Consider the following 57,054-nt stretch of genomic DNA (forward strand, 5'->3'; position numbering starts at 1 on the left):
GCGCGCCGGGCCCGCCCCCGGCGCCGGGTGCGGGCCCGTCGCGCGAGCGGGGTCGTCAGCGCACCGCCCGGTCCGCCGCGAACGCGCGCAGCGCGGCCTCGTCGCGCAGGTCGACCAGCCGGTTGCCCCACCGGTCGACGAGGTCGCCGTCCAGCACGGGAGGGCCCTCGGGGAACGGGCCCTTCGACGGGAACCCGAGCAGCTCGTCGTACACGCCGACGTAGTTCTCGGCCTGGGGCCGCCAGTCCAGCTCCCGCTCGCACCGGCGCCGACCGGCGACGCCGAGGGCCGCCCGCCGCTCCGGGTCGTCGAGCAGCTCGACCAGCGCGTCGGCGAACCCGTCGACGTCGCCGGGCTCCACGTAGACGGCGCAGTCCGCGGCCGACACGACCGTCTCGGTGAGCCGGTAGGCGACCACGGGCACGGCGTAGGCCATGTACTCCATCGTCTTGTTCATCGTGGACACGTCGTTCAGCGGGTTCAGCGGGTCCGGCCCGAGGCCCGCGGACGCGGTCGACAGGTAGCGGGTGATCTGCTCCGGCCCGACCCGCCCGGTGAACTCGACGTGGTCGTCGAGCCCCATGGCCGTGCAACGCCCCTTCAGGTCCTCCAGGCAGTCGCCGAAGCCGAGCAGCGCGAACCTGACGTCCGTCCGGCCCTTGTCGAGCACGACCCGCTTCGCGATCTCCAGGACGCCGTCGACCCCGTCCTGCGGACCCATGATGCCGAGGTAGGCCACGAGGTGCTTGCCGCCGCGGAGCAGCGCCGGATCACCCTCGACCGGCCGCATGACCGTGGTGTCGGGGCCCGAACGGACCACCGTCGTGCGCTCCTCCGGCACGTCGCCGCGTTCCCAGGCGATGCGCTGGTAGGAGGTGTTCGTGGAGATCACCCGCTGGGCCGTGCGGAACGTGCGGCGCTCCAGCCAGCGCAGGATCCGCAGCTGCGCCTTGCCCGCGATCCCGGTCGGCTCGCCGAAGCGGGACAGGAAGACCTCGGGGTTGAGGTCGTGGTGGTCGAACACGAACCCGACACCGCCGAGCCGCCACAGCAGGGCGAGCGCCCAGTAGGTGTCCGGCGGGTTGCACGCCTGCACGACGTGGAAGCGCTGACGGCGGCGGACCTTCACGCTGAGCAACGCCGTGCGCACCCAGCAGTACAGGAACTCCCACGCGTAGCCCGCCGCGCCGTCGGCCTGCGGTGGCGGTGCGTACTTGTGCAGGTGCACACCGTCGAGTTCCTGGTAGGCGGGATCACCAGGCCCCTTCGGACAGATCACCGACACCTGGTAGCCGGCCGCGACGAGCGCCCGGCACTCCAGCCACACCCTCCGGTCCAACGGGACCGGCAGGTTCTGCACGATGATCAACACGTGCGGCGAATGCGACACCCGGATCCTCTTCCTCGCTGACTGCCCTGACGTTGTGTTCTCGTTCCGGGAGTCGGATCGGTTACACCTCCCCCGCCGTCGTAACGGAGATCCCGGCGGGCTCGATGTAGCGGATACGTGCCCCGTTCAGGACTTCGGCTAGGAGATGCGGTGGATCGGTCACCTGTCGCGGTGGTCATCGTCACTTACCAGAGCGAGAAGGTGATCGGTGGTTGCCTGGCCTCGCTCCCGGACGACGTCCGCGTGGTCGTGGTGGACAACGCCTCCACCGACCGCACCCTCGCGGTGGTCGAGGAGGTGTCGCCGACCGCCGTGGTCGTGCGCAACCCGGTCAACGCGGGCTTCGCCGCGGGCGTGAACCTGGGCGTCGCCGCGGCCGAGGGCCACGACGTGCTCGTGCTCAACGCCGACATCCGCCTGCGCCCCGGAGCCGTGGAGGCGCTGCGCGCGACCGGCGCCGCCATCGCGGTCCCCCGCCTGGTGGGACCGGACGGCGCGCCGCACCACTCGCTGCGCCGCGAGCCGACGGTGCTGCGCGCGCTCGGCGAGGCGCTGCTCGGCGGCGGTCGGGCCGGCCGGTTCCCGGCGCTGGGCGAGACCGTCGTCGCCGCGCGGGAGTACGAGCACCCGCACGTCGTCGACTGGGCCACGGGCGCCGCCTGGCTGGTCACCCGGAAGGTCCTCGACGCGCTGGGCCCGCTGGACGAGCGGTACTTCCTGTACTCCGAGGAGACCGAGTACATGCTCCGCGCGGGTGGGGCGGGCTTCCCCGTGCGCTACGAGCCGCGGGCCGTGGTCGAGCACATCGGCGGCGAGGTGCGGACGTCGCCGAGGCTGTGGTCGATCCTCACGGCCAACCGGGTGCGGGTGCACCGCGAGCGGCACGGGCGCGCCGCCGCGGCCCTCATGTGGCTGGCCGTGGCGCTGAACGAAGGACTCCGCTCGCGGGACCCGCGGCACCGCACGGCACTGCGAGGACTGCTCACGATGACGGAATGGCCCGCCGAGACGCCGAGTGCGACGACCGCGGAGCGGGGGCCGAGCTACCTCTGCTTCTCCGCGCAGGACTGGTGGTACCACAACCAGGCGCACTCCGACTTCCAGCTGCTGCGCCGGGTGGCCGAGCACCGCAAGGTCCTCCTGGTGAACAGCATCGGCCTGCGGATGCCGCTGCCGGGCCGCAGCACCCAGTTCGCGCGCCGCATCCTGCGCAAGGCCCGCAGCGTCGCGAAGCTCGTGCGCCGCCCGCTGCCCGACACCCCCGGCTTCCACGTCATGACGCCGCTGCCGCTGCCGTTCTACGGCAAGCCGTGGCTGCGCAAGCTGAACTCCGTGCTGGTGCGCGCCCAGGTGCGGGCCGTGTGCCTCGCGCTGCGGATGGGCACGCCCGCCGTCGTCGCGACCATCCCGACCGCGTGGGACGTCGTCGAGCCGATGAAGCGGCGCACGCTGCTGTTCAACCGCTCCGACCGGCACTCGGCGTTCCCCGAGTCGGACCAGTCGACCATCCGCGCGCTGGAGGACCAGCTGCTGTCCCGTTCGGACCGGGTCCTCTACGTCAGCCGCGCCCTCCAGGAGGAGGAGCGCGGCCTCACCGGCGACCGCGCGCACTTCCTCGACCACGGCGTCGACGTGGACCACTTCCGCCGCACGGACGAGCTGCCCGCCGACCTCGCGTCGATCCCCGGCCCGCGCATCGGGTTCTTCGGCAGCCTCGACGACTACCTGGTCGACTTCGACCTGCTGGAGCGCATCGCGGTCGAGTTCCCCGAGGCCTCGCTGGTGATGATCGGCGACGCGACCTGCTCGATGGAGCGGTACGACAAGTACCGGAACGTGCACTGGCTCGACTTCCGCTCCTACGCGCAGATCCCCGCGTACGGCTCCGGCTTCGACGTCGCCCTGATGCCGTGGCTCGACAACGACTGGATCAAGCACGCGAACCCCATCAAGATGAAGGAGTACCTGGCGCTCGGGCTCGCCGTGGTCAGCACGGACTTCCCCGAGGTGGCCCGGTACGCCGACGTCGTCCGGATCGCGCCGGACCACACGGCCTTCGTCGACCTGGTCCGCCAGACCCTCTCCGACGGCGGTCCGAAGACCCCGCGGGAGCGGCGCGAGGCCGTCCTCACGGCGTCGTGGGACTCCCGCGCGCTGGAGCTGATGGCGCTGGCCGAGGGCACGCACACCGCCGCGGGGAGCACACCGTGTGCGGAGTAGCGGGCATCCGCCGCTTCGACGGGGAGCCGGTCGACGCCGGGCTGCTCGCGGAGATGGCGAAGCGGCTGCACCACCGCGGTCCCGACGACAGCGGCTTCTGGTCCGAGGGCTCGGTCGGCTTCGCGCACACCCGGCTGTCGATCATCGACCTGGCCGGGTCGCCGCAGCCGATGGAGGGCGCGAGCGGTCGCACGCACATCACGTTCAACGGCGAGGTCCTGAACTACCGGGAGCTGCGCTCGGAACTCGCGTACCCGTTCCGCACCAAGGGCGACACCGAGGTCCTGCTGGCGCTCTACGAGCGGTACGGCGTGCGCGGCGCCACGAGGCTGCGCGGCCAGTTCGCCTACGCGCTGCACGACTCGGCGACCGGCGAGACGCACCTGGTGCGCGACCGGCTCGGCATCCTGCCGCTGTACTACTACGCGACCGCCGACGTGTTCGCGTTCGCCTCCGAGATCAAGGCGCTGTTCCCGGTGATCGGGGCGCACCGGGTCGACGGCGAGAGCCTGCACGACTACCTGGCGCACCGCTCGGTGCCCGCGCCGTACACGCTGGTCGAGGGCGTGCGGAAGGTGCCGCAGGGCCACCACCTCGTGGTCACCGCGGACGGCGCGATCCGCACCGAGCCGTACTGGGAGCTGCCCAGGGAGCCCGACGTCCGGCAGGTCTCGCCCGAGGAGGCCGTGCGGCTGGTGGACGACGCCCTCACGGCGTCGGTGCGCGACGCGCTCATCGCCGACGTGCCCGTGGGCGCCTACCTCTCCGGCGGCGTCGACAGCAGCCTCATCACCGCCCTCGTCGCCCGCGAGCGCGACGGCGCGGGCCTGCACACGTTCTCCGCCGGGTTCGGCGACGAGCGCGTGGACGAGACGGCGTGGGCCCGCAAGGTGGCCGGGATCGTCGGCAGCGAGCACCACGAGGTCGTGGTGACGGCGGACGACTTCCGCGACAGCTGGGCGAAGCTGAGCTGGCACCGCGACGCCCCGCTGTCCGAGCCCGCCGACGTGGCCGTGTTCCGCCTCGCCGAACTCGCCCGCCGCGACGTGAAGGTCGTGCTGTCCGGTGAGGGCAGCGACGAGCTGTTCGGCGGCTACCCCAAGTACCGCTTCGCGCGCGCGACCAAGCTGGCCGGTGTGCTGCCCGGTGCCGCCCTGCGCCGGATCGAGGGGGCGCTGCCCGCGAGCAGGGCCCGCCTCGGCGTCGCCGTGCGCGCGCTGGGCGAACCGAGCTACGCCGAGCGGATGCGCGGCTGGTTCGCGCCGTTCACCACGGCCGAGCGCGACGCGCTGCTCGGCGGCCCCGCCACCCGGTCGGTCCTCGGGCCCTACGAGGACGGCGGCGGGGACGCGCTGACCCGGATGCTCTACGCCGACTCGCACACCTGGCTCGCCGACAACCTCCTGGAGCGCGGCGACCGCATGTCGATGGCCGCCTCGCTGGAGCTGCGGCCGCCGTTCCTGGACCACCGCGTGGCCGAGCTGGCGTTCAGCCTGCCCAGCGACGTGAAGGTGCGCGGCGGCACGACCAAGTGGGTCGTCAAGGAGGTCGCGCGCGAGCACCTGCCCGCCGACGTCGTCGACCGCCCCAAGTCCGGCTTCAAGGTGCCGCTGGACGCCTGGTTCCGCGACGGCCTGAAGGACATGGCGTTCGACCTGCTGACCGGTCCCTCGTCGTTCGTCGGCGGTGCCCTGGACCGGGCGGCCGTCGCCGCGCTGCTCGCCGGGCACGCCAGCGGCGCCCGCAACGAGCAGCCGAGGATCTGGACGCTGCTGTCCCTAGAGGTGTGGCACCGCGAGATGGCGGGGCGCTAGCCGTGTACGTCGCGTCCAGCCGTCCCACGGGCAAGACCGAGCTGGGCAAGCGCCTGCCCAGCACCGTGTTCGCGCTCGGCACCGTGAGCCTGCTCACGGACGTCTCGTCCGAGATGATCACCGCGTTCATGCCGGTGTACCTGCTGTTCAGCCTCCAGATGGGGTACGCGCAGTTCGGCATCCTCGACGGGCTGTACACCGGGGCCACCGCCGTCCTGCGGCTGGTCGGCGGCCACGCGTCGGACCGCCTGAGGCGGCCCAAGGCCGTCGCGGCGGCGGGCTACGGGCTGTCCGCGGTCACGAAGCTGTTCTTCCCCGTCGTCGGCGGTTCCGCGTTCGGCATCGGCGCGCTGCTCGCGGCCGACCGCGCGGGCAAGGGCCTGCGCACCGCGCCGCGGGACGCGCTGATCTCCCTCAGCACCCCCGCGGACCAGCTCGGCACGGCGTTCGGCGTGCACCGCAGCATGGACACCTTCGGCGCGCTGATGGGCCCGCTGGTCACGTTCCTGCTGCTGACGCAGATCGGCATCGTGCCGGGCCCGGTGTTCGTCGTCAGCGCCTGCTTCGCGCTGCTGGGCCTGATCGTGCTCGTCTGGTTCGTGCGGGAACGGCCTGCCGACAAGGCCGCCACCGGCCCCCCGCCGTCCCTGCGCGCCGGGCTGGCGCTGCTGCGCGAACCCGCGTTCCGCCGGACGGCCGTCGCGTCCGCCGCGCTCGGCCTCGCCACGATGTCCGACGCGTTCGTCTACATCCTGGTGCAGCGGGCGACCGGCATCCCGCTGGGGCTGCTGCCGCTGCTCCCGCTCGCGACCGCGCTGGTGTTCCTGCTCACCGCGGCGCCGCTGGGACGGCTCGCCGACCGCGTCGGCCGCTGGCGGATGTTCCTCATCGGGCACGTGCTGCTGCTGGGCGTGTACGCGCTGCTGTTCACCCCCGCGTCCGGGTACCCCGTCGCGGTGCTCGCCCTGGCGCTGCACGGGCTGTTCTACGGCTGCACCGACGGCGTGCTGTCAGCCAGGGTCAGCGCGCTGGCCCCGGAAACCCTGCGGGCGTCGGGTCTCGCGGTCGTCCAAACCGGACAGGCGCTCACCCGCCTCGTGGCGTCCGTCGCCTTCGGGTTCCTGCTCCAGTTCGCGACCTTCGGCCTCGCCGTCGGCACGGCGTTCGCGGCGCTCACGTCCACGCTGCTGATCGCCTGGCAGCTCGACCGCTCCCGCGGCTGAGTCCGCGGCGGAACGGGGTGGGGAACCCGGCGGGCGTTCCCCACCCCGAGGCCCGATCAGCCCGTCCGCGCGGCCAGCAGCTGCTTGGCCCGCTCGAAGCCGGACTTGCCCAGCACCCTCAGCGCGGCGTTCTTCACCAGCACCCGCCCCGAATCGCGCACGACCCGCACGGGCCGCCCGACGACCCGGTCCTTGACCAGCGACCGGCCGTCCGGCTCCGGCACGTCGTCCAGCGCGGTGCCGAACGACTTCCGGTACCGCGCGGGCGAGACGAGGCGCCCGCGTGTGCGGTTGCTCACGTTGCCGCCGTGCACGACCTGGAGCCAGCCGGGCTCGCCGCCGAGTTCGAGGACCGGCATGTGCTCGTGCATCCTGTTGTGCCAGTGGCCCCAGCAGGTGATCGGCTCGGTCCAGCTCTCCCGCACCGACACGAACGCGTTGTGCGGGTCGCGGTGGCCGTACAGACCGGTGGGGCTCTTGACCAGCCCGTTGACGAGGTAGTAGGCGGCCCGCTGACCGCGACCGGGCGCGGAGCACAGACGCTCCACGAAGTCGTGGGCCAGACCGTCGTCGTTGTCGAGGTTCGTCGTGACCAGCTCGGTGCCCTTGACGTCGAACAACGCGGCCACGTCGGCGCGCAGCTCCTCCCGGCTGACCTCGGCGCGGAAGACCGGCGTGTACGCGTCGCCGTGGCCCGCGATCCGGTCGAGCAGCCACTGCGGGCTCTCCGGGTCGAAGTAGATCATCCACTTCGTCCGGCGGTCGGTCTGCGCCAGCACCGAGGGCAGGCAGTAGGTCTCGAAGAGCTCGACGCGCTCGGCCAGCCAACCGTCCTTCGCACGGATGTAGCTCTCCGCGCCCTTGGACGGCAGGTTGAATCGCGTCAGGACGACGTGGTCCATCAACACCCCATTCCCGTTGTCCCCTACATCGGTCGTGGACGGCGAATCGTTCCGCGGTTAACAAAGCGCCCGCGCGCACGATGTGTAGGAGGAGACCACCAGCGAGGAGGACCGGGCACGTGCCAACGCACCCCGCGGACCAGTTGAGCCGACCGAGCCCCCGACGAGCGGGCAGGCTGCCGACGGTCGACGTCGTCATCCCTTGCTACAACTACGCGCACTTCCTGCCCGCGTGCGTCCGGAGCGTGCTGGACCAGCCGGGCGTGGACGTCCGCGTGCTCGTGATCGACGACACCTCGTCGGACAACACCCCCGAGGTGGTGGCCGAACTGGTGGCCGCCGACCCCAGGGTGGCGGGACGCAGGCACGAGGTGAACAAGGGCCACATCGCGACCTACAACGAGGGCCTGCTGGAGTGGGCGAGCGCCGACTACACCGTGCTGCTCTCGGCCGACGACCTGCTCGCCCCCGGCGCCCTGGCGCGCGCGGCTGAGGTCTTCGAGCGCCACCCGCGGGTCGGCATGGTCTACGGCCGCGTCGTCTACTACTCCGACCACGACGCCCTGCCGAAGGTCACCACCCTGCCGCTGGGCACGAGCACGTGGGCCGGGCACGACTGGATCGAGCGGCGCTTCCGCAGCAGCCGCAACGTCATCTCCTCGCCGGAGGTCGTCGTCCGGACGTCGGTGCAGCAGCGGGTCGGCGGCTACCGCCCCGACCTGCCGCACGCGGGCGACCTGGAGATGTGGCTGCGGATCGCGGCCGTGTCGGACATCGGCTACGTCCGCGGCAGGCAGGCGGCGTACTACCGCGTGCACGCCCAGAGCATGATGCGCACGACGTTCTCGTCGGTCTTCGCGGACCTGGAGCAGCGCCGCGACGTGTTCGACCGCGTCGTCGACGAGCACCCCGAGCTGCCGGGCGCCGAACGCCTGCGGAGCCTGGCGCACAAGGCCATCGCGAAGGACGCGCTGTGGCGCGCCGTGCGCGCCCACGACCGCGACCAGCTCGACGAGGTGCCCGCCGACGAGCTGGCGGCCTTCGCGCTGGCGACCTACCCGGACGCGGAGGAGCTGCCCGAGTACCGCGCGCTGCGCCGCCGCAAGCGCCTCGGCGCCCGCCTCTGCAACCGGACCCAGGTCTTCCTCGCACCGCACGCCGTCAAGCGCGGGCGCCTGTGGCTGTCCCACCAGCTCTGGAAGTGGCGCGGTCAATGACGTCGCAGCTCGAACGCAAGGTCGGGTCGGCGATCCGGTGGAGCGCGGTCAACAGCGTCCTCCAGCGCGTCAGCCAGGTCGGTGTCGGCGTCCTGCTCGCCCGCCTCATCGCCCCCGAGCAGTTCGGCGTCTTCGCCGTCGCCCTCGTGGTGCTGAACATCGTGCTGAGCGTCAGCGAGATGGGCGTGAGCGCGGCGCTGGTGCGCACCAGGGGCCCGATCGACGAGATGGCGCCGACGGTGACCACGCTGTCGATCGCCTCCGGCACGCTGCTCGCCGTCATCTGCGTGGTGGGCGCCCCGTGGTTCTCGAACGCCATGGGCGCCCCCGAGGCCACCGGCGTGATCCAGCTGATGTCGCTGGCGCTCGTCGTCGCGGGCGCGTCGGCCGTGCCGGGCGCGATGCTCCAGCGCGACTTCCGGCAGGACCACAAGTTCGCCGCCGACACGACGGGCTTCGTCGTCGGCACGGCCGTGGTGGTCGTGCTCGCCCTGCTGGGCTTCGGCGCGTGGAGCCTGGCGTGGTCGCGGCTCGCGACGAACGTGGCCGCAGCGGTGGTCATGTTCGCGCTCACCAAGGAGCGCTACCGGCCCGGTTTCGACCGCGCGCAGGCCCGGTCGCTGCTGGCGTTCGGCCTCCCGCTCGCCGGGTCCAGCCTGCTGGTGTTCGGCGTGATGAACGTCGACTACATCGTGGTGGGCTCGGTGCTCGGCACCGTCCCGCTCGGCTACTACCTGCTCGCGTTCAACCTCTCCAGCTGGCCGGTCGGTGCCTTCTCCGCACCGGTCCGCAGCGTGTCCCTCGCCGCGTTCTCGCAGGTCAGGGACAATCCCGAGCAGTTCCAGCGGACGTTCGGCCGAGCGCTCGGCCTGCTGGCGCTGTTCACCGTGCCCGCCTGCGTGCTGCTGGCCGCGCTCGCCGACCCGCTCATCCGCGTGGTCTACGGCGAGCGGTGGGCGCCCGCGGCGACGGCGCTGGCGATGCTGGTGCTGCTGGGCGCGGTCCGGGTGGCGCTGGAGCTGGGCTACGACTTCCTCGCCAGCGCGGGCCGCTCGCGGGCGATCCTGGTGATCCACGTCGTGTGGCTGGGCGCGCTGGTGCCGCTGCTGCTGGTCGGCGCGCACCTGGACGGCATCCGGGGTGTGGCCGCGGCCCACGTCGTGGTGGCCGTGCTGGTGATCGTGCCCGCCTACCTGGTGGCGTTCCGGCCCTACGGCGTGAAGGCGCGCGCGCTCGGCGCCACGCTCGCGAGGCCGGTGCTCGGCGGGGTGCTGATGATCGCGGTCGCGCAGGCGGTGACGTTCGTGGTGCCCGGCAACGTGTGGCAGCTGCTCGTCGGCGGAGTCCTGTCCCTGGCGGCCTACACCGCCGTCGTGTACCCGCTGCGCCACGAGGCGCTGGGCGTTCTGAGGAGGGCGGCCCCGTGATCCAGCGGCGTCTGCGGCAGGTGTCGAGGATCGTCAGGGACCAGGGTGTGCGGGGCCTCGGCTCCCGCGCGCTGACCGCGGCGGCCAAGCGGCTCGGCCCCGGCGCCGAGGCGCTGCCGGTGCGCGAGCGGGACGTGCGGGCCGCCGACCTCGGCGCGGTGAAGCCCGTCGTGGTCCCGCCGGTCCCGGCCGACGGCAGGCTGACGGTCAACTGGGTGACCACGCCGCCCGCCCACGGGTCGGGCGGGCACACCACGATGTTCCGGCTCATCACGCACCTGGAGTCGCTCGGGCACACGTGCAGGCTCTACCTGTACGACACGTTCGGGAACCGGGCGGTCGACCTCGAACCCTCGGTGCGGGCGGCGTTCCCGGCGTTCCGCGGGACCGTCCACGACGTCACCGACGGCATGGCCGACGCGCACGCCGTGTTCGCCACCGCGTGGATGACGGCCTACCCGGTGTTCAACGACCCGTGCGCGGGCAAGCGCTTCTACCTCGTGCAGGACTACGAGCCGTGGTTCTTCCCCGTGGGCGGACTGTCCACACTGGCCGCGAACACCTACCGGATGGGCTTCCACGGGTTCACCGCGGGCCGGTTCCTCGCCGAGAAGCTGCGCGACGAGGACGGCATGGCCGCCGACTGGTTCGACTTCGGCTGCGACGCCGACCGCTACCGGCTGGACGAGGGCGCGGTCCGCGACGGGATCGTGTTCTACGCCAGGAGGAAGGCGCCGAGGCGGGCCTACGAGCTGGGCGCGCTGGCGCTGGAGCTGTTCTCCGAGCGGCACCCCGAGCTGTGGATCCACGTCTACGGCGAGGAGGTCGGCGACCTCGGTCCCCGGTTCGTCGACCACGGGCTGGTGAGCCCCGACGAGCTGAACCGGATCTACAACCGCTGCTTCGCCGGGCTGAGCCTGTCCATGACCAACGTGTCGCTCGTACCGCACGAGATGCTCGCCGCGGGCTGCGTCCCGGTGGTCAACGAGGCCGCGCACAACCGCGTGGTGCTCGACAACGAGCACGTGCGGTACGCCGCGGCGACCCCCCACGAGCTCGCTCGCGCCCTCTCGGACGTCGTGACGACCCCCGGCTTCCCCGCGCTCGCCGCGGCCGCCTCGGCGAGCGTGGCGGGCCGTTCCTGGGACGCGGCCGGGCACGAGCTGGAGAAGGTCCTCCGGCGCGAGCTGTCCGCCTGAGGCGGGGCGACCCCCGCCTCAGGTCGTCGGGGACGGTGAGGTCGCGTCCGCCACCAGCACGGTCGCCGGGGCCGAGCCGTCGGCCGCGACCACGTGGACCGCGGGGGCCTTCGCGTCCCTGGGCACGGCGGCGAACGCCAGCCGGTCGCCGCCGAGCCACGTCGCCTGGTCGTCGACGCCCGCCGTGCCGGGGAGCCTGGTCTCCCGCCCGCTCGCGATGTCGAGGACCGCCAGGTCCCACGGACCGAGCCTGCCGATGCGCTTCTTGTAGGCCACCTTGGTCCCGTCGGGCGACAGGGACGGACACTCAGCGTCACGACGCAGCGACGTGAGCTTCTTCGTCTCCAGGTCGCCGCGCACCAGCCACGTGTAGCCGCCCGACCCCAGCGTGGCGTAGAACGTGCGGTCGTCGGAGGCCACCGTGAGGCCCCAGTAGTTCACGTCCTGCGCCTGGTGCACCACGCCGTCGACGGTCGCCTCGAAGTGCTCGATCGACTCCACGACCTCGCCCGTGCGCAGGTTCAGGAAGCCCGTGCGGGTCGAGAAGCCGCCGGGCACGGCGTAGGAGTCGCCCTTCACGAAACTGGTCCACGTGACCACCTGGCCGGACGCCGACACCTTCGCGCGGCTGGGCACGCCGGGCAGCGCGACGCTGCGCACGACGGCCCCCGCGCCGTCCCTGACCTCGGCCGCGTAGCTCGGACCCGGTCCGGCCAGGGCGAGGCACACGGTCGTCCCGCCCGCCGCGTAGACCCGCTGGCAGGTCAGCTCGGTGGTGGCCCTCGGGCCCGCCGGATCGGTCGTGCTGAGCTTCTCGACGCGGTTGCGGCCGTCGCGCAGGTCGACGAAGAGGAGGTCTCCCTCCCGCGTCGCCGCCGCCGACGGTGACGACGGTGCGTCGTCCTTGGCCCGCACCTGGCTCACGACGTACCCGGTCCCCCCGAGAACTACCAGTAGAATCGCCGCTACGGGGACAACAAGGCGTCTCATGTCGTCCAGGATGCCTCACGGACGGCCGATGTCCATCACGGCCTGTAACAATTGAGCACCGGCGCCGATTTGTTGGGTAGCGATACTCCGCGGTTGCGGAGCCAGGTCCAGATCGGGGATTTTGATGGATTTCTGGGAGACCACGCGTGTTCTGAGGAGACGCTGGTACATAGCGGTCCCAGCGCTGCTCGTCTCCGCGCTCCTGGCGTTCATGACCTACGCGTCAGTGCCGACGCGCTACGAGTCCACCGGGACGATGGTGTTCACCTCTCCGTCGTCGGGTGGGCGGTTCTCGGACAACACGAAGCCCGAGGACGTCGTGCGCGTCAACCCGCTGCTCGCCTTCGACGGCAGCCTGACCACGACCGCGCAGATCCTCACCCAGGTGCTGGGCGACCCCATGACCCGCACCGAGCTCGCGGGCGAGAAGTCGACGAGCACCTACACCGCGAACACCGGCCCCGTGGGCGGACCGCTGCTCTTCGTGACGGCCGAGGCCGACTCGCCGGACCAGGCCCAGGCACTGGTGACCAAGGTCCTGGAGCGGGCGAGCGTCGAGCTGGACGCCCGGCAGCGGACGCTGAACGCGCCCGAGCCGACGTTCATCACCGCCCAGGTGCTCGTGCGGCCGACCTCCGCCGAGGCGAAGATCGGCGGCAAGGTGCGCTTCGTCGGCGCCGCCGCCGTCGTCCTGCTGCTCCTGACCATCGCGGTCACCTTCGGGTCGGACAGCGTGCTGAACAAGGCGAAGCGGCGCAAGGACACGGAGCCCGCGGAGGTCGACGGCGACGGCGACGAGCCGGACGACGTGGACGTGCCGCCCGGCTCGCACCGGCCGAGGCCCCCGGCGGACACCCCGCCCCGGCCCGTCCGGTCCGACCCGCTCGACAGCTCCCGCACCCCGGCCCGCCACGCACCGCAGGACGCGCCCGACGCCCCCCGGCACCCGGTCCGGCCCGCCTCCCAGGACGGGCACGACCACACCCGCCCTCCCGCGCGCCCGCAGCCCGAGGCTCCCCGCCAGCAGCCGGTCCGCCAGCAGCGAAACGGGGTGACCACCCCCAAGCCCGAACACCTGGCCAACCAGGCCACCGTCTTCATCTCCGCCCCGAAGGCGGATCCGACGTGGCCCAGCAGTGAAGACCCCCGCACCAGGTGAGCGGGTAGTGCGGCAGCGCGCGGACGGCGCCACGCTGGCCTGCCTGTACCTGCTGGCACTGCTGATCATCCCGGCCCGGCTCATCGTCGCGTTCGTGCCGATCACCCTGCCGCCCGCGATGGTGGTGGCCCTGTTCCTCGGCGTCGTGTGGTTCAGCACGCACCTCATGGACACCATGTCCATGGCCAAGGGCCGCAACGCGGTGCGGACGGCCATCGCGATCTTCCTGGTGATCCACCTGCTGACGTTCGCGCGGGCCACCCGCCGCTACCTGCCGACGGACGAGCTGAGCGTCGCCGACAGCAGCATGATCCGGATCCTCGCGATGGTCACCGTGGCGGTCTTCATCTGCGACGCCGTGCGGGGCCGGGACCGGCTGGACCGCGTGCTGCGGGTCCTGACCGCGTGCGTGGCCGTCGTCGCGTTCGTCGGCCTGGTCCAGTTCGGGCTGGGCGTCGACCTCGCGTCGTACGTGAACCTGCCCGGCCTGCGGCTCCAGGAGAACGCCTACGCGGCCTTCGAGTCGCGGTCGATCTTCCGCCGCCCGTCCGGCACGGTGAACCACCCCATCGAGTTCGGCCTCATCTGCGCCATCGCGGTGCCGCTGGCCGCGCACTTCCTGTTCCAGTCCCGTGACCGCGGCGTCCACACCGGACGGTGGGTGCTGGTGCTGGCGCTCGTCGGCCTCGGCGCGATCCTCTCGCTGTCCCGCACCGCGATCATCGGCCTCGTGGTCGCCGGACTGGTCATGGGCATCATGCTGCCGAGGCGGCGCGGCATCCCGATGCTGGCGTTCGGCGCCGTCTTCTTCGTCGGCGCCAGCGCGGTCGTGCCGGGCCTGCTCGGCACGCTGAGCGGGATGTTCTCCAACATCGAGGACGACCCGAGCTTCCAGGGCCGGACGAAGGACTACGACGGCGCGTGGAAGGAGATCGCGCTGCACCCGTGGCTCGGCCGCGGGTTCGGCACGTTCCTGCCGAGCAAGAACCCCATCCTGGACAACCAGTACCTGCTGACCATGATCGAGAACGGCTACCTCGGCCTGTGCGCGTTCGCCGGGCTGTTCCTGGTGTCGATCTACGCGGCGCTCAAGGCGCGGTCGCTCACGAAGGACGAGAACCTGCGCGGCATCGCCGCGTGCCTGGTGTGCGCCTCGCTGGTCAGCGCTCTCGGCGCCGCCACGTTCGACCTGCTGAGCTTCAGCGTCGCCACCGGGCTGCTGTTCGTGGTCGTCGGCGCGAGCGGGGCGCTGCTGCGCGTCACACGGGCCGAGGCCCTGGCGGACCCGGTCTCGGTGCCCGCCGCGGGCAGGCTCCAGAAGATGCGCCGCAAGCAGAAAGCGCGCTCGGGCCGCTAGTGCCGCGACCGGCACCGGTTCCTGAACGCGCTTCCCGGTCCGACCGGTCCGACTCCCCTACGCGGGCTCCAGGCCCCCCGCGGCCTCCGCGTAGCGGTTGTGGCACACGGGGCACGACAGGTCGTCGGCGAGGCGTTCCCCGCAGGCGCAGACCCAGCCCTTGCGGCGCGCCGGGTTGCCCGCCACGAACGCGTGCGCGGGCACGTCCTCGGTGATCACCGAACCGGCGGCGGCGAACGCGTAGCCGCCGATCTCGATCCCGCACACCACGACGGTTCCCGCGCCGAGGGAAGCGCCCCGGCGGACGGTGGTGGACAGCAGGGCGTCCCCGGTCCGGCGGATCGCGGCACGGGGACGCAGGTCGTTGGTGAACAGCACGTTCGGGCCGAGGAACACCTCGTCCTCGCAGACGACGCCGTCGAACACGAGCGTGCCGTTCTTGACCGTCACGCGGTCGCCGAGCACGGCGCCGCCCTCGACGAACGCGCCGTCGCAGACGTTGCAGTCGCGGCCGATCCGGGCTCCGGGCAGGACGTGCGCGAACGCCCACACCCGCGTGCCGTCGCCGACGTCCTCGCTCTCGCACAGGCCCGCCGGGTGGACCTGGACCCCGCTCACCGGACGGCCCCGCGGAGCACCTCGACGACCCGCTCCTGCTGGCTCGGGGTGATCTCCGGGAACAGCGGCAGCGACAGCAGTTCCGCCGAGCTGCGCTCGGTGACCGGGAAGGAGCCGCCCAGCGACGCGAACGCGCCGGTGCGGTGCACCGGGGTCGGGTAGTGGATGCCGGCACCGATGCCCGCGGCGTGCAGCTCGGCGAGCACCCGGTCGCGGTCGGCGACGCGGACCACGTAGAGGTGCCAGACCGGCAGGTTGCCCTCCAGCACGACGGGGGTGCGGACCTGCTCGACGTCCGCGAGCAGCTCGTCGTAGCGCGCGGCGGCGGCGCGGCGGTCGGCGTTCCAGCCCTCCAGCCGGGCGAGCTTGGCCGACAGGACGACGGCCTGGAGCGTGTCGAGCCTGCTGTTGAAGCCGAGCACGGTGTGCTCGTACTTGCGCGGGGAACCGTGCTCCCGCAACAGCTTCACCCGCTCGGCCACCTCGGCCGACGTCGTCAGCACCGCGCCGCCGTCGCCGTAGGCGCCGAGGTTCTTGCCGGGGTAGAAGCTGGTGGCCGCGGCGACACCGAGGCCGCCGACGGGCACGCCGCGGCGCCGCGCGCCCTGCGCCTGCGCGGCGTCCTCGACCACCGGCACGCCCTCGATCAGCTCCACCGGGGCGGCCTGGCCGTAGAGGTGCACCGGCAGGACCGCCCTGGTGCGCGGCGTGATCGCGTCGGCGATCCGGTCCGTGTCGATCAGCAGCGTGTCGTCGACGCAGTCGACGAGCACCGGGGTCGCCCCCGTTCGGGCCACGGCCTCGGCCGTGGCGATGAAGGTGTTGGCGGGCAGCACGCACTCGTCGCCGTGGCCGACGCCCAGCGCGCGCAGCGCCAGCTCGATCGCGTCGGTGCCGTTCGCCACCCCCACGCAGTGCGCGACCTCCTGGTAGGCGGCGAACTCCGCCTCGAACCGCGAGACCTGCGGCCCCCCGATGAACGCGGTGGTCTTGAGCACCTCGGCCCAGCCCTCCGCGACCTCGTCGGCGACCTGCTCGTGCTGGGCACGCAGGTCCACCAGCGGGATCTCGATCACCTGTCGCTCCTCCTGGCCGGTACCCCGACCCACGTCTGGCCTGCCGGAACATCCCGCAGGACGACGGCGCCCATGCCGATCACGGCACCGGCGCCGATCTTCACGTTCTCCCTCACCAGGGCCCCCTGACCGAGGTAGGCGGCTTCACCGACCAGCACGCCGCCGCCGAGCGAGGCCCGCCCGGCGAAGGTGACGCCGTCCTCCACGACGTCGTCGTGCGTGATCAGCACGTGCGGCATGGCCACCACGTGGCCGCCCACCTCCAGCGGCGTCGTGATGACCGCCCCGGCGAGCAGCACCGTCCCGGCTCCGAGCGTCGTGCCCGGCGGCACGGACGCCGCCGGGTGCACGACGGTGGCCCACCGGTCCTCCGGCAGGTCGAGCCGCCGGGCCAGCCGGAGCCGCGACAGGGGCCGGTGCGCGTTGGCCACGCACAGCAGCACCGCCGCGTCGGGGTGGTCGGCCAGCAGCTCCGAGCCGCCGAGCACGGGCAGCCCGTCCAGCTCGGAGCCGTGCCTGACCGGGTCGTCGTCGAGGGCGCCCAGCGGCGTCCACGTGTCCGGCAGGAGCCGGACGGCCGCGAGGACCTCGCGGGCCAGTCCGCCTCCGCCGACCAGGAGCAGGGGACGAGGTGTCACGAGAAGACCACGTCCACCCAGTAGTTGCTGCCGTTGTAGCTCGCCGTCGGGAAGCCCGACCCCGCCTGGAACACGCCGTTGGGCAGGCCCGCGCCGCTCAGCGGCGGGCTGGTGACCGGCGTCGTCTGGAAGTACCCGGCGTCCAGGGCGTAGTGGCCCGTGGTCGTCGTGTACGAGGCGACGTAGGTCGTGCCCGCGGTGATCGACACCGGGCTGCTGAACGTCAGCGTCTGCCAGCCGGTCGCGGACTCGCCGGAGAACGTCCCCGTGGCGAGCCGCTGGCCGTCCGCGGACCACAGCGACCCGGTGTGCGTGCCGGTGTTGCCCGCTCCCTTGTAGAACTTCACGCCGGTGACCTGGCCGTCGGCCGAGGACGTGAACCGGACGCCCAGCTCGTACGCGCCGTCGTCGGCGGCCGAGGTGGTCGTCGGGACCGTCGCCGAGCTGAACAGCGAGCACGGGCACGTCTGCGTGGTCGCCGCGGTGAAGGACCACGTCGTCGCGGCGGGCATCACGTTGCCGTAGGCGTCGGAGATCCGGGCGCTGACCGCGTAGCGCGTGGCGGCGGCCAGCGGGGCCCCCGGCGTCCACGAGACGGTCTTCTGGTCGCCGGACAGCGACAGCGTGCCGGAGATCCGCGCGCCACCGGGGTCGGTGACGGAGAACTGCGCGCTCGCCAGGTCGACCGGCTCGTCGAACGTCACCGTCACCGGGCTGGTCAGCCCGACCTCGGAGGCGCCGTCGAGCGGGGTGCGGCCGTTGACCACCGGCGGGTCGTTGTCGTCGTTGGGCTGGTAGACGACGTCGACCCAGTAGTTGGCGCTGCCGTAGGTCGTCGTCGGGAAGCCGGAGCCCGGCTGGAACACGCCGTTCTGCTCCTGGAGCGCGACCAGCGGCGGGCTGGTGACCGCGCCGGGCGCGAAGTACCCGCTGTTGACCGAGTAGCGGCCCGTGGTCGTCGTGTAGGACGCGGTGTAGGTCGTGCCCGCCGACACCACCACCGGGCTGCCGAACGTCAGCGTCTGCCAGCCGGTCGCGGACTCGCCGGAGAACGTCCCCGTGGCGAGCCGCTGGCCGCTCGCCGACCACAGCGACCCGGTGTGCGTGCCGGTGTTCCCGGCTCCCTTGTAGAACTTCACGCCGGTGATCTTGCCGCTGGCGGTCGGCGTGAACCGGACGCCCAGCTCGTACGCGCCGTCGTCGTCGGCCGACGGGGTCGTCGGGACCGTCGCCGAGCTGAACAGCGAGCACGGGCACGTGACCGCGCCGCTCGTGGTGAACGACCAGGTGCTCGCGGACGTCATCGGGTTGCCGTTGACGTCGGCGACCAGGACGCTGGCGGTGTACCGGGTTCCCGGCACCAGCTTGCCCGAGGGCACCCACGTCACGGTCTTCTGGTCGGCCGACAGCGACACCGTGCCGGTCAGCTTCGCGCCCCTGGGGTCGCTCAGGGAGATCTGCGCGGAGGCGGGGTCGACGGCCTCGCCGAACGTCGCCGTCAGCGACGTCGTCTGCGGGACGTTCGTCGCGTCGACCGCGGGCGTGCGGCCGGTCAGCTCGGGCGGCGTGGTGTCGCCGTTCAGGCCGTTGCGGTAGATCACGTCGACCCAGTAGTTGCTGCCGTTGTAGCTCGCGTTCGGGAACCCGCCGCCGCTGCCGTAGCGGTAGACGCCGTTGCCGCCGTCCACACCGGTCGCGAGGGCGTGCAGCGAGGCGTGGTCCGCGCTCTGGCCGTTGAAGTACCCGCCGCTGACGGAGTACCGGCCGTTGGGCGCGTAGTAGGACACCACGTAGGTCGTGTTCGGGTTGACGACGACCGGGTTGGCGAACACCAGCTTCTGCCAGCCGGACGCCGACTCCGCGGTGAACGTGCCCGTGGCGAGGAGCAGGCCGGTGGACGACCAGAGCGACCCGGTGTGCGTGCCGGTGTTGCCCTCGCCCTTGTAGAAGCGGACGCCGAGCACCTCGCCCTTGCCGTCGAACCTCACCTTGGTGCCCACCTCGACGGCGGACGGGTCGCCCGCGTCCTCGGCCGCCGGTCGGGCGAAGTCGTCCCACACCGTGCACGGGCAGGTCGCGGGTCGCGGCGAGCCGGTGGTGAAGGACCACGTGGCGGGCTGGGGCAGCGTGTTGCCCGCGGCGTCGGCCACCTGGAGCGTCGCCGTGTAGGCGGTCGCCGCGACGAGCGGCTGGCTCGGCGTGAACGACGCCGTGCGGCCGTCGGGGGACACGGCGGACGAGCCGGTCACCGCACCGGACGGACCGGTGAGGGTGTACTGCACCGACGCGGGCGCGACGGCCTCGTCGAAGGTCGCCGAGACGGTGGGCGTCAGCGCGACGCTGCCCGCCCCGCTGCCGGGCGACGTGCCGGTCCTCACCGGGGCGCGCAGGTCGGGGCCGGGGTCCGGTGCCCAGACGACGTCGACCCAGTAGTTGGTGTCGCCGAAGGTCTGCGTCGGGAAGCCCGCGCCGAACTTGAACACGCTGTTCGGCCCGTCGACGCCGCTCTCCAGACCGGTCAACGGCTCCAGGTACGCCTTCTTGCGGAAGAAGTACTCCTCGTCGTAGGCGAAGTGCCCGGTCGGCGTGAAGTAGGAGGCGATGTAGGTCGTGTTCGCCGCCACCGCGACCGGCGACGGGAAGCTCAGGGTCTGCCAGCCGCCCGCCGACTCGTTGGTGAAGGTGCCGGTGGCGAGCAGCGTGCCGTCCGTGCCCCACAGCGAGCCGGTGTGCGTGCCGGTGTTGCCCGCGCCCTTGTAGAACTTGACGCCGCGGACGTAACCCGCCGTGTTGCTGCGGAACTTGACGCCCAGCTCCAGCTGCGAGCTGTCGTCGGCCGAGGTGTTCGTCGGCACGTCCTGGCTGCTGAAGATGCCGCACGGGCACGTCCGCGCGGACACGCCGGGCGAGGCCGAGACCGGGGCGGAGAGGTTCGCCGAGTCGTCGACGGCGCGGACCCGCAGCGCGGCGGCCCCGGCGGCGGGCGGCGTGTAGGTGTAGCTCCAGGTGGTGCTGCCCGCCTCCCAGACCGCGGGGTGCCAGCGGGTGCCGCCGTCGGTCGAGACCTCGACGCCGCCGACCCGGCCCGCCGCGTCGACGACGGTGCCGGAGAACGTGTACGGGAGGCCGACGGTGGACCCGGCGGGCAGGTTCGTGACCGTGACCGCGGGGGGCGCGGTGTCGGTGCTGGCGGTCGAGGCGACCAGACCGGGCTGGAGCGTGGCGGCCGTGACGCCCATGTCGGCGAGGAAGTTGACCGTCGCCTGCTTGATCCGGACGTCCGAGGTCGGGGTGTTGGTCAGGAACGCGTGCTCGTCGTCGACGCCCCAGGCCCACTGGACCGTGCCCGCGCCGAACACCAGGGCACCGCTGGCGTGCTTGTAGTAGGTGATCGCGTGCGTCTTGGTCGCGGAGCCGTAGACGTCACCGTGGTTCTTCAGCGCGTAGTAGCCGTCCAGCTCCACCGTCGTGCGGGAGAGCTGCGCCACGCCGGGGGGCTGGAACCCGTTGTCCTCCACGGTGTTCCACTCGTAGCCCAGGGTGCCCGGCTGGAAGGTGTAGGTCTGCCCGGCGGGCAGGTTCGCCAGCGGGGTGTTGCGCCACAGCCGCATCTTGCCGTACGCCGCGGGCACCTGGAGGGAGTCGTCCCTCCTGCCGTTGACGGTGAAGATGTTGCCCAGCAAGGCGTTCTCCGGGCGACCGCCGTCCTGCGGTGGGCTGAAGCGGGGGTCGCGCCAGGTGCCGGTCCAGTCGGCGAGCTGGTCGTTCTGGGTCCCCTTGGTCTCCTTGAAGCAGGCGATCGTCCGCCAGTCGGTCTGGCTGGTGTCGATGCTCTTCTCCCAGCGGGTCTTCCAGAAGATCTCGTTGCCCGTCAGGAACGCCATGTGCACACCGGCGTCGCGGGCCGCCTCGACGTTGGCGCGCTGCTCGTTGGACCAGTACTCGTCGTGGCCGACCGCCATGAACACCCGGTGGTTCTTGATGAGGTGGCCGCGGCGGGCGGAGTCGACGTCGGTGGTGTAGCTCATGTCGTACCCGTTGGCCTCCATGAAGCGCAGCATCGGGTACTCGGCGTTGAAGATGAAGTTCTCGTCGCCGTCGCCGCCGGTGTAGGGGCGGTTGTAGCTGACCTTGTAGGACGAGCCGCCCTGGCCGGGGCCGTCGCCGAAGTAGAGGCTGTTGCCGCCGTAGCGGTTGTAGGCGACCCACGTGGCGTCGGAGGTCTGGAAGAGCACCTTGGAGTGGCTCGTGTCGTCCCGGACGACGAACACGATCTCGTTCTCCGCGCCGGTGTCGTTGCGGTGGGTGCGCGCGTAGTAGATGCCGGACACCGCGTTGGACGGCACGGTCCAGCTCACCGAGTTGGACCAGTTGCCGCAGTCGATCAGCGCCGTCGGCCCGTCCCTGAGGCAGGGCGGCTGGTTCTGCGCGGTGTTGCGGGTGACCGTCCCCATGATCCGCGCGCCGACGCCGCCGTACCAGCCGAGCCGGTAGATGTCGATCTTGTACGACGACGCGCTCGTCAGCATCTTGAAGTCCACCACCCCGCCGGGGGTGGTGCTGATGTCCGTGGTGAAGCCCAGGATCGAGTCGTCGCGGTAGGGCGCCTGCCAGTCCGGCGTCCCCGCCTGCGTGTTCTCGCACGCGATCTTGTTGACCACCGGGGCGTCGCACGGCGCCGCGCTCGCCTCCGGCGCGTTGAAGACCCCCAGCACCACCATGCAGGACGCGAGCACGGCCGTCACGAGGAGCATCCGCACGACACGCGAGTGCTGGGCCACCATGAGGTTCACCTCTCGAACGAGAAACACGTTGGGTAGTCGCGTCCACACTGGACCGGACAGGTGATCGCCACTACTCCGAACGTCGAACGGGGGGAGACTGTCGTTACACCCCATGGCGAACCGTTATCCGTGAACCGCTTCGCGGCCGCGGTCAGCCACGGCGGGTGACGAGGGCACCCGCGAGCGTGGAGGACAGCGCCTCCACGACGGCCTCCTGCTCCACGCCGGTCATGTCGTGGAACAGCGGCAGCACAAGGGTCCTGGCCGTGAAGGCCTCGGTCACGGGCAGCTCCGCGGCCGGGTGGTCCCGGTACGCGGGCTCCAGGTGCGAGGCCATGATCCCCCGCCGCGCCGACACCCCGCGCGCGGCGAGTTCGGTCAGCACCTCGTTGCGGGACAGGGGAAGCTCGTCCGGCAGCCAGACCCAGAACGACTGGTAGTTCGTGGTTCCCCACTCCGGGTCGCGCACCACCCGCAGCCCCGGCACGTCGGCCAGCATCGCGTGGTAGCGCGCCGCCAGCTCGCGGCGGCGCTCGACGATGGCGTCCAGCCTGGACAGCTGCACGATGCCGACGGCGGCCTGGATGTCGGTCATCCGGTAGTTGAACGCGGTTTCGAGGTACTCCTCGACGATCGCTCCCCCACCGCTGTGCCGATCGGCGGCGCTGACGCTCATCCCGTGCTCGCGCAACCGGCGCGCCCGCGCCGACCACTCCGGGTCGTCGGTCGTGAGCATCCCGCCCTCGCCGGTGGTGATCAGCTTGCGCGGGTGGAACGACCACGCGGCCATCAGCGCGCCGGTCCCGACGGGAGCGCCCCGGTAGGTGGAGCCCGCGGCGCACGCCGCGTCCTCGACCACCGGGATGCCGAGCGGACCGCAGAGCGCGCGCAGCGCCTCGACGTCCGCGGGCACACCGGCCTGGTGCACCACCAGCACCGCGCGGGTGCGGTCGGTGATGACCGGCTGGACGGTCTCGGCCGTCAGGTTGCCGGTCGTCGCGTCCACGTCGGCGAAGACCGGTGTGGCCCCGCAGTAGCGGACCGCGTTGGCGGTGGCGATGAACGACAGCGACGGCACGACCACCTCGTCGCCGGGACCGATGTCGAGCAGGTGCACCGCGAGGTGCAGCGCGGTCGTGCACGACGACGCGGCCACCCCGTGCCGGGCTCCGACGCGGGCGCTGAAGGCCTCCTCGAAGCTCGCGACCCTCGGTCCCTGCGCGACCCAGCCGGACCGGACCGCCTCCGCGGCGGCCAGCGCCTCCTCCTCGCCGAGGAGGGGCCTCATCACCGGGATCATCGGCCGGTCTCCGCGCGCCACCACGACACCAGCTCGCGCAGGCCGTCGTCCATGCTGATCTCCGGCTTCCAGCCGAGGTCCCGCGCCGCGGCGGAGATGTCCGCCAGGCGCCGGGTCACGCCGTTCACCTTGCGCTCCGGCCCGTGCTCCAGCGGGAGGTCGGAGTCCATCGCGCGCAGCAGCGCCCGCGCGAGGTCCGCGAGGCTGGTCTCCTGCGAGCTGGCGATGTTGTAGACGGTGTCGGTGACGTTCGCCCGCGCCGCCAGGACGTTCGCGCGGGCGATGTCGTGCACGTGCACGAAGTCCATCGTCTGCGCGCCGTCGCCGAAGATCAGCGGGGACTCGCCGTCGGAGATGCGCTCCATCCACCGGATGAGCACCTCGGTGTAGAGGCCGTGCGCGTCCATCCGCGGCCCGTACACGTTGAAGTAGCGCAGCGCCACGTAGTCCAGGCCGTTCATGGCGTGGAAGCTGCGCAGCATCCCCTCGTTGAACGCCTTGGCGGCGCCGTAGAAGGTGTCGTTGTTGTACGGGTGGTGCCGCTCGGTGGTCGGGAACGTCTCGGCCAGGCCGTAGACGGACGCCGACGAGGAGGCGACCACCTTCTTGACGCCCGCGGCCGCGGCGGCCTCCAGGACCGTGAAGGTGCCGTCCACCAAGCACTCCAGCGCGAGCCGGGGCTCCTCGGCGCACTGGGTGATGCGGATCGCGGCGAGGTGGAAGACGAGGTCGATCCCCTCGGACAGCTCGCGGACCAGCGCGCGGTCGTTGATGTCGCCCTCGACGACCGTCACCCGGTCGTCCGCCGCGGCGACGGCGTCGGCGAGGTTCTCCCTGCGGCCGCGCACGAAGTTGTCCAGCACGACGACCTCGGACACCCCCGCGGCGACCAGCTGGTCGACCACGGAGGACCCGATGGTCCCCGCTCCGCCGGTGACCAGCGCCCGCTGACCGGAAATGGGCTGGGTCATGAAGTCGTGCCTCCACTGGTGGTCGGTGCGTCGACCTGCTGGACGGGGACGAAGGACCCGCCGTTCGCCAGGCTCTCCGACGCTGCTTCGAGGATCGCGAGCACGCGCAGTCCAGCGCGGCCGTCGGTCAGCGGCGGGCGGCCCTCGGCGATCGAGGCCGCGAACTCCGCCATCACCCCGCGCAGGGCCTCGCGCTCGGGCAGCGCGGGCGCGACCATGTCGCCGGAGCGGTAGGAAATGATCTTGTGCTCGCGCTCGCGGTCGACGCCCCTGTCGTAGACGGACAGGCGCTGCGTCGGGTTGAGGTCGTCCCACACCACCGTGCGGTTGGACCCGCCGATCACCATCGTGCGGATCTTGGTGGGGGACAGCCAGTTCACGTGCACGTGGCTGATGGAACCGTTGGACAGCCTCATGGTCAGGTGGGCGACGCACGCGTGGCCCGCGCCGATCGGGTCCGAGCCGTGCGCGGACACCTCGACCGGGCGGACGTCGTCGGGGAGGATCGCCTCGAAGATCGACAGGTCGTGCGGCGCGAGGTCCCACAGGACGTCGACGTCCGGCTGCACCAGACCCAGGTTGATCCGCACCGAGTCGATGTACTGGATCTCGCCCAGCTCGCCGCCGCGCACGAGCTCGCGCAGGTGGCTCACGGCCGGGGTGTAGCAGAAGGTGTGGTCGAGCATCAGGGTCAGGCCGCGGCTCTCCGCGGCCTCGACCAGCTTGCGGCCGTCGGAGAAGTTCGCCGCGAGCGGCTTCTCCACCAGCACGTGCTTGCCCGCCTCCAGCGCGGCCATCGCGACCTGCAGGTGGGTGGCGGCCGGGGTCGCGATGGCGACGGCGTGGACGTCGGGGTCCGCCAGCACGTCGTCGAGCGAGCCGGACACGGCGACCGTCGAGTACTGGCCGAGCACGCGGCGGGCGCGCTCCACGTCGAGGTCGCACAGGTAGCGCAGGTCCAGTCCGGGGGTCGCCTGGGCGTTGCGCACCAGGTTCGGGCCCCAATAACCCGCGCCGATCACGGCGATGCCGATCGGCGTCACGTCTTCCCTTTCCATCAGTAAGCTCCCTGGCCGCCGAAGACGGCGCGGAAGGTCTTCCACAAGATGAGAGCGTCGAGGGCGAGCGACCAGTCCTCGACGTAGCGCAGGTCGAGTCGCACGGACTCCTCCCACGAGAGGTCGCTCCGGCCGCTGACCTGCCACAGCCCGGTGAGCCCCGGCTTCACCAGCAGGCGCCTGCGCACCTCGGGCGCGTACTTGGCGCTCTCCTCGGGCAGCGGCGGCCGGGGGCCGACCAGCGACATGGTCCCGGTGAGCACGTTGAGCAGCTGGGGCAGCTCGTCGACCGAGTAGCGGCGCAGCAGCCTGCCGACCCTGGTCACGCGGGGGTCCTTGCGCATCTTGAACAGCACGCCCGAGCCCTCGTTGACGGCCGCCAGCTTGGTGCGCAGCGCGTCGGCGTTCGTGACCATGGTGCGGAACTTGATGATCGTGAACTCCGCGCCGTCCTTGCCGACGCGGCGCTGCCGGTAGAACACCGGGCCCCGGCTGTCGATCATGACGGCGGCGGACACGACCAGGAGCAGGGGGGCGAGCGCGAGCACGAGGACGAGGGCGCCGACGCGGTCGACGCAGCCCTTGACGACCCGGCGGAAGCCGGTGAACGAGGGCTCGCTGACCCGCAGCAGCGGCATGCCGAGCACGCCGGTCACGTGCAGGCGCGGTCCGGCGAAGTCCATGAGGGCGGGGGCGACGACCATCTCGGTGCCGGTGCCCTCCAGGTCCCACGCGAGCTGCTGGAGCCTGCGGGGCGTCCAGTAGGCGTCCGGGGTCACGGCGACGATGCGGTAGCCGCCGCGGCGGACCTGCTCGGCGAGGTCGCGGAAGCGGCCGACGACCGGCACGCCCTCCATGTCGATGCCGAGCGCGGCCCGGCCGTCCAGGGTGCAGATGGCGTCGACGCGCCAGCCGAGGTGGGGGGCCTTGCGGGTGCGGGTGATGAGGTCCCCGACCGTGGCCACGTTCCCCGCGGCGAGCACCGGCAGCAGGCAGCGTCCTTCGGAGCGCGCGCGGTGCAGAGGCCTGCGGAGCAGGTAGCGGAGGGGGAAGACGACGAGGGCGATGGCAGGTCCGACCACGAACACCCAGAGGCGGGCGCCGGGGATGTCCACCGCGAGGGCACCGAAGCCGAGCACGACGACCGACGCGAACAGGCCCTTCCCGAGGCGGCGGAACTCCTCCGCGCCCTGGCCGAGCACGTTCGGGCTCCACACGCGGCTCAGGTACAGCGAGCCGAGCACGGCGGCGACCGTCAGCAGTTCGAGCGTGACGATCGACATCGGCACGAACGCGCTGTGCCTGGACGCCATCAGACCGCCGAAGGACACGATGACCAGCACCGTGGCCAGGACGTCACCGAGGATGACACCCCCGCGGTACCGCGACTCCCACGCGGCCACCGGCGGGTGCGTCTGCCTCGACGACTCCATGCTGGTAGGAGTGATCCCCACGACGGGTCTCCGTCGTGTGGGCTGGACCTGCTCGCTCATCGTGGTTCTCCCCCGGTTCAGCCGGTTCGGACGTGCACGTTCGCAGGGCATCCCCGAGGACCCGCGTGGTACGGCAATTGGTTGACCGACACTTCGCACATCGCCAGGGCACCTTTTCCCTTGATGAACCGGCGCTTGCAAACCATCATTCGCTCGGCCGCCCGTGGGCGTTACACACGGAGATAGTCGAGAGGAAGAAATGTTGCGAAGTGACTCGGCCGGTCCGCCGAGTGACGACGGGTGACGATCCATTACCAGGTGAACGCACGTTAGACCAAACTGACGCCGAGTCCTAGTCCCAGTCTCTGAAATGTGACCGAACGAGCCGGGTCGCACGACATATCGTTCACCGCCGACAACCCGTTACACCCACTGTGAGTAGAGTTCACCCGGCCGGCCCACCGCATCGGACAATGGGCCGAAAGGCCCTTGTCCAATCAGGACACCTCCGCCGCGTGGTCACCCATTCACGCAGCGGAGGCAGCTATTCAGACCAGTCGCCCATAGCGTTCTCGTAACCGTCGAAGAAACGCCACCGCCCGGTTGGCGCAACGCGCGGTACGCGGACGATCACGGGTTTGTCGGCAGATGTGGCGTACGTCATCCCTCAGACTCGTGAATCCGCGTCCTCCGCACGGGCGGTGTTTCGCGGCGGCGTTGAGACGGATGGCGCCTTGCGCGACGGGGGCGGGATAGGGGGCGGACTCCAGCGGGAGATGTATTGGTCTCGGGCCTTTTTCCGGGGTGCCGCTCGTCGGTGGACGGCATTGGTACCTCCGGACGACAGGACGGCACCGGGGGCGCGCGGACGAGTGGCGGTCGGATTCATCGTCCGATCCGAGCCACGGGGTGGTCCCGTTGGCGGCCCTCGACGTGAGTACCACTCGATGTCGGGATGGGAATGTCGATCACGAACGTCGAGCCCGGCCGAACGGGAGTGGTCCAGCCCGCGCGCCGATCGTCGGTCCGGGGTTCGACGGCGTCGCGAAGAACGGGAACGCTCCCCTGAGGGCGGCGGGCACGCCGAGCAGCCCGGTCCGCCGGGGCGGTGCGGGCCGTGTCCGTCGGATCGCGAGCGGGCCGGTGCCTACCCGGCCGCGTGCAGACGGGCGCGTTCGTCGCCCACCGCGACCACGTCGCCGTCGTGCAGCTGGGCCCCCCGACGGGTTTCCAGGCGGCCGTTGACCATGACCTCGTCGGCGTCGATGAGCTCCTTGGCGTGCGAGCCGTCCTCCGCCAGGCCCGCGAGCTTGAGGAACTGGCCCAGCCTGATCATGTCGTCGGCGATCTGCACGTCTCGGATGGGCGGCTTGGTCATCCGCACATGGTACGACTTGGTCATGAACAAGTGGGTGTCCGTGGTGGTCGGCGTGGTGCTCGTCCTGCTGGGCTCCGTGTGGACCCTCCAGGGGTTGAACGTGATCAAGGGCAGCTTCATGACGGGCCAGCAGCTGTGGACCGCGATCGGACTCCTGTCCGTCATCGCGGGGCTCACGCTGGCGGTGGGCGGGCTGCGGAAGAAGCCTTCCAGGTAACCAGGAAAACACCAGGTCGAAACCTGTTCGCAACGAGCGGTCCCCGCCTGCGTCTACCGTTGTGCGACGGACGGTTCACGCTGGGTGGCAACGTGGTGGTCATGGGTGACGGCGCGGAGTTAGGCGCGTCCGGTGGGCGTGGGCGCCGCCGGACGTCGCGCGGTGCGGTGGGACGGACCGGGGCCCGGTTCGGGTCGCCGTCGCTGCGGCGCGAACTGGAGGAGGACGCGCCGGTCGAGCACGTCCCGGAGCACCTGGAGCCCCCGAAGCCGCGCCGGGCCCGGCGGTCGCTGAGGGGCGAGGTCGGGCAGACCGGGGCCCGGTTCGGGTCAGCGTCCGTGCGACGGGCGCTGGCGGAGGAGGCGGAGCCCGAGACCGTCGAGGTGACGGCGCCGATGCCCGCGCCGGTCGCCTGCGCGGAGCCGATCCCGGAGGAGCCCGATCCGGACGGGTTCTCCTACGAGGAGAACGGCAAGTCCCTCGTGCGGCCGTACGCGTGGACCGGCGGGCGCACGACGGCGACCGTGGACCTGCGGCTGGAGACGCTGATCTCGGTCGACGGGACCGGTGGGGCCGCGGTCCCGTCGTCCACGACTCCCGAGCAGCGGGCGATCGTGGAGATGTGCGCGCGGCCCCGCTCGGTCGCCGAGGTGTCGGCCGTCCTGGCCATCCCCCTGGGCGTGGCGCGGGTGCTGCTGAGCGACCTGGTCGAGATGGGCGTCGTGTCGGTGCACGAGACGAACGGCGGTTCGGTCGGCGGCCATGCCGACCTGGCGCTGCTGGAACGGGTTCTGAGCGGTCTCCGCCGTCTGTGAGGCCTATGATCTACCTCCGGACGAGGTAATGCCCAGCTACCGGCGGTGATCATCGTGAGCGACGGCGCCCGCTGGAGCGCGGGGGCGGTGGCGCGCACGCTCGGCATCTCGCCCACGACGCTGAGGACCTGGGACCGGCGCTACGGGCTCGGCCCGCGCACCCGCGAAGAGGGCAAGCACCGCCGGTACGACGACGTCGACGTGGCCACGCTGCGGCGGATGCTGGAGCTGACCGGCCAGGGCGTCTCGCCCGCCGCGGCGGCGACCATGGCGCGCGGCGGAGCGGGCCCCGTCCCGGACGTCCACGACTTCATCCGCGCCGCGACGCAGCTCGACGCGCCGAGGCTGGGCAGGCTCGCGACCGAGCTGATCGGCGCGCTGGGCGTCGTCGACGCCTGGGAGTCCGTGCTGACCCCGTTCCTCGTGGAACTCGGCGAGCGCGCCGTGGAGGAGAGCGGTGGCGTCGGGGTCGAGCACGTCGCCAGCAACGCGCTCCTCACGGTGCTGCGCCGGGTCGGCGATCCCCTCGAAGGCGGCAGGCTGCCCGCGCTGATGGCCGCCGCGCCCGACGAGCAGCACACGCTGCCGCTGGAGGCGCTCGGCGCAGCGCTGGCCGAACGCGGGTGCGCGTCGCGCAACCTCGGGGCCCGCGTCCCGGCGGGCGCGCTGCTGGCGGCGCTCGACGTGCTCGCCCCGCGGTGCGTGGTGCTGTGGGCGCACGACACCGCCCGCGCCCGCCTCGTCCCGCTGGCGAAGGTGGCCGCCACCAGGACGATCCTGCTGCTGGGCGGCCCCGGCTGGGACCGGGTCGCGCTGCCCGCGGGCGTGCACCGCGTCCACACCCTCCACGGTTGCGTCGACGAAGTCCTCACCCATTCCGGTCGCTCAAGTTGAAACGATTTTGAATCGAATTTATGGTGGTGACCACCGGCCGAACGAGGATGTGGTCACATGCCAGAGTTGTCCCGGCTGCCCACGCCGGTCACCGAGTCCTGGGACTGGCAGCTGCGTGGCCTCTGCCGCGGGGTCGACAGCTCGTTGTTCTTCCACACGCCGAACGAGCGGGGCACCGCCCGCGAACGCCGCGAGTCCAGGGCCAAGGAGATCTGCGACCGCTGCCCGGTGCGGCGCGAGTGCCGCGAGCACGCGCTCACGGTGGAGGAGACCTACGGCGTGTGGGGAGGCCTCGGGGAGAGCGAACTGCGCAGGCTCATCTCGCTGAGCCACAGGCGCGCGTGACCGGGGGCCGGGAGCGGAACCACGGGCGCGCGTGACCGGGAGCGGAACCACGGGCGCGCGTGACCGGGGGCCGGGGAGCGGCGGGCCGGAGGTGCGGCCACCCCTACCGGTCGAGCGCCGCGCGCAGTTCCGCGAACGCGTCCCCGAGCGCGGGGAGCTGGTAGTGCGCGTTGAGCCCGCTCGGGTTCGGCAGGACCCACAGGCGGCTGTCGGCGATCAGCTCGTCCTGCGGGCCGATCGCGGCCTTCTTCCGACCGAAGGCCGTGCGGTACGCGGTGACGCCGACGACCGCGATCATCGTGGGCCGGTACCGCTCGGCGACGGCGGTGAGCCGCTTCGCGCCCGCGCGCAGTTCCGCGTCGGTCAGCTCGTCCGCGCGGGCCGTGGCGCGCGGCACCAGGTTCGTGATGCCGAGGCCGTGCGCGGGCAACTGGTCCTGGTCGGCGGGCGAGAGCAGCGTGGGCGTGAAGCCGCCCAGGTGCAGCGCGGGCCAGAAGCGGTTGCCGGGCCTGCCGAAGTGGTGGCCGGTGGCCGCGGAGTAGAGGCCTGGGTTGATGCCGCAGAACACGACGTCCAGACCGGGGGCGAGCACGTCCGGGAGCAGCTTGTCCCGCGCGGCGGCCAAGTCGTGGCGCATGGGTCCATCATCCACCACCCCTAGTCGGCCGTGGACGATCAGGGGTTGTCGGGACCGCCGGGCCGCGCCAGCCTGGTTGCGACGCCGACCGAGGAGTGTTCGACATGAGCTGGTTCCCCCGAGTGCTCGGGGCGGCGACGGCCGCCTACAGCGCGGCCGTCATCGCCAGGCCCGAGGTGCTGACGACGCCGACGGGGCTCGGCGACACGCCCGCCACCCACGCGTTGACCGCCGCCGTCGGCGCGCGCGACCTCGTGTCCGGGCTGGCCGTGGCGCTGGCGCCCGCGGGGGCACCGCTCCGGCTCGCGCTGCTGGCCCGTGTCGCGATGGACGTCGGCGACGCCGTGCTCGCCCTGTCCGCGCCGGACAGGGCGACCCGCAACAAGGTCGTCGCGGTCGCACTCGGCTGGGCCGCGGTCAACGCGCTTGCCCTGCTCGCCACCCGCGAGAAGCCCTCGGACGAGGCCCACTGGGAGTGGAACCCCCGGTGGTCGGACCCGAGCTACTGGGCCGACCCGGCGAGCTGGGAGCGCGAGCGCGGCGACCAGGCCGTGTAGCCCGCGCGCTCGGCGTCCTCGACGGAGCGGAACCGCACGTCGCCCTTCATCCGCCGGTAGTACGGCGAGGTCTCGGTGTGGAAGATCCCGGACTTCGAGTTGCCCTTCACCGGGAGGTCCACTTCGGACTCCTCGCGGTCCACTTCGGACCCAAGTGCCTCATCCCTCGGCTCGGGCACCACGACGACCGACCGGGCGGGCAGGGCCACGACCGGACGCCGGGTGGCGTCCAGGTCCGCGCGCAGCTTGCGGGTGACGGCGCGCATGGGCAGCCAGGTCAGCAGCGACCCGACGAGGAACGCTCCCGCGCACAGCACGAACACCTGCGTGAACAACCAGAGCACAGCGAACTCCTAGCGAACGGTGATGTCTACCTGACGGGTGGTGTCGGTGAGTTCGGGCGCGGTGTCGATGCTGACGGCCATCTCCACCAGGGCGGGCGAGACACCCTGGCCCAGCACCACGTCGCGGACCATGCGCGCCCGCGTCTCGGCGAGCGCGCGGGCGTCCGGCACCTCCGCGGAGGCGTGGCCGCGCACCGTCACCGTCGCGCGCGGCGCGACCAGCAGCATCCGCGCCACGCGCTCGATCAGCACGGGGCCGTGCCCCTGCCAGTCGGTCGACCCCGGCTGGAACCGGACGCCGCCGTTGCCGCCGACGAGCCTGCCGATGGAGTCGTTCAGCGCGGCCAGGTCGAGTTCGCGGTCGTGGTTCGACGACCCCACCGCGATCGCCTGCTCCACGCGCAACTCCCCCGCGGACGCCGCGAGCAGCCGCTGGAACGCCGTGGCCCTCTCCTGGTCCACGACGGTGGCGCGGGCGGTCAGCCCCCCGCCGCGCACGACGCCGCTGAAGTCGTGCACGCCGTTGTCCACCACCACCGCGACGATCGACGCGGCCTGCTCCGCCGAGACCGGCAGCCTCGTCCCGGCCCTGGGCGACATCACGTCGGTGATCCGGTAGCCGTTCGCGCGGGCGGTCACGGCGTCCACCAGCGCCCGCCGCTCGTCGGCGTCGGAGGTCGTGCCCGCGAGCACGACCTCGTCGGCGCGCACGAAGACCGAGAAGTCGCCCGGTTCGGCGTCCTGGAGGGTCACCGCCGTCACGCCGGGGACGGCGGCCACCAGGTTCTGGACCCTGGCCGCGTCGCGGGGGACGACACCGGTGACGGTGACGCCCAGCCCGTCGACCGAGACGTCGTTGCCCGGATGGCCCGACTCGTCGATGGCGTGGGTGACCCGGTCGGCCAGGTCGCGTTCGATGCGGTCGCCCTGGATCGCCACGCCGGTCGCCGCCAGCAGGGCGGGCACGAGCACGGCGCCGAACAGCCAGAACCGGTGTGGTCGGGGTTTCAACACCGGGCGTTAGTACCCGATGGCGGTGTCCGATTGCGAACCGCGAGTGGCGAAAACGCAGGACGTGGCTGGGAATTCACTCGTCAAGGTGACAGGAATCAGCCATGTTGATGATCAACATCGGGTGGCGGGACCAGCGGCGCTGTGCGCGCCACCCGTGCGTGGCCGTCCGCCCTACCCGGTTCCCGACCTGGCTCGCAGGTGCGCCCGTTCACCCTGCCTGCCGAAGAGGCTGAGGACCTCGACCGGAGTGGCGTCCGCGCTGCCGAACCAGTGCGGCACGCGGGTGTCGAACTCCGCGGCCTCGCCGGGGGTCAGGACGAGGTCCTGGTCGCCGAGGACCAGCCGCAGCCGCCCGCTGAGGACGTAGATCCACTCGTAGCCCTCGTGGGTCTTCTGCTCCGGCACCGCCGAGCCGTGCGACGGGATGAGCAGCTTGTAGGCCTGCACGCCGCCCGCGCGGCGGGTCAGCGGGACCATGGTCATGCGACCGCGCGTGACCGGGCGCAGGTGGATCCTCGGGTCGCCCGTGGGCGGGGCGCCCACCAGCTCGTCCATCTGGACCCCGTGGGCCTTCGCCAGCGGCAGCAGGAGTTCCAGGGTCGGGCGGCGCTGCCCCGACTCCAGGCGGGACAGGGTGGACACGGAGATGCCCGTCGTCGCGGAGAGGTCGGTCAGGGTCGTCCCCCGCCGCTTGCGCAGGGCCCGCAGCCGGGGACCGACCGCGCTCAGCACCGAGTTCAGTTCGTCGTCCACCCCGTCGAGCTTGCCACAACGGCAAGTTTCTTTGCGACACCTCCGGGTGCCGGGCGACAGTGGGACCATGAGCGAGAACGTGGTGGACGTGGTGGTGGTCGGTGGTGGCGCGGCGGGTCTGAGCGCCGCCGTCGTGTTGGGGCGCGCGCGGCGCGAGGTGGTCGTCGTGGACTCGGGGTCACCGCGCAACGCGCCCGCCGCGGGCGTGCACGGGTTCCTCACGCGCGACGGGATCAGTCCCGGTGAGCTGGTGGCGATCGGACGGGCCGAGGCGGAGCGGTACGGCGCGCGGGTCGTGGACGGCGTCGTGGCGGACGTGGCGAACGACGGCGGCGGGTTCGTCGTCGCGCTGGAGGACGGTGCGACCGTGCGGTCGCGGCGGCTGATCGTCGCGACCGGCCTGGCGGACGAGCTGCCCGACGTGGCGGGCCTGGCCGGGCGCTGGGGGCGCGACGTGGTCCACTGCCCGTACTGCCACGGCTGGGAGGTGCGGGACCAGGCGATCGGCATCCTCGCGACCGGACCGATGGCGACGCACAGCGCCCTGCTGTTCCGGCAGTTGAGCGACGACGTCGTGCTGTTCCGGCACACCGCGCCCGCCCTGTCCGACGAGCAGGCCGAGCAGATGGCCGCGCGCGGGATCACCGTGGTGGAGGGCGAGGTCGTGGCGGTGGAGGTCGAGGACGACCGCCTCACCGGAGTGCGGCTGGCGTCCGGAGAGGTCGTGGCTCGCCAGGCGGTCGCGGTCACGCCGAAGGTCGGCGCCCGCGCGGACGTCCTGGGAGCGCTGGGGGTGAAGGCGACCGACTGGGAGATGGCCGGGCACGTCCTGGGTGACCACGTCGCCGCGGATCCCAGCGGTGCCACGGAGATCCCCGGCGTGTGGGTGGCGGGCAACGTGACCGACCCCCGCGCCCAGGTGGTCGCCGCCGCGGCGGCGGGCGTGCAGGCCGCGGCGGCCGTCAACGCCGACCTGATCGCCGAGGAGACGGCCACCGCCGTGGCCGCGCTGCGGAAGTCCGCGCGCCGCAACGGGAATCCACCGGCCTGAGTGGACGGACGGGTGGTGGGCGATCAGGTGGGCGGACCGGCGTGATCCGCGACCACGTGCGCGGATGGCGTGGCCGCGGCGAGGTGCGCGGACGACGTGACCGTGATCAGGTGCGCGGATGGCGTGATCGTGACCAGGTGAGCGGATGGCGTGGCCGCGGCGCGCGGATGGCGTGACCGTGATCAGGTGGTGCAGGCCGCCGCCAGTGCGTCGGCGAGGTGACCCGCGGAGGCGGTCAGCCTGCCCGGCAGCCAGGCGAGGAGGATGCGCCGTCGTTCGCTGGGTCCGCCGCGCACGGTGACGGTCCGCACCCCCGGCGGCACGACGGGCAGCAGCGCGGGCGGCACGGTGGTCAGGCCGCAGCCCGCCGCCACCAGGTGCAGCTTGGCCAGCCAGTCGCGGGCGGTGTGCGCGATCTCGGGCCGCTCGTCTAGCCCCGGCCACACGCCCATCAGCCCGTCGTCCCCGGAGTGGCCCGCGATCCAGCGCTGCCCGCGCAGGTCGGCGACGTCCACGGAGTCCTCCGCGGCCAGCGGGTGGGTCGCGGGCACGGCGAGGCACAGGCCGCGCTCGGACAGGGTGCGCAGCTCCAGCGGCGGCGACTCGGTGTCCGGCGCGCGGAACGGCGGCGCGGACGCGATGACGACCAGGTCGAGCGTGCCCGCCCGCAGCGCGCGGACCAGCACGGGAGTGCTGCCCTCCCGGCTGGTCACGGTGATGCCGGGACGCGTGCGGCGCAGCGCGGCCACCGCCTTCGGCACCAGCGCGCCACCCGCGCTGGCGAACCACCCGAGCCGCACGGTGCCCGCGTCCGCGGGCAGGCCCGCGAGTTCCCGGCCCGCCGCGTCGATCTGCTCCAGCACGGCCGCGGCGCGCCGCAGCAGGACGTGCCCGGCCGCGGTCAGCCGGACACCGTCGCGGCGGCGCTCCAGCAGCGGCGCGCCCGCCGCCCGTTCGAGCGTCGCGACCTGGCGGGACACCGCGGACTGCGTGTAGCCGAGCGCGGCGGCGGCCGACGTGAGCGTGCCGCGCTCGGCCACCTCCTGGAACACCCGCAGCGAGACCAGCGAGACGTCGGTGAAGTCCATGACCGTTACGCATACCAGACATGCGGAACTCTCGTTGGACGCATACCCGCGGCGGCTCCTAGCGTGGTTCCCATGAGGATCGCACTGGTCACCGGCGCGAACCAGAACATCGGGTTCGCGCTCGTCGAAGAACTGGCCGCCAGGTGGGAGCGCGCCGACCTCGTCCTGCTCACCGGCCGCGACGCGGGCCGGGTCGCGGACGCCGCGGCGCGGGTGGTCGGGTCGTCGTCGACCCGGAGCCGGGTGGAGGGGCGGGTGCTCGACGTGACCGACGCCGAGGCCGTGGCGAAGCTCGCCGCGGAGTTCACCGACGGCGTCGACGTCGTCCTGTCCAACGCGGTCACCAGGATGACGCCCGAGCGGCAGGCCGAGCAGACCGACGAGTTCATCGACGTGTCCAACGGCGGCACGCACGCCGTGCTGCGCTCCTTCGGCCCGGTGCTGCGGCCCGGTGGGCGGCTGGTCGTCGTGGCCAGTTCGCTCGGCACGCTCGAACACCTGCCCCAGCGGCTGCACCACCTGTTCGACGGGGTCTCCCTGGACGCCGTGGAGGAGGCCGTCGAGTCGTGGCGGGCCGCCGTCCACGACGGCACGGCGGCCGAGGAGGGCTGGCCGGAGTGGGTGAACAAGCCGTCGAAGGTGGCGCAGGTGGCGGCCGTGCGGGCGGTCGCCGCCGAACGCCGCACCGCCGACCTCGCCAACGGCACGCTGCTGGCGGCGGTCTGCCCAGGCCTGGTCGACACCCCCACGTCCCGGCCGTGGTTCGACGACTTCAGCCACGCCCTCACGCCGACGGAGGCGGCCAGGCGCGTGCTCGACTTCGTGCTGGCCACCCCGGTGAACCCCGCCCACCACGGCGAACTGGTCCGCTTCGGCCACGTCCTGCCCTGGCACGGCGCCGCCTCCTGAGCCCGGTGCCGTTCGCTTCACCACCGGTCCGGCGGTGGAACGGACCGGCACGCCGGAGTGGCCCGGACCGTGGGTGTCGCGTGCGACATGGGTGGCGGGTCGAGCGGCGGGCCGCGGATGGCCGGGTTCGACGTGGCGGCCGGACGCGCACGGTCGGGGGCGTGAACACCAGGGGTGCTTCGTGGACGCGGACAACCGCGAGTGCTCGCTGAACGACCCGACCTGCACCCGCCACCTGGGCGGACCGCAGCTCACCACGGCGATCACCGGGCCGCTCCACGACGCGGCTCGGTGAGGTCGGTGAGGTTCTGGTGGGTTGGGTGGTGGTGGGGGAGCCGAGGCTGGTGGGGCGCGCACGGCAGGCAGGACAGAGGGAGCGGGCGGGCCGGGCCGGGTGAGCAGAGCGCGGACTGGGCGGGCAAGGGGCTGGGCGGGGCGGCAAAGGGCTGGGCGGGGCGGGGCGGCAAAGGGCTGGGCGGGGCTGGCGAACCGAGCAGAGTCAGGTGGGCGAGCCCAGCGGGCCGAACAGGATTGCCGGGCAGGGCGGTGTCGGGTTGCGGCGGGTGCGGGCTCCGGAGCGATGGCCCACGGGTGGTGGGCGGTGCTGGTTCGGGTGGGGCGGAGGTTGTGCCGAGTCGTGCCGGGGATGTCTGGTTGCAGCGGGCCGGTGGTGTTGGGCGGGTGGTGTTGGGCGGGTGGCCGATCGAGATCGGTGGTTGGGATTGCGCGGCACCACCCGGTCCGCTGAGGGCTGGCTGGTCGGAGCCGGCCGCCAGCCCCCCACTACGGGTGGCCTGGGCCCACCGTTGTGCCTGCCACCGCGGAGCAGGCCCCCACTGCGGGTGGCCAGGGCGCACCGTTGTGCCCGCCACTGCCAGCCCTCACTACGGGTGGCCAGGGCCCACCGTTGTGCACGCCACCGCGGAGCGGGCGCAGCGTGACGTGAGGTGGTGCGCGGCTACCAGGGCGGCACTGGTGGCCGCCAGTGCCGCCGAGCGCGGTGCCGCGGTGCGTCGTCGCCGTGGTTGGGGTGTGAGCGGTGGGATGCGGCCCGTGGTCGGGGTGTGAACGGTGGGATGCGGCCCGTGGTCGGGGTTATTGGATTTGGAGTGGGGTGCCGTTGGCGGTGAGGCGCCAGTTGGTGGCGGCGAAGGTCGTCGGGTCGATCTCGCCTGTCTGCCTCACCCAGTCGATCATGAGTTGGCGGATCTCCTGCTGCTGGTTGAGCAGGACGGGTGCGGTGGAGATGTGCGGGAAGCCGCCGCCGCCCGACTGGCGGTAGTTGTTGACCGCCACGGCGAACTCCTGGGTCGGGGTGACGGGGGTTCCGGCGTAGGACAGGCCCGTGATGCGGGTGCCCACCGGCTGGGCGATGTCGATGTCGTAGGTGAGCGGGGCGTCGAGGCCCGCCGCGACGTCGTAGTTGTAGTCGGGTGTGCCGCCGGGGGCCGTGGGGGTGGGCGCGTTGGTGATCGAGTCGGCCGGGTGGGGGCCCGCGGTGGTGACCTGCTTGAAGTACCGGGCGCAGAACTCCAGGTAGTCCTTGAGCTGCGCGCCGGTCAGGCGGACGGCGAGCAGGGTGTTGTCGAAGATGTACAGGCCCGCCACGTCGCGGACCGAGACGTCGCCCGCCGGGATCGCCGCGGCGCGGTTGAACGGTGCCGCGAGCGCCAGGACGGGCAGGGTGTTGGACGGCAGGGCCTTCTTGACCTCGACCGCTTGGACGTGGTTGATGAAGTCGAGCGCCGCCACGTCCTCGTAGCGGGCGGTGGCGGCCGACATGGCCTGCTTGTTCGTGCCCACCTTGGAGTTGACGTAGGTGACGACCTTGGCGTGGTCGGCCGTCAGCAGCCGGACGATCTTCGGGTCCTCGGGCACGGTGTTGGAGTTCAGCACCTGCGAGCGGGACGCCCTGAGGGTCCAGCCGCCGCGGGGCGCCCAGGTGAGGTCGAAGTCCATCAGGCTCAGGCGCTTGCCCCAGAACAGCGGCTCGGTGATGAGCACCTGCTTGCCGGTGGTCCTGTTCGCCACGAGGCGCTGCGGGATCTCGACGTGGGCGTGGCCGACGAGGATCGCGTCGATGCCCGGCACCTGCTCGGCCACCAGGGTGGCGGCGTTCTCCGGGTACGGCAGGGCGTCGCCGTAGGACGAGGACGTGTCCGCGCCCGAGTGGGCGGACACGATCACCAGGTCGACACCGGCGCGGCGCATCCTCGGCACCCAGACCTTCGCCTGCTCCACCAGGCCGGGGAAGCTCATCCTGCCCTCGACGTTGGCCTTGTCCCAGATCGCGATGCCGGGGTTGGTCAGGCCGAGGATGCCCACGCGCAGCGGGGCGGTGCCCGTGCGCCACACCGTCTTCACCGTGTACGGCGTGAACGCGGGCCGCCCGGTGCTCTCGTCGATCGCGTTCGCGCCGAGCAGCGGGAACCGCAGCTGCCGCTCGAACGTGCGCAGCAGCGGGATGCCGTAGTTGAACTCGTGGTTGCCCAGCGCAGCGGCGTCGTAGCCGATGGCGTTCATCGCCGCGGCCATCGGGTGCACGCGGCGGCGGGTGATCGGCTCCACCTTGGCGTAGTAGTACGCCAGCGGCGTGCCCTGGATCGTGTCGCCCGCGTCCAGCAGCAACGTCCGGTGCTCGCCGTGCTGCTGCCGGACCGCCGTCACCAGCGAGGAGATCTTCGCCAGGCCGATGTCGTTGTGGCCGGAGTCGTCGAACTCCTTGTCGGCGAAGTAGTCCCAGTTGAACACGTTGCCGTGCAGGTCGGTGGTGCCCATGACGGTCAGGGTGAACGCCCTGTCCACGCCACGCGTGTCCGCTTGGGCGGCGGCCGGGCGGAAGCCCGCGGCGGCGAGGACGCCCGCGGCGGTGCCCGCGAGCACGGCGCGACGCCGAACTGGATTCTCGGTCATCCGGGCACCGTACGTCTTGACCGTTGACCGCAATACCTGCGTTCGACCTGGGGTTTCGGATTCGCACGGGTTCAGTGAAGCGTGAGGCACCGACAAAAACCGGCCTCCGCGCGGTCGCTGGAACGGGTGATTCGCGAGATCGCTCGGAGTGACGAACCGGACGACTGGGACGTTGCCCCGCCAGGAACCCGGACCGCCTCGGCGGTGCGGCTAGCCTGCGGCCCATGCCCCGACGCTCCCTGCCGGTCCTGCTCGTGGCCCTCCTCGCGCTCTCGGCGTGCGGCTCAGCCCCGTCCGAGCCCGTGGCCGCGACCGGCGCGGACGTGGACTGCGCCGACACGGGGTTCGACTGCGACTTCCAGAGCCGGTTCGCGCGGGTGCGGGAGTACGTGGCGACCCGGCCGGGCACGGTCGGCATCGTGGTGCGCGACCGCGGGACCGGCGCGGTGTGGCACAACGACCACTCCGCCGACCTGGTGTGGTCCGCCTCGACGATCAAGCTGGCGATGGTGGTCGACCTGCTCCGCCGCGACCGCGAGGGCGCGGTCGAGCTGACCGACGACGACCGCGACCTGATCAGGGCCATGCTGCACAGCTCGGACGACCACGCGGCGGACGAGCTGTGGCACCGCTACTCCGGCGCCGACCACCGGGCGTTCAACGACTCGTTCGCCTCCTACGGCCTCACGTCGCTGGTGCCGCAGGAGGGCTACAGCGACACGTTCCCGTACTGGGGCTTCCAGAAGTGCACGACCGAGGACCTCGACCGGCTGATGTCCCACGTGCTGACCGAGGTGCCCGCCGAGGACCGCGCGCTGCTGGTGGAGGAGATGCGCGAGGTCGGCCCGGAGCAGCAGTGGGGCGTCTGGGGAGCCGGACCCGCGGCGAGGCCGGGCAACAAGGACGGCTGGTCCGAGGAGGACACGGGCTGGGTGGTGAACAGCGTCGGCTTCGTCGGCCCGGACGAGCGGTACACCCTGGCGGTGATGAACGACCTGCACCGCCAGGGTGGCTACCAGGAGGGCCGCGACACCGACACGGAGATCGCCGGACTGCTGTTCGGCGGTCGCTTCTAGATCTGCCGGGTGGGCTGGACGACGATCTGCCGCAGGTTCACGTGCCGCGCGCGGCTCGCCGCGTAGGCGACCACGTCGGCCAGTTCCTCGGCCGACAGCGAGCCCACCGAGTCGATCCACGGGGCGAGGCCCGCGGCCTGGTCGTCGTCCAGGTGGCTGAGCAGTTCGGACCGCACGATGCCGGGCTCGACGTTGGTCACCCGCACGTCCTTGGGCCCGAACTCCGTCCGGAGGTTCGCGGACAGGTGCGTGATGGCCGCCTTGGTGGCGCAGTAGACCGCGTAGTTCGGGAACAGCCCGTGCGCGGCGACGGACGAGATGTCGACCAGGTCGGCCGTTCCGCCCTCGGCGGCGGTGGCCAGCAGGTCCGGGGTGAACTCGCCGATCACCCGCAGGGCGCCGGTGAGGTTGAGGTCGACCATCCGGGCCCAGTGGTCGGCGCGGACGTCGGCCATCGGGGCCGCGAGCATCACGCCCGCGTTGTTCACCACCAGGTCGACCCGGCCGAACGCCTCGCGCACGGCGGCGCCACCGGCGGCCACGGACGCCGTCGAGGTCACGTCGACCTCGACGGCGATCGCGCGACCGCCGTCGGCGGTGATCTTGGCGGCCACGTCGGCGAGCCTGTCGCCGCGCCGCGCGAGCAGCGCGACCTTCGCGCCGCCCGCGGCCAGTGCCCTGGCGGTGGCTTCGCCGATGCCGCTGGAGGCCCCGGTGACGACGGCGGTGCGGTCGGTGAGGGTGTCGTAGTTCGTCATGGGACTGAAACTGGCAGCGCGGAAGTCCCGGAGGGAGGCTCGCTCGATGGTGGTACCGGGAGAACCACCCATCGACCGGACCGAGGGTGCAGACTGTCCACATGAGTCGCGAACTCGGGGAGTTCCTCCGCTCCCGCCGCGCCCGCATCAAGCCCTCCGACGTCGGCCTGCCCGCCGGACTCCGCCGCCGCGTGCCGGGGCTCCGGCGCGACGAGGTCGCGAGCCTCGCGGGCGTGAGCGTCGAGTACTACGTGCGCCTGGAGCAGGGCCGCACGGCCGGGGTGTCCGATTCCGTGCTGGACGCCGTCGGCCGCGCGCTGCGCCTGGACGCCGTCGAGCGCACGCACCTGGGCAACCTGGTCCGCCCCTCCGACGGCGACACCGGCCCCAACCGCGTCCAGCCGAACGTGCAGCGGCTGATCGACCTGATGGACACGGTGCCCGCCGCGGTGCTGGGCAAGCGCTTGGACGTGCTCGCCTACAACACGCTGGCGGACGCGGTGTGCGGGTTCTCGGCGCACCCCGAGGCCGAGCGGAACATGGCCCGCCAGACGTTCCTGAACCCCACGGCGCACCTGTTCTACCCGGAGTGGGACAAGGTGGCCGCCGAGACGGTCGCCTACCTGCGGCTGGAGGCGGGCCGGTGGCCGGACGACGCCGGGCTGGCCGCGCTGGTCGGCGAGCTGTCGATCAAGAACGACGTGTTCCGGCGGCTCTGGGCGCGGCACGACGTGAAGGACAAGGTCTTCGGCCGCAAGGTCATGAACCACGACCTGGTGGGTGAGCTGGAGGTCGAGTGGCAGACGTTCGCGCTGCCCGGTGACGTCGGCCAGCACCTGCTGACCTACATCCCGGTGGCGGGGTCGGCGACGGCGGACAAGCTCGCCGTGCTGGCGAGCTGGACCGCGTCCTCCCCCCGCTCCTCTCAGTTGACGAGCTGAGCGAGCCGCACGAACTCCACGGCCTCGTGGACGATGTCACCGGGTCGTTCGTGCTGGTCGACGACGACCCGGACGGGATCGCCGCGGCGGGACAGCGCCCGGCGGACGGCGACCGAGCCGATGCCGGGCGGGGTGCGCAGGTACACGCGGTGCACGCCGACGGTGCGGGCCACCGTCAGCAGGCCGTCGAGCACGAGGTCGGGCGACGCGGTGAGCACCACGACCTGCGCGGGGCTCACCGCGTCGCACACGACCACCGGCCGGTCGACGGTCACGCTCGCGGCCAGCGAGCGCCACAGCGGCGTCCCGGCCTCGAACAGCACCGCTATCAGCCTCCCGAGTTCGGGCGCCGCGGCGGAGGCGCTCCGGTCAAGAGGTCGGCGGTTGCCCACTGCCCTGGTCCTCACGGCGTGGCGGCACGCCCTGCTGCTGACCACCGGGCTGCTGTCCCCGTTCGACGACCAGGCGCTCGACGATCGACGTGGCCTTGGTCGCGCCGTCGGCGGTCTGGCCGATGACGGTGACCGTGTCACCGACCGCGATGCCGCTGAGGTCGCCCTCGGCCCTGGCGTTCGGGCCGCCTCCGCCACCGACCACGGTGGTGCTGTCGATCGTGTAGGTCTTGGTGTAGCCGTCGGTGCTCTTGACCCCGATGGACGAGTCGGACACCTCGGTCACGGCTCCCACCTGGAACTCGCCGTGCAGGGTCGAGCCGAAGCCGCCCCCGAACGGGCCGCCCGCGCCGGGGCCGCCCATGCGGCCGTAGCCGCCGGGGCCCCCTCGCCCTCCGGGGCCCGTCCCGGTCGCGCCGACGGCTCCGTTGGCCGCGTAGATGGCCGTGCCGCCCGCCGCGGCGATGCCCACCGCGATGGCGACGGCGGCGATGGTCTTGCGGCCGGACCACGAGACCGCGGAGCCCTTCGGCTGCTCTGCGCCCCAGGCGGGCTCCTCCGGTGGCACGGCCTGCGGTGGCACGGCCGAACCCGGCTGCTCCGCCGGACCGTTCTGGTCGGTGCTCATCGTCGTTCCTCCTGCGCTCTCCCAGCGGGCGTCCACCCGCTGCGGAGACCACGGTCACCCCCGAGCCTGTGCGTGCGCTGTGCGTCGGATGGGCGACCGCTGTGGGCCTGCCCGTGCCGCTCACAGGTGGTACACAGGGTTCGCACAGCAGCGGCCCAAGGCCCCCGCCCACCCTGAGGACATGCGCGCGGTGACGACCAGCAAGAAGCACGCCGAACTCCGCCGCCCGGACGGGCAGGCGGTGCGGGTGCTGGTGGTGGACGACGAGTCCACCCTGGCCGAGTTGATGTCGATGGCGCTGCGGATGGAGACGTGGGAGGTCCGCACCGCGCTGGACGGCGCCTCGGCCGTGCGGACCGCGCGGGAGTTCCGGCCGGACGCCGTCGTGCTGGACGTCATGCTGCCCGACGTCGACGGGCTGGAGGTGCTGCGGCGGCTGCGCGCCGAGCAGCCGAACCTGCCCGTGCTGTTCCTGACCGCGAAGGACGCCGTGGAGGACCGCATCGCCGGGCTCACGGCGGGTGGCGACGACTACGTGACGAAGCCGTTCAGCCTGGAGGAGGTCGTGCTGCGGCTGCGCGCGCTGATGCGCCGCACGGGCGTGACCGGGGCGACGGCGGGCGCGGAGCTGGTCGTCGGCGACCTGCGGTTGGACGAGGACACGCGCGAGGTGCACCGCGGCGGCCGGTCGATCGACCTCACGGCGACGGAGTTCGAGCTGCTGCGGTACCTGATGCGCAACCCGAAGCGGGTGCTGAGCAAGGCCCAGATCCTCGACCGCGTGTGGAGCTACGACTTCGGCGGGCAGGCGAACATCGTGGAGCTGTACATCTCCTACCTGCGCAAGAAGATCGACGCGGGCCACGAGCCCATGATCCACACGATGCGGGGCGCGGGCTATGTCCTCAAGCCGGCACCCTAGGTCGTGGTCGCTGCGCACGCGGATCATCGCGGAGCAGATGGCGCTGCTGACGGTGGTCTGCCTGATCATCGGCGTGGTCACGATGGTGGCGTTGCGGGACTTCCAGATCGGGAAGCTGGACGAGCAGCTGAAGTTCGCGTCGGACCGGGCGTCGGAGTTCCGCGGGGACCGGCCGCCGCCCAGCGGGTTCCCGAGGTTCCCCGGCACGGTGACCAACGACCGCAATCCGCTGTCCGGACCCGGTCAGGCACCGGGGACGCTCACGGCGGTGGTCCACGACAAGACGATCACCCTGGCGTTGAGGTTGACCCCCGACCGGGGTGACCAGGAGATACTGCCCGACGCGGCACGTCCGCAGCTCATCGCCCTCACGCCCGACGTCGCTCCGCGGTCGGTGACGTTGGAGGGGCTCGGCGCGTACCGGTTGGTCGCCACCACGACGCCGTCGGGGGACGTGCTGGTGACGGGGTTGCCGCTGGCGTCGGTGAACGCGACGGTGCTGCAACTGGGGTTCGTGCTGGGCGGGGTGGCGCTGGGCGGGCTGCTCGTCGCCGGGCTGACCGGGGCGTTCATCGTGCGGCGGACGTTGACGCCGTTGCAGCGGGTCGCGGGCATCGCGACGCGGGTGTCGGAGCTGCCGCTGCACGAGGGCGAGGTGGCGCTCGCCGTCCGGGTGCCCGAGCAGGACGCCGATCCCCGGACCGAGGTGGGGCAGGTCGGCCTCGCGCTGAACCGGATGCTGGGGCACATCGGGGCCGCGTTGACGGCTCGGCACGCCACGGAGACCAGGGTCCGGCAGTTCGTGGCGGACGCCTCGCACGAGCTGCGCACGCCGTTGGCGGCGATCAGGGGCTACGCGGAGCTGACCCGGCGGTCGAAGGCCGAGGTGCCGCCGGACGTCGCGCACGCCATGAGCCGCGTGGAGTCCGAGGCGGACCGGATGACGGTGCTGGTGCAGGACCTCCTGCTGCTGGCCCGGCTGGACGCGGGTCGGCCGCTCGACGACGCCGAGGTGGACCTGACGCGAGTGGTCCTGGACGCGGTGAGCGACGCCCGGATCGCCGCGCACGACCACAACTGGCAGCTGGAACTGCCTTCGGAGCCCGTGACGGTGGTCGGCGACGGCGACCGGCTGCACCAGGTGCTGGCGAACCTGCTGTCCAACGCCCGCACCCACACACCGCCCGGCACGACCGTGACGACGGGGCTGTCGGTGTCACCGGGGCGGGGCGTCGAACTGACCGTGACCGACGACGGACCGGGCATCCCGGCCGGGCTGCTGCCGAACGTGTTCGAGCGGTTCACCCGCGGCGACGGGTCGCGGTCGCGGGCCGCGGGCAGCACCGGGTTGGGGCTGTCGATCGTGTTGGCCGTGGTGGAGGCGCACGGCGGCGCGGTGGGGGTGGCCAGCGAGCCGGGCAAGACCCGGTTCACCGTCCGGCTGCCCGCTCGCCGCTGACGCACGGGCCGGGCCATCGGCGCTAGCGGGCGCCTCGCACCAGACCGGTCTCGTAGGCCAGGACGACGGCCTGCACGCGGTCGCGCAGGCGGAGCTTGGTGAGGATGCGGCCCACGTGCGTCTTCACCGTCTCCTCCGCGATGGACAGCGCGCCCGCGATCTCCGCGTTGGACAGGCCCCGCGCGATGTGGCCCAGCACCTCGGTCTCGCGCGGGGTCAGGCCCGCGAGTTCGCGGGGCCGTGGCGGGTTCTGCTCCACGAACCGCTCGATCAGCCGCCCGGTGACCTGGGGCGCGAGCAGCGAGTGCCCCTGCGCGACGACGCGCACGGCGTTGGTCAGCTCGTCGGCGCGGGCGTCCTTGAGCAGGAAGCCGCTGGCCCCGGCGCGCAGCGCGTCGTACACGTACTCGTCCAGGTCGAACGTGGTCAGCACCAGCACCTTGGGGCTGACCTGGTCGGCGAGCAGCTGCCGCGTGGCCTGGAGCCCGTCCATGATCGGCAGCCGGATGTCCATCAGCACCACGTCCGGTTCGACCCTCCGGCACACCGCCACCGCGTCGAGCCCGTCGCCCGCCGAGCCGACCACCGACATGTCGGGCTGCTTGTCGAGCAGCGCGCCGAAACCCTCCCGGACCATCACCTGGTCGTCCACGACGACGATCCGGATCACCGTTCTCCTCCACTGGTCGGGATGACCGCTTCCACGACGAACTCGCCGCTGCCGTCCGGCCCCGCGTCCAGCGCGCCACCGAGCACGTCGACGCGTTCGCGCATCCCGGAGATGCCCTGGCCCGCCGCGCCGACGACGGCGACGATCCGGTTGCGCACGCGGACGCGGACCTCGTCGTCGTCCCACGTCACGCGGACGTCGAGCGGCTGGCCCGCGGCGTGCTTGAGGGCGTTGCTCAAGCTCTCCTGGACGATCCGGTAGACCGACAGGGCGCGCAGCGGCTCCAGGTCGCGCAGCCGGTCGTCGAATTCGAGTTCGACCGGTGTGCCGACGCGGCGGACCGACTCGACCAGCTCCTCCAGCTCGTGCAGCGTCGGCTGCGGGTTCAGGCTCGCCGACTCGCCGCCGCGCAGCGCGCCGAGGAGGCTGCGCATCTCGTTGAGCGCGTCCCTCGCCTTCTGCGCGATCTCGGTGAACTGCCGCGCCGCGTCCGGCCGCAGCCCGTCGAGGCGGTACGGCGCCGTCTCGGCCTGCACGGCGAGCACAGACATGTGGTGCGCCACGACGTCGTGCAGTTCGCGGGCGATCCTGGTGCGCTCCTCCCGCACGGCCAGCGCCCTGGCGATGTCCGCCTTCGCGGCGCGGGAGGTGCCGAGCAGCACGGCCGTGACGATGGCCAGCACCAGCACCTCCGGACGGCCGATGCCGACGAGCACCGCGCCGACGAGCGTCACGGCCGCGACCGCGAGGGCACGGGTCTGGGGCAGGGCGAGGCCGATCCCGTGCAGCACCAGCACGGTGGCGAACTGGCCGGGGGTGAACAGCGACCCCGGCGCGACGTCGAGCCCCGTCTCCAGCAGCCTGCCGGCGCCGCACGCCACGAGCAGCGCGACCCACGCCAGGACGGGTTCGCGGCGCCACCACAGCACCGGCGCGCTCTGGCTCGCGGCCAGCGCGACGCAGGTGGCGATCCGGGCGAGCGCGGGCCAGTCGTCGGGCACGGGGCCGCGGAGGAACGCCCACAGCGAGGCGCCGAAGAGCACCAGGGCGGCGAACGGCGTGAGCCACCGCGTCCAGCGCTCGACGTCAACCCCGCGCAGCCACGTCACGTCCGACCTCGCCCCCTCGTCGTTCCCGAGTGTCCCGCATCGCCCGCGCCAGCACGAGCAGGGCCAGGGGGTAGACCAGGTAGCCCACGCGCGTCGCGGGCAGCAGGGCGGTGGCGGCCGTGAGCCCGGCCGCGCAGAACCGCGCGGCCTCGACCTCGTCGCGCGGCGGCAGGCGCAGCAGCCGGACGCCGAGCGCCACGGCGACGGCGGCCAGGAGGACCAGCGCGAGCACCCGACCCGCAGGCACGTGCTGGGCGAGGAGGTGACCGGGGAACGGGCTGGCGGCGGGGGACGGGATCGGCTCCAGCCCGGCGGGGAAGCGGACGTCGTGCACCAGCAGGCCGTCCGCCGACGTCGCCAGGACGGGCAGCAGGAACAGGGCGACCACGGCCGCGGCGACTCCCGCCGTGGCGAGCGCCGGGCCACGACCGCGGCGGACCAGCACCGCCACGACCAGCACCACGGCCACCGGCCACGCGGTCAGCTTCGCCGCGCACGCCAGGCCGACGGCGAGACCCGCGGCGGCGTGCCGGTCGTCGCGGGAGAGCGCCAAGGCCGCCAGCAGCGCGCCGACGACCGGCAGGTCGTCACCGCCGGAGGCCAGCAGCAGGGCGGCGAGCGGGGACGCGACCAGCACGGGCCAGAGCCACGACGACCGCCCGGTGCGGCGGACGACGAGCAGGACGGTGGCGGCGTAGACCAGCGCGAACGTGGCACGGGGGTCGGACAGGACGGGTCCGAGGCCCGCGCGGTCGGCGAGCACGGCGGGAACGCCGAGCAGCGCCATCGCGGGCAGGTAGGGGAAGTACGCGTCGACCCCCTTGGTGGCGGTGGCCAGCTCGTCCCCCGTCGGGTAGAGCGAACCGGGCCCCAGCAGCCGCTCGGCCGCGTCGAACACCACGCCGACCTCGTTCTGCGCCTGGCCCGCGACCGCCATCCACACCAGCGGCCCGACCACGGCGCCCGTGGTCGCGAGCACGACCGGAGCCGAGGAGGCCCGCCCCCGGACCAGCGGCACGAGCGCCGCCAGCCCGTACGCGCACAGGGCCCACCACGCCCACGTCCGGTGGTTCGGCAGTCCGGTCCACGTGACGACCGCGGCGAAGGCGGCGCACGCCCCGTAGAAGAGGACGTCCCGCGTCGGCACGGCGGTCGACCGGGTGGTCGACTCGATTTCTGCGAGCACGCGGAACACCCCCTTCCGAATTGTTTCCCGAGTCCACCAGCGTAGGAATCAACGCTGGTCGGCACGTCACCGAGCGGAGCCAAAACTGAATAGCTCCCCAGAGCCAGCCACCCGTACCGAGTAGCTCTTGGGAGGCATGTCGAAATCGTCCTGGCGAACGATGACTTCCTCTGTCGATCCGGATAGCTTTCGGCGAATCCCATAACAGGACCAACGCACGATTACCGAAAGCCGGGACCACCACCATGCCGTTCGACTCCGCACGCCTCCGCACGCGACGGCTGCGCGACCACCTCGTGGACGACGGGATCCGCCTGCTGGCCCGCACCGGGCGCTGGGTGGAGCCGGAGCTGCTCGGGCTGCGCGGCCTGATCGCGCCCGGCGACGTGTGCCTGGACGTCGGGGCGGCGCTGGGCCTCTACACCGCCGAGTTCTCCCGACTGGCCGGGCCGACCGGACGGGTGCACAGCGTCGAACCCCTGCCGTTCGCCCACGCGCTGCCGTCGCGCCTGCTCGGCCTGCGGGACCTGCCCGGCACGACGTGGCACCGGGTCGCGCTCGGCGCCCGCGCGGGCACGTCCACGATGAGCGTCCCCCTTCGGCGCGGCGTCTTCGTGACCGGCCGCTCGTTCGTCACCGACGGGGCGAACGGCCTCGGCTCGAACGACGAGTTCGAGGACCAGGTCGAGTTCACCGTGGAGACGGACACGCTCGACGGGTTCTGCGCGCGGCACGGGATCGACCGCGTCGACTTCCTCAAGGCGGACGTCGAAGGGGCGGAGCTGGACGTGCTGAGCGGCGGCGAGGGAGTGCTGGAGAAGCACACGCCGACGGTGTTGCTGGAGATCGAGGCCCGGCACCTGCGCCGCTTCGACCGCAGCCCGGAGTCCGTTGTGGACTGGATGGCCGACCGCGGGTACCGGGCCTTCGTGTGGCACGGGTCCGCCTGGCGCGAGGTGCGCCAGGCGGACGACCGTTTCCGGAACTACCTGTTCAGCGTGCGGGAACCGGGTCAGCGGCCCCCGACGGTGTCGACGAGCTTCGAGTAGGCCTCGGTCGAGTCCGACAGCCACTTCGCGATCAACCCGGCGCGGTTCCGCACGCCGTAGCGGTCGAACAGCCTCTGCAGGTGGGACTCGACGGTCTTCGGCGAGATCGCCAGCCGCCTGGCGATCTCCTTGCTGGACAACCCCTCCGCGACCAGCAGCAGGACTTCGTTCTGCCTGGGGCTGGTACGCATCATTCGGCGCTTTCCGGCGCGGGTGTGAACCGGTCGATCGTGGACACCAGGACGTGGAGCAGCAAAGCCATCCCCCCCAGAGATGCACTCAGAATGTCGCCTTCGTCAGTCCATGAATAAGATCCTGCACGCTCCTCTTAATCCACGTTACGGAGGAACCAGGAGAGCGTCAAGGCGACTTCACCGCGCGCACACCGCCGACAGCGGCAAGCCCTTTCGCCTGTTCGGCGTAACTCGGGAGTGCCATCCTCAAATGCGGACTCGCCGAAAAAATCAGATCGAGAACACGTGGAATGGCGTTCGACCGGTCCATTCACGGACGCGGAAACGCCCGGTGACCGATTCGGCCACCGGGTGCCGGGGAAGGATCAGGCGGGGCCGACCCAGCGGGTCAGCGCCTCCTCGCACCCGCTCCGCGTCCCGCCCGCGGCCGAGGGCCACACCTCGGCCACGTACCCGTCGGGCCGCACCAGCACGGCGTCCACCCCGGGGAGGTCGGCGGTCGTCGCGACGACGACGTCGACCCGGTCCGCCCACTTGGCCGCGCCGCGCCGGAGCTCCTCGTCGTCCGCGAGGTCCAGCAGCACCGGCAGGCCCGAGGCGCACAGCTCGTGGAACCGCGCCCGGCCCGATCCGGTGAGCAGCAGCGGGTCGCCGAGCGCGGCGCCCGCCCGCGGGTGGTCGCCGCCGGGGTAGCGCAGGTCGGTCATGGAGAACAGGGCGTGCAGCCGTGCGCGCACCTCGCCGAGCTTCATCAGCTCGCCGTAGAACAGCTCGAACAGCGGGGTGTTGGCCTCGCCGGGCCGCAGGATCGCGATGGCGGCCCGCGAGTTGCGGATGGCCCGTTCGGCGACCGGGTGGCGTTCGAGGTGGTAGGAGTCGAGCAGGCCGTCCGGGGCTCGGCCGCGGACCTCGGCGGCGAGCTTCCAGCCGAGGTTCACCGCGTCCTGCAGACCGAGGTTGAGGCCCTGGCCGCCGAACGGCGGGTGCACGTGCGCCGCGTCGCCCGCGAGCAGCACGCGGCCGGTGCGGTAGGTGGCGGCGACCCGGCAGTTGTCGGTGAACCGGGTCAGCGACGTGGGTTCGCGCAGCCGGACGTCGACGCCGCTCGTGCGGCGCAGGCTCTCCTCGACCTCCTCCAGCGTCACCGGTCCGCGCCGCCGCTCCCCCGGACCCGCGAACTCGATCGACACGACCCTGCTCGGCGCGAGCGCGAACGCCACCACACCGCGGTCGGTCCGCCGCCACTCGCGCCCCAGCGCGTCGGGGTCGACGAGCTCGACCACCGCCTGGTAGCCGACGAGACCCGTGTCGCCGCCGGGGAAGTCGACGCCCGCGGTCTTGCGGACGACGCTCCCGCCGCCGTCGCAGCCCACGGCGTACGCGCCGCGGAACGCGCCGTCGGCGGTGAGCACGTCGACGCCGTCGGCGTCCTGCCGCACGCCGGTCACGTCGACGCCGCGCCGCACCACCACCCCGAGGTCGACCGCGCGGTCGAACAGCACGCGTTCGAGCACCTCCGGCCGGATCGGCATGAGGTCGGGGGCCGTGCCGTCGGCAGCCCGTCCGGTGCGGAACGCCGGTTCGACCACCTCCGCCACCGCGTCCGCCAGCACGTCGAGCAGGCCGCGGCGGTCCAGCGCCTCGATGGTGCGCGCGGTGATGCCGGGCGCGCGGAGCCGGGTGTCGAACGCGGTCTGGCGCTCCAGCACCTCCACCGACACCCCGGCCAGCGCCAGCTCTCCCGCGAGCATCAGCCCGACCGGCCCGGCGCCCACCACGACGACGTCGGCGGTCATGCCGCCCTCCCGAGGACCTCGTGCTGGACGCCGTCGAGCAGGCCGACGAGCGTCGCGTGGTAGCAGACCGCGAACCCGCCGCCACCCGCGTCGGCGGCGCGGGGAACGGCCCCGTCGGCCGACCGCGCCCGCTCGACGTCGGCACGGGCCCGCGCGAACGGCTCCACGGACGAGCCGAGGCTGCGGGTCGCGATGACCGCTTCCAGCAGGCGGTCCCAGTGCCGCGTCCGCCGGGCGTGGTCGGCGACCCGCTCGACCACGGCCGCCACGGACCGCCGCTCGGCGCTCGTCAGCCCCGTCCGCCGGTCGCCGAGGTCGGTCGCGTAGAAGACGGCGTGGGTGACGCGGTAGGCCTCGCGGGCGATGCGGCCGGTCGACCACGTCGGCGCCAGCACCTGCCTGCGGCAGAAGTCGTCCCAGCGCGGCTCGCCCCGCACGTAGCCCCCCTTCGCGAACGAGTGCACCTGGCCGATGGAGGTGGGTCCGCGACCCGACCGCCACAGCTCGGTGACCACGTCCTCGGCGGCGGGCAGGCGGACGCCGGTCGACCGCAGCCACGCGTAGGGCTGCATCAGGTACGGGCCGTCGTCGAGGTCGGCGCGCGCCTGCCGGAGGTAGCGCTCGTCGGAGCAGCGGTCGACCAGGAAGGTCCGCCACCGGTCGAGCACGCGGTCCAGCTCCGGCCACGGCGGGGTCGCGCGGGCGGCCCACGCGGTGAGGTAGGCGAACACCATCGCCAGTTCCCCGAACGGTTTCAGCCGCGACCGGTCCTCCCGACCGCGACCGCCGGACCCGGCCCACGGCGTGAACTCCTCCAGCCGTCCGGTGACCCAGTCCGCGCCGCGCTCCACGGCCGCGCGCCCGTCAGCCACGACCGCCTCCCCGGATCAGACCGCGGGACGCCAGGCTCCGCAGCACCTCGTCCCGCAACGCGGAGTCCTCGTCCTCCTCGGACAGCAGCGACGCGTAGGGGCTCACCGCGTGGCCGCCGGACAGCGCCCGGCGCAGCACCCCGGCCGCGCGCTGGGACAGGCGGTAGACGCGCAGTTCGCCGCGGTCCAGCAGCACGCCGCCGAACGGCAGCTCGTGGAACACGACGTCGTCGGCAAGCGCGATCACGACAACCCCCTCAACCACTTCTCGACGACGCACAGCCGGGCGATCTCCTCGCCGTTGCGGTGCACCCGCCCCGGTGTCAGGCCGTCGGCGAACCCGTGGCTCAGCACGCCGAGGCGGCGCAGCAGCGAGTCGGGGCCGAGCAGGTCCCGGCAGGTGGCGAAGTTCTGGTTCGCGAACACGGCGGAGATGGCGTCGATCCGGGCCTGCTGCATCCGGGTGCCCGCGCGGACGGGCAGCCCGCGGTTCGCGTACGCCAGGCGGAACGCGAACTTGTCGACCGTCATCCCGTGCCCGAACCCGAGCCGGTGCGCGGCGGGCAGCGCGAGCGCGTACTCGACCAGGTCGCGGTCGGCGTAGGGGGTGCTGAAGAACTTCCGCTTCGGCAGGCAGTGGCTCAGCCACGCGGCCTGGAGGTTCGCCGTGTTGAAGCCCTCGGCCAGCAGGAACAGCGACGTGAGGCCGGGCGGCAGGCCGCGGGTGGCGTCGCTCGTCACCGACCTCAGGCGTTCCTCGGCGAGGGTCGCGGCGTCGCGCAGCGCCCGCGTGACCCGGTCGCCCGCTTCGGCGGTGAAGCCGATGGGGTGCACGATCACGTCCCTGGGCGGCAACGCCGTGGTCGGGTCGGCGGACGCGAGCCTGCGCAGGTAGCGGAGGGACCCGCCGCGCGACGAGGTGGAGAACGTGGCGGCGGCGGCGTTCGCGACGGTCTGCCAGATCGGCTCCCCCGCGACCCTGGGGTCGAGCAGCCGCGGGCCCGCCACCTCGAGGAGACCGCGGTGCACGTCGTGCGCGAAGACCTGGTCGGACAGCAGTCCGGACAGGACGAACGTGGCGCCGTCGATCTCGGCCTGCTCGACCGCGGCCGTCACGCCGTGGGACGGCACGTGGGTCTGCGGCAGCCCGCCACCGTCCGGGACCTGGAGGTAGTCGCCGCCGTGCCGGGTGTGCTTGGACATCTCGTACGGCACCCAGGACAGCCCGCAGGCTCGGGCGACCTCCTCAGCGGCGCGCAGGTCGGCGTCGAAGCCGGGGAACGATTCGAGCGTGTAGTGGATGGCCGACCCGCGGCCCGGTTGCCTGCCCGCTTCCCAGGCGACGGCCGCGGAGTCGATGCCCCCGCTCAGGGCCACGACGAACGACCGCTGCTCAGCGAGCATCCGCGTGCACGCGTCGGCCAGGCGCGACCGCAGGCCCTCGGCGGCGTCGGCCAGGGACCGGGGTGGTTCGGCCACCGGCCGCAGCGCGTCGAACTCGGCGGTCTCGGGTCCGCCCGCTCGCACGGTCAGCGACCGGCCGGGGGGCAGCCGCCGGACCGCCGCGAACCACGACCGGTCGTGGGGGAAACCCCGCTCGGCGATGATCATCGGGAGCAGGTCGGCGTCGACGTCCTCCAGCGTCGGACGTCCGCCGTCCAGCAGCAGCGCCGGGTCCGCGGCCCACGCCAGCCGATCGCCGTCCGCCCGCCAGAACAGCGGGATCAGCGCGGTGACCGACCGGTAGAGCCGCGGCACGCCGTCCCGGCCGAGGTGCGCGAGCACGAAGTCACCGCGCAGCGAGCGCACGGCGTCGGCGCCGCGCTCGTCCAGCAGCCGCCGGACGGCGACCGCGGCCGACTCGTCCCCGCGCACGAGGCTCGGCGGGACGTCGATCCAGCCGGTGAGCTGGAGCCGGTCGACCGCGGGGACCGGGCGTCCGGACTCCTCGACCGGGCCCTGCCACACCACCGACCCGCCGCTCAGGTCGGCGTCCCAGACCGGCCCGGACGTCACTCGGGCCGTGGCGGAGGGCGAGGGGAGCCGGACCGCGCCCGCCATCCCGAACGCGGTCAGCAGCATCGGTCCTCCCCCTCCGGGTAGCGTTCGAGTTCCACGTAGCCGAGCGGCCGCTCCCCCGGTCGCCCGACCAGCGGCAGGTCGCCGAGCGCGGGCCACGCGTGCAGCTCCTCGCGGCCGTCGGCGAGTTCGATCACCGGGTAGCCGACCACGACCTCGACGGCGAAGCCGAGCCGCCGCAGCGCCGCGCACACGCCGAGCGACTCGTGCAGGCACAGGTGCCGCCCGCCGAACGTGCGGGCGAGGCCCATCACCCGCCACGCCGCGTCACGGGCCCAGAACGCCGTCGTGGCGTCCCGTCCCGCCCGCGCGGGCACGGGGTCGACCGGGGGGAGGGACTGCCGAGCGGCGGGCAGCCCGCCGCCGCGGAACGCCCTCCCCGTCCGCAGGTAGGCGCGCGTCGCGGAGATCAACTCGCGGTCGCGCACCCGAATCGCGGAAGGGGCGGACCCGTCCCCGAGCATCAGTGATCGGAGTCCGTCGAGCGATTCACGCCGGGTTCGAGAATAATTCCGCAGCGTCGACATTTCCTGCCTTTCGGAATTGTCCGAACGGCGTGGCCGCCCCTCTTCGGGACGACCACGCCGCGCAACTCACGACAGCGCGCCCATCACGGCGTCCAGTCACCGTCGATGAAGTCGTCCGTAGGGCCGGTCCAGCCCATGGTGACCTCCTCGAGCTGCCCCACGAACTCGACCTCGGTGTCCTCGGAGTGCTCCTGCACGATCGCACCCCCCTTCCGCTGTCCGGTATCCCAGTTCGACGCGGACCAGCCGTCCGCGTCCGCCGATCACATTTCCCGGACGGGGCCGACCGGACCAGTCCGATAAATCACCGACGGGAAATCACGTCAGCACAATCACCTACAGCCCGAGCGCTACTCCGACTGCTAATTTCGGCCGCGGAAAACTCGTTTCCGCAGAACGAAGAGGAGTAGCGAAATGCCCATCTCCGACGACCACGTGGAACAGCTGGTCGAGGAAGGCCGCACCCTCGTCCCCGATTTCCTGGACGCGGCGACGCTCGCCGAGTGCGGGCGGGCGGTGGCGGCGTACTTCCCGACCGGCGAGGAGTGGGCCGCCGCACCGGACAAGTACCGCGGGGTGCGGAAGTCCGCGGGCTTCCCCTACCAGCAGGACGTCCTCAACGAGGTCTCCACGCACCCGGACCTCCAGTCGTTCGTCGAGCGCGTGCTGGGCCGGGACGACGTGCGGCTCGGCGATTCGCTGCTCCAGGCCAAGTACGGCCCGGCCCTCGGCCCGGTCAAGGACCAGCGGCTGCACAACGACGCGTGGGGCCGCAACACCCTCGTGCACCCGCCGCGCAGGCCCGAGTTCCAGCGGGTGTTCGCGATCGTCTACTACACCGACGTCGAGGTGGACCTCGCGCCGACGTACGCGGTGCCCGCCAAGCTCACCCGTGACGTGCCGCTGCTGACGAGGTCCGGCGAGGCGGCCTACGACAGGGCGGACTACCCGGAGCTGTACGAGCAGGAGCAGCCGGTGGTGGCGTCCGCGGGCAGCGTGCTGCTGTTCAGCGGTCACACCGTGCACCGCGGGTCGGCCGTGCGCAGGCCGACCGGCCACCGCTTCGCGCACTTCCTGAACTTCCACTCCGCGCGCTCGACGTGGCTGGACAAGCAGGGCTGGCCCGGCTCGCCCGCCGCGCCGAACGGGCCCGCCGTGCGGCGGCTGGTCGAGTCGGCCTCCCCGCACCGCCGGGAGCTGCTGGGCTTCCCGGCCGTCGACAGCGACTACTGGACCGAGGAGGCGCTGGCGGGCACCGCCGCGCTGTACCCGGGTCTCGACCTCGCGCCCTACCGCCGTTGACCTGACTTGGAGACGCCGCCGTGACCACCTCGCCCTCCGTCGTCGTGCTGAGCGGTTCGCTCGACCCGCGCTCCCGCACGGACCAGCTCGCGCTCTGGTGCGGCAGGCAGTGCGCCGCGACCGGGGCAGCGGCCACGGTGTTCCGCGGCGGCGACCTGGAGTTCCCGATCTTCGACCCGGTGCGCGCGGAGCGCCCGGCCGCCGTGCGGCGGTTCCTGACCGCGCTGTCCACCTCGGACGGTGTCGTGCTGCTGTCGCCCGCCTACCACGGCGCGCTGTCCGGGCTGCTGAAGAACGCGCTCGACTACGTCGCCGACCTCGGTTCGGCGGACCGGCCGTACCTGGACGGGCGGTCGCTCGGCCTGGCCGTGCTCGCGGGTGGCGAGCAGGGCGCGGCCTCCGC

General features: G+C 72.6%; 52 protein-coding genes (1 of these 52 only partly in view). 22 read left to right on the top strand and 30 right to left on the bottom strand.

Features of this window, described 5'->3' with window-relative positions; translation table 11 throughout:
- Positions 1-55: 55 nt before the first annotated feature.
- A complete protein-coding gene (locus tag AC156L_RS15785; RefSeq protein WP_330880388.1) occupies positions 56-1,390 on the bottom strand; it encodes a glycosyltransferase family 4 protein in 1,335 nt (444 codons plus the stop codon).
- Positions 1,391-1,561: 171 nt separating this feature from the next.
- On the opposite strand from AC156L_RS15785, the gene AC156L_RS15790 reads away from it, so the two are divergent.
- From AC156L_RS15790 to AC156L_RS15800, 3 genes are read left to right on the top strand one after another with little or no spacing between them, the layout of a single operon-like run.
- Entirely contained in the window at positions 1,562-3,610 is a 2,049-nt protein-coding gene (locus tag AC156L_RS15790; RefSeq protein WP_330880390.1) for a glycosyltransferase, read from the top strand.
- Positions 3,598-5,424 (top strand): asparagine synthase (glutamine-hydrolyzing), encoded by a 1,827-nt coding sequence (gene asnB, locus AC156L_RS15795; RefSeq protein ID WP_330880392.1) that lies wholly within the window; start codon positions 3,598-3,600, stop codon positions 5,422-5,424. The genes AC156L_RS15790 and asnB overlap by 13 nt, the downstream gene beginning before the upstream one ends.
- 2 nt (positions 5,425-5,426) lie before the next feature.
- Positions 5,427-6,647, top strand: coding sequence for an MFS transporter (locus tag AC156L_RS15800; RefSeq protein ID WP_330880394.1), 1,221 nt, complete (start codon positions 5,427-5,429; stop codon positions 6,645-6,647).
- Positions 6,648-6,703: 56 nt separating this feature from the next.
- Here AC156L_RS15800 and AC156L_RS15805 read toward each other — a convergent pair whose 3' ends face one another.
- Positions 6,704-7,549 carry a glycosyltransferase gene (locus AC156L_RS15805; protein WP_330880396.1) on the bottom strand — a complete coding sequence of 282 codons (846 nt, stop codon included), beginning with the start codon at positions 7,547-7,549 and terminating at the stop codon, positions 6,704-6,706.
- 119 nt (positions 7,550-7,668) lie between these two features.
- On the opposite strand from AC156L_RS15805, the gene AC156L_RS15810 reads away from it, so the two are divergent.
- The 3 genes from AC156L_RS15810 to AC156L_RS15820 are packed head-to-tail and all read left to right on the top strand — an operon-like array spanning position 7,669 to position 11,392.
- Positions 7,669-8,766: a glycosyltransferase family 2 protein gene (locus AC156L_RS15810; RefSeq protein ID WP_330880398.1), complete on the top strand. Its 1,098-nt coding sequence runs from the start codon at positions 7,669-7,671 to the stop codon at positions 8,764-8,766.
- Positions 8,763-10,193, top strand: a complete 1,431-nt coding sequence (locus AC156L_RS15815; RefSeq protein ID WP_330880400.1) for a lipopolysaccharide biosynthesis protein — start codon at positions 8,763-8,765, stop codon at positions 10,191-10,193. The genes AC156L_RS15810 and AC156L_RS15815 overlap by 4 nt, the downstream gene beginning before the upstream one ends.
- Positions 10,190-11,392, top strand: coding sequence for a rhamnosyltransferase WsaF family glycosyltransferase (locus tag AC156L_RS15820; RefSeq protein ID WP_330880402.1), 1,203 nt, complete (start codon positions 10,190-10,192; stop codon positions 11,390-11,392). The genes AC156L_RS15815 and AC156L_RS15820 overlap by 4 nt, the downstream gene beginning before the upstream one ends.
- A gap of 18 nt (positions 11,393-11,410) precedes the next feature.
- On the opposite strand, the gene AC156L_RS15825 is transcribed toward AC156L_RS15820, so the two are convergent.
- Entirely contained in the window at positions 11,411-12,316 is a 906-nt protein-coding gene (locus AC156L_RS15825) for a TolB family protein (RefSeq protein WP_330880404.1), read from the bottom strand.
- 277 nt (positions 12,317-12,593) lie between these two features.
- Here AC156L_RS15825 and AC156L_RS15830 point away from each other — a divergent pair, with 277 nt between their 5' ends.
- Positions 12,594-13,541 carry a hypothetical protein gene (locus tag AC156L_RS15830; protein ID WP_330880406.1) on the top strand — a complete coding sequence of 316 codons (948 nt, stop codon included), beginning with the start codon at positions 12,594-12,596 and terminating at the stop codon, positions 13,539-13,541.
- 7 nt (positions 13,542-13,548) lie between these two features.
- The gene (locus AC156L_RS15835; RefSeq protein ID WP_330880408.1) at positions 13,549-14,898 is read left to right on the top strand and encodes an O-antigen ligase family protein; all 1,350 of its coding nucleotides are present in this window, start codon (positions 13,549-13,551) and stop codon (positions 14,896-14,898) included.
- Positions 14,899-14,955: 57 nt separating this feature from the next.
- On the opposite strand, the gene AC156L_RS15840 is transcribed toward AC156L_RS15835, so the two are convergent.
- From AC156L_RS15840 to AC156L_RS15880, 9 genes are all read right to left on the bottom strand, one after another.
- Entirely contained in the window at positions 14,956-15,516 is a 561-nt protein-coding gene (locus tag AC156L_RS15840) for an acyltransferase (RefSeq protein ID WP_330880410.1), read from the bottom strand.
- Positions 15,513-16,592: a DegT/DnrJ/EryC1/StrS family aminotransferase gene (locus AC156L_RS15845; protein ID WP_330880412.1), complete on the bottom strand. Its 1,080-nt coding sequence runs from the start codon at positions 16,590-16,592 to the stop codon at positions 15,513-15,515. Before AC156L_RS15845 ends, AC156L_RS15840 begins: the two co-directional genes overlap by 4 nt.
- A complete protein-coding gene (locus tag AC156L_RS15850) occupies positions 16,589-17,230 on the bottom strand; it encodes a NeuD/PglB/VioB family sugar acetyltransferase (protein ID WP_330880415.1) in 642 nt (213 codons plus the stop codon). The genes AC156L_RS15845 and AC156L_RS15850 overlap by 4 nt, the downstream gene beginning before the upstream one ends.
- Positions 17,227-22,014 carry a DUF4082 domain-containing protein gene (locus tag AC156L_RS15855; RefSeq protein WP_330880417.1) on the bottom strand — a complete coding sequence of 1,596 codons (4,788 nt, stop codon included), beginning with the start codon at positions 22,012-22,014 and terminating at the stop codon, positions 17,227-17,229. The genes AC156L_RS15850 and AC156L_RS15855 overlap by 4 nt, the downstream gene beginning before the upstream one ends.
- 151 nt (positions 22,015-22,165) lie before the next feature.
- Positions 22,166-23,302, bottom strand: coding sequence for a DegT/DnrJ/EryC1/StrS family aminotransferase (locus tag AC156L_RS15860; RefSeq protein WP_330880419.1), 1,137 nt, complete (start codon positions 23,300-23,302; stop codon positions 22,166-22,168).
- A gap of 8 nt (positions 23,303-23,310) precedes the next feature.
- Positions 23,311-24,285: an SDR family NAD(P)-dependent oxidoreductase gene (locus tag AC156L_RS15865; protein ID WP_330880421.1), complete on the bottom strand. Its 975-nt coding sequence runs from the start codon at positions 24,283-24,285 to the stop codon at positions 23,311-23,313.
- Complete coding sequence (locus AC156L_RS15870; protein ID WP_330880422.1) at positions 24,282-25,343, bottom strand: Gfo/Idh/MocA family protein; 1,062 nt, start codon at positions 25,341-25,343, stop codon at positions 24,282-24,284. The genes AC156L_RS15865 and AC156L_RS15870 overlap by 4 nt, the downstream gene beginning before the upstream one ends.
- Entirely contained in the window at positions 25,343-26,776 is a 1,434-nt protein-coding gene (locus tag AC156L_RS15875) for a sugar transferase (RefSeq protein WP_330880536.1), read from the bottom strand. The genes AC156L_RS15870 and AC156L_RS15875 overlap by 1 nt, the downstream gene beginning before the upstream one ends.
- A 1,147-nt stretch (positions 26,777-27,923) precedes the next feature.
- Positions 27,924-28,154 (bottom strand): RNA-binding S4 domain-containing protein, encoded by a 231-nt coding sequence (locus AC156L_RS15880; protein ID WP_330880424.1) that lies wholly within the window; start codon positions 28,152-28,154, stop codon positions 27,924-27,926.
- Positions 28,155-28,176: 22 nt separating this feature from the next.
- Between AC156L_RS15880 and AC156L_RS15885 the strand changes: the two genes are divergently transcribed.
- The 4 genes from AC156L_RS15885 to AC156L_RS15900 all read left to right on the top strand — a co-directional run bounded on the left by AC156L_RS15885 (position 28,177) and on the right by AC156L_RS15900 (position 30,425).
- A complete protein-coding gene (locus AC156L_RS15885) occupies positions 28,177-28,371 on the top strand; it encodes a hypothetical protein (RefSeq protein WP_330880426.1) in 195 nt (64 codons plus the stop codon).
- Between the two features lie 167 nt (positions 28,372-28,538).
- Entirely contained in the window at positions 28,539-29,186 is a 648-nt protein-coding gene (locus AC156L_RS15890; protein ID WP_330880428.1) for a DUF742 domain-containing protein, read from the top strand.
- 45 nt (positions 29,187-29,231) lie between these two features.
- Positions 29,232-30,080, top strand: coding sequence for a MerR family transcriptional regulator (locus AC156L_RS15895; protein WP_484406966.1), 849 nt, complete (start codon positions 29,232-29,234; stop codon positions 30,078-30,080).
- Positions 30,081-30,137: 57 nt separating this feature from the next.
- Positions 30,138-30,425, top strand: a complete 288-nt coding sequence (locus AC156L_RS15900; RefSeq protein WP_330880432.1) for a WhiB family transcriptional regulator — start codon at positions 30,138-30,140, stop codon at positions 30,423-30,425.
- 103 nt (positions 30,426-30,528) lie between these two features.
- Here the strand turns inward: AC156L_RS15900 and mug are convergent, their stop codons facing one another.
- A complete protein-coding gene (mug, locus tag AC156L_RS15905; protein ID WP_330880434.1) occupies positions 30,529-31,062 on the bottom strand; it encodes a G/U mismatch-specific DNA glycosylase in 534 nt (177 codons plus the stop codon).
- 104 nt (positions 31,063-31,166) lie between these two features.
- On the opposite strand from mug, the gene AC156L_RS15910 reads away from it, so the two are divergent.
- The gene (locus tag AC156L_RS15910) at positions 31,167-31,619 is read left to right on the top strand and encodes a hypothetical protein (protein ID WP_330880436.1); all 453 of its coding nucleotides are present in this window, start codon (positions 31,167-31,169) and stop codon (positions 31,617-31,619) included.
- Here AC156L_RS15910 and AC156L_RS15915 read toward each other — a convergent pair.
- From AC156L_RS15915 to AC156L_RS15925, 3 genes are all read right to left on the bottom strand, one after another.
- On the bottom strand, positions 31,565-31,963 hold the full coding sequence (locus AC156L_RS15915; protein WP_330880438.1) for a sunset domain-containing protein: 399 nt from the start codon (positions 31,961-31,963) through the stop codon (positions 31,565-31,567). The genes AC156L_RS15910 and AC156L_RS15915 overlap by 55 nt on opposite strands.
- Positions 31,964-31,972: 9 nt before the next feature.
- Positions 31,973-32,974, bottom strand: coding sequence for an OmpA family protein (locus tag AC156L_RS15920; RefSeq protein ID WP_484406967.1), 1,002 nt, complete (start codon positions 32,972-32,974; stop codon positions 31,973-31,975).
- A 174-nt stretch (positions 32,975-33,148) separates the two neighbouring features.
- A complete protein-coding gene (locus AC156L_RS15925) occupies positions 33,149-33,730 on the bottom strand; it encodes a helix-turn-helix domain-containing protein (RefSeq protein WP_330880442.1) in 582 nt (193 codons plus the stop codon).
- 67 nt (positions 33,731-33,797) lie between these two features.
- Between AC156L_RS15925 and AC156L_RS15930 the strand changes: the two genes are divergently transcribed.
- Entirely contained in the window at positions 33,798-34,781 is a 984-nt protein-coding gene (locus AC156L_RS15930) for an NAD(P)/FAD-dependent oxidoreductase (RefSeq protein ID WP_330880445.1), read from the top strand.
- A gap of 182 nt (positions 34,782-34,963) precedes the next feature.
- On the opposite strand, the gene AC156L_RS15935 is transcribed toward AC156L_RS15930, so the two are convergent.
- A complete protein-coding gene (locus AC156L_RS15935; protein ID WP_330880447.1) occupies positions 34,964-35,869 on the bottom strand; it encodes a LysR family transcriptional regulator in 906 nt (301 codons plus the stop codon).
- Positions 35,870-35,941: 72 nt separating this feature from the next.
- Between AC156L_RS15935 and AC156L_RS15940 the strand changes: the two genes are divergently transcribed.
- Complete coding sequence (locus tag AC156L_RS15940; RefSeq protein WP_330880449.1) at positions 35,942-36,778, top strand: SDR family NAD(P)-dependent oxidoreductase; 837 nt, start codon at positions 35,942-35,944, stop codon at positions 36,776-36,778.
- Positions 36,779-37,873: 1,095 nt separating this feature from the next.
- Here AC156L_RS15940 and AC156L_RS15945 read toward each other — a convergent pair.
- Positions 37,874-39,691, bottom strand: a complete 1,818-nt coding sequence (locus AC156L_RS15945; protein ID WP_330880451.1) for a bifunctional metallophosphatase/5'-nucleotidase — start codon at positions 39,689-39,691, stop codon at positions 37,874-37,876.
- Positions 39,692-39,915: 224 nt separating this feature from the next.
- Between AC156L_RS15945 and AC156L_RS15950 the strand changes: the two genes are divergently transcribed.
- Entirely contained in the window at positions 39,916-40,767 is an 852-nt protein-coding gene (locus AC156L_RS15950; protein ID WP_484406969.1) for a serine hydrolase, read from the top strand.
- Here the strand turns inward: AC156L_RS15950 and AC156L_RS15955 are convergent.
- Complete coding sequence (locus AC156L_RS15955; protein WP_330880454.1) at positions 40,764-41,525, bottom strand: SDR family oxidoreductase; 762 nt, start codon at positions 41,523-41,525, stop codon at positions 40,764-40,766. The two genes, AC156L_RS15950 and AC156L_RS15955, sit on opposite strands and share 4 nt — an antisense overlap.
- A gap of 101 nt (positions 41,526-41,626) precedes the next feature.
- On the opposite strand from AC156L_RS15955, the gene AC156L_RS15960 reads away from it, so the two are divergent.
- Positions 41,627-42,466 (top strand): helix-turn-helix transcriptional regulator, encoded by an 840-nt coding sequence (locus AC156L_RS15960; protein ID WP_330880456.1) that lies wholly within the window; start codon positions 41,627-41,629, stop codon positions 42,464-42,466.
- Here AC156L_RS15960 and AC156L_RS15965 read toward each other — a convergent pair.
- A complete protein-coding gene (locus tag AC156L_RS15965) occupies positions 42,451-42,858 on the bottom strand; it encodes a hypothetical protein (RefSeq protein ID WP_330880458.1) in 408 nt (135 codons plus the stop codon). The two genes, AC156L_RS15960 and AC156L_RS15965, sit on opposite strands and share 16 nt — an antisense overlap.
- On the bottom strand, positions 42,836-43,486 hold the full coding sequence (locus AC156L_RS15970; RefSeq protein ID WP_330880460.1) for a hypothetical protein: 651 nt from the start codon (positions 43,484-43,486) through the stop codon (positions 42,836-42,838). Before AC156L_RS15970 ends, AC156L_RS15965 begins: the two co-directional genes overlap by 23 nt.
- Positions 43,487-43,667: 181 nt before the next feature.
- Here AC156L_RS15970 and AC156L_RS15975 point away from each other — a divergent pair, with 181 nt between their 5' ends.
- The gene (locus AC156L_RS15975) at positions 43,668-44,408 is read left to right on the top strand and encodes a response regulator transcription factor (RefSeq protein ID WP_330880462.1); all 741 of its coding nucleotides are present in this window, start codon (positions 43,668-43,670) and stop codon (positions 44,406-44,408) included.
- Positions 44,386-45,867, top strand: a complete 1,482-nt coding sequence (locus AC156L_RS15980; protein ID WP_484406971.1) for a sensor histidine kinase — start codon at positions 44,386-44,388, stop codon at positions 45,865-45,867. Before AC156L_RS15975 ends, AC156L_RS15980 begins: the two co-directional genes overlap by 23 nt.
- 22 nt (positions 45,868-45,889) lie before the next feature.
- Here the strand turns inward: AC156L_RS15980 and AC156L_RS15985 are convergent, their stop codons facing one another.
- The 3 genes from AC156L_RS15985 to AC156L_RS15995 are packed head-to-tail and all read right to left on the bottom strand — an operon-like array spanning position 45,890 to position 48,832.
- Positions 45,890-46,537, bottom strand: coding sequence for a response regulator transcription factor (locus AC156L_RS15985; RefSeq protein ID WP_330880466.1), 648 nt, complete (start codon positions 46,535-46,537; stop codon positions 45,890-45,892).
- Positions 46,534-47,646: a sensor histidine kinase gene (locus AC156L_RS15990; RefSeq protein ID WP_330880468.1), complete on the bottom strand. Its 1,113-nt coding sequence runs from the start codon at positions 47,644-47,646 to the stop codon at positions 46,534-46,536. Before AC156L_RS15990 ends, AC156L_RS15985 begins: the two co-directional genes overlap by 4 nt.
- Positions 47,624-48,832, bottom strand: coding sequence for a glycosyltransferase 87 family protein (locus AC156L_RS15995; protein ID WP_330880470.1), 1,209 nt, complete (start codon positions 48,830-48,832; stop codon positions 47,624-47,626). Before AC156L_RS15995 ends, AC156L_RS15990 begins: the two co-directional genes overlap by 23 nt.
- Before the next feature lie 245 nt (positions 48,833-49,077).
- Here AC156L_RS15995 and AC156L_RS16000 point away from each other — a divergent pair, with 245 nt between their 5' ends.
- Complete coding sequence (locus tag AC156L_RS16000; protein WP_330880472.1) at positions 49,078-49,881, top strand: FkbM family methyltransferase; 804 nt, start codon at positions 49,078-49,080, stop codon at positions 49,879-49,881.
- Here AC156L_RS16000 and AC156L_RS16005 read toward each other — a convergent pair.
- From AC156L_RS16005 to AC156L_RS16030, 6 genes are all read right to left on the bottom strand, one after another.
- Complete coding sequence (locus tag AC156L_RS16005; RefSeq protein WP_330880474.1) at positions 49,845-50,072, bottom strand: response regulator transcription factor; 228 nt, start codon at positions 50,070-50,072, stop codon at positions 49,845-49,847. The two genes, AC156L_RS16000 and AC156L_RS16005, sit on opposite strands and share 37 nt — an antisense overlap.
- Before the next feature lie 368 nt (positions 50,073-50,440).
- A complete protein-coding gene (locus AC156L_RS16010) occupies positions 50,441-51,871 on the bottom strand; it encodes an FAD-dependent monooxygenase (protein ID WP_330880476.1) in 1,431 nt (476 codons plus the stop codon).
- Complete coding sequence (locus tag AC156L_RS16015; RefSeq protein ID WP_330880478.1) at positions 51,868-52,743, bottom strand: DUF6895 family protein; 876 nt, start codon at positions 52,741-52,743, stop codon at positions 51,868-51,870. The genes AC156L_RS16010 and AC156L_RS16015 overlap by 4 nt, the downstream gene beginning before the upstream one ends.
- Positions 52,736-52,990 carry an actinodefensin-associated protein B gene (gene adfB / locus AC156L_RS16020; RefSeq protein WP_330880480.1) on the bottom strand — a complete coding sequence of 85 codons (255 nt, stop codon included), beginning with the start codon at positions 52,988-52,990 and terminating at the stop codon, positions 52,736-52,738. The genes AC156L_RS16015 and adfB overlap by 8 nt, the downstream gene beginning before the upstream one ends.
- Positions 52,987-54,825, bottom strand: coding sequence for an asparagine synthase-related protein (locus tag AC156L_RS16025; protein ID WP_330880482.1), 1,839 nt, complete (start codon positions 54,823-54,825; stop codon positions 52,987-52,989). The genes adfB and AC156L_RS16025 overlap by 4 nt, the downstream gene beginning before the upstream one ends.
- Entirely contained in the window at positions 54,816-55,250 is a 435-nt protein-coding gene (locus AC156L_RS16030) for a lasso peptide biosynthesis protein (RefSeq protein ID WP_330880485.1), read from the bottom strand. Before AC156L_RS16030 ends, AC156L_RS16025 begins: the two co-directional genes overlap by 10 nt.
- A 513-nt stretch (positions 55,251-55,763) precedes the next feature.
- On the opposite strand from AC156L_RS16030, the gene AC156L_RS16035 reads away from it, so the two are divergent.
- Together AC156L_RS16035 and AC156L_RS16040 are read left to right on the top strand one after the other, a co-directional pair.
- Positions 55,764-56,651: a phytanoyl-CoA dioxygenase family protein gene (locus AC156L_RS16035; protein WP_330880487.1), complete on the top strand. Its 888-nt coding sequence runs from the start codon at positions 55,764-55,766 to the stop codon at positions 56,649-56,651.
- Positions 56,652-56,671: 20 nt separating this feature from the next.
- Positions 56,672-57,054, top strand: the 5' portion of a protein-coding gene (locus tag AC156L_RS16040) for an NADPH-dependent FMN reductase (RefSeq protein ID WP_330880489.1). Its footprint extends 202 nt past the window's final position; 383 of the gene's 585 nt are visible here — the first part of the coding sequence; the start codon lies at positions 56,672-56,674; the stop codon falls past the right edge of the window.

This window comes from Umezawaea sp. (assembly GCF_057122925.1).

Excerpts from the sequence above, each read along its gene's own strand:
- AC156L_RS15805 (WP_330880396.1), bottom strand. The coding sequence starts at position 7,549 with ATGGACCACGTCGTCCTGACGCGATTCAACCTGCCGTCCAAGGGCGCG.
- AC156L_RS15815 (WP_330880400.1), top strand. The coding sequence starts at position 8,763 with ATGACGTCGCAGCTCGAACGCAAGGTCGGGTCGGCGATCCGGTGGAGC.
- AC156L_RS15830 (WP_330880406.1), top strand. The coding sequence starts at position 12,594 with ATGACCTACGCGTCAGTGCCGACGCGCTACGAGTCCACCGGGACGATG.
- AC156L_RS15855 (WP_330880417.1), bottom strand. The coding sequence starts at position 22,014 with ATGGTGGCCCAGCACTCGCGTGTCGTGCGGATGCTCCTCGTGACGGCC.
- AC156L_RS15860 (WP_330880419.1), bottom strand. The coding sequence starts at position 23,302 with ATGAGGCCCCTCCTCGGCGAGGAGGAGGCGCTGGCCGCCGCGGAGGCG.
- AC156L_RS15865 (WP_330880421.1), bottom strand. The coding sequence starts at position 24,285 with ATGACCCAGCCCATTTCCGGTCAGCGGGCGCTGGTCACCGGCGGAGCG.
- AC156L_RS15870 (WP_330880422.1), bottom strand. The coding sequence starts at position 25,343 with ATGGAAAGGGAAGACGTGACGCCGATCGGCATCGCCGTGATCGGCGCG.
- AC156L_RS15875 (WP_330880536.1), bottom strand. The coding sequence starts at position 26,776 with ATGGAGTCGTCGAGGCAGACGCACCCGCCGGTGGCCGCGTGGGAGTCG.
- AC156L_RS15880 (WP_330880424.1), bottom strand. The coding sequence starts at position 28,154 with ATGACCAAGCCGCCCATCCGAGACGTGCAGATCGCCGACGACATGATC.
- AC156L_RS15885 (WP_330880426.1), top strand. The coding sequence starts at position 28,177 with ATGAACAAGTGGGTGTCCGTGGTGGTCGGCGTGGTGCTCGTCCTGCTG.
- AC156L_RS15900 (WP_330880432.1), top strand. The coding sequence starts at position 30,138 with ATGCCAGAGTTGTCCCGGCTGCCCACGCCGGTCACCGAGTCCTGGGAC.
- mug (WP_330880434.1), bottom strand. The coding sequence starts at position 31,062 with ATGCGCCACGACTTGGCCGCCGCGCGGGACAAGCTGCTCCCGGACGTG.
- AC156L_RS15910 (WP_330880436.1), top strand. The coding sequence starts at position 31,167 with ATGAGCTGGTTCCCCCGAGTGCTCGGGGCGGCGACGGCCGCCTACAGC.
- AC156L_RS15930 (WP_330880445.1), top strand. The coding sequence starts at position 33,798 with ATGAGCGAGAACGTGGTGGACGTGGTGGTGGTCGGTGGTGGCGCGGCG.
- AC156L_RS15935 (WP_330880447.1), bottom strand. The coding sequence starts at position 35,869 with ATGGACTTCACCGACGTCTCGCTGGTCTCGCTGCGGGTGTTCCAGGAG.
- AC156L_RS15940 (WP_330880449.1), top strand. The coding sequence starts at position 35,942 with ATGAGGATCGCACTGGTCACCGGCGCGAACCAGAACATCGGGTTCGCG.
- AC156L_RS15945 (WP_330880451.1), bottom strand. The coding sequence starts at position 39,691 with ATGACCGAGAATCCAGTTCGGCGTCGCGCCGTGCTCGCGGGCACCGCC.
- AC156L_RS15950 (WP_484406969.1), top strand. The coding sequence starts at position 39,916 with ATGCCCCGACGCTCCCTGCCGGTCCTGCTCGTGGCCCTCCTCGCGCTC.
- AC156L_RS15955 (WP_330880454.1), bottom strand. The coding sequence starts at position 41,525 with ATGACGAACTACGACACCCTCACCGACCGCACCGCCGTCGTCACCGGG.
- AC156L_RS15960 (WP_330880456.1), top strand. The coding sequence starts at position 41,627 with ATGAGTCGCGAACTCGGGGAGTTCCTCCGCTCCCGCCGCGCCCGCATC.
- AC156L_RS15970 (WP_330880460.1), bottom strand. The coding sequence starts at position 43,486 with ATGAGCACCGACCAGAACGGTCCGGCGGAGCAGCCGGGTTCGGCCGTG.
- AC156L_RS15975 (WP_330880462.1), top strand. The coding sequence starts at position 43,668 with ATGCGCGCGGTGACGACCAGCAAGAAGCACGCCGAACTCCGCCGCCCG.
- AC156L_RS15980 (WP_484406971.1), top strand. The coding sequence starts at position 44,386 with ATGTCCTCAAGCCGGCACCCTAGGTCGTGGTCGCTGCGCACGCGGATC.
- AC156L_RS16000 (WP_330880472.1), top strand. The coding sequence starts at position 49,078 with ATGCCGTTCGACTCCGCACGCCTCCGCACGCGACGGCTGCGCGACCAC.
- AC156L_RS16005 (WP_330880474.1), bottom strand. The coding sequence starts at position 50,072 with ATGCGTACCAGCCCCAGGCAGAACGAAGTCCTGCTGCTGGTCGCGGAG.
- AC156L_RS16010 (WP_330880476.1), bottom strand. The coding sequence starts at position 51,871 with ATGACCGCCGACGTCGTCGTGGTGGGCGCCGGGCCGGTCGGGCTGATG.
- AC156L_RS16025 (WP_330880482.1), bottom strand. The coding sequence starts at position 54,825 with ATGCTGCTGACCGCGTTCGGGATGGCGGGCGCGGTCCGGCTCCCCTCG.
- AC156L_RS16035 (WP_330880487.1), top strand. The coding sequence starts at position 55,764 with ATGCCCATCTCCGACGACCACGTGGAACAGCTGGTCGAGGAAGGCCGC.